Genomic DNA, 45,325 nt, shown 5'->3' on the forward strand with positions numbered 1-45,325 from the left:
CGGAGTCCAATGCTCAGCGAGCGTTCATCCAGAATCCGGTCTCCGCTCCGCAATTCAACCCGAACCGCATATAAAGGCTGGCTTCCGAGATTGTTCGGCCACCATAACTCGGGATCCCGAACCTCAATCGCAAGACTTGCGCTGTCTCCGATTTGAGCGGCCGACGCCCCAAGCGTCCTTCCGTCCGGTGTCTCGATAGTAGCGTATAGGGCAAGCGGCTCATCGGAGGACCAGCGCTGCAATTCCGCGGCGATATTCACGTTGACGTTATGGTCGCCATGCTGCTGCGTAAGGTAGATATCTTCGATCCGGCCGATATGGAAGCCGCAAAGCGACATGTCCCGCCAAATCCCCATATCCGGCAGCTGCGGACCCCAATCCCAGCCAAACATGCTATGCGCTTTGCGCAGATGCGAGATGCCCGGTACGGCGTCGGCGCAGCTCGTTAGAAAAAGCTCCTTATCCTTCGCAAGCACGAAGTTCGTGGCTGAGCGGATAATGACGTGAATCTCATTGCTGCCTGCGGTGAGCAGCCCCTTCACATCCGCTTCGTAGGTCCGGTGCATATTGTCCGTATTTAAAACGGCTTGTCCGTTGACGTAAACCTCGCAAAGCGTATCCAGTCCTTCGCAGCGGAGCAGCACGCGGTCCATGAGCAGCAGATCCTCGTCGACGAGGAAGCTGCGGCGGTATTCGTAATCGAACTTCGTCAGCTCCAAAATATCGTATTCGTTATCGCGGAAGTAGGGATCCTCCATCTTGCCCGCAGACAGCAGATCATGAAATACCGAGCCCGGAACAATGGCATTGTTCCACTCCGCCTCATCCGTTCTTTTCATCGTCCAATTGCCGTTTAGCGTTACTGAGCGCATGCTTATCAACCTGCTTTCAAATATATGGATTGTACTGGAATGATGCGTCCGACTAACCGCTATGACGAAAGGGAAGCATGATTCGGGCTTATCGTAGCACTCGGCGAGAGAATTCGTCTTGTAACGCAGATGCTTTTTTTGTGCTATATTAACATCAAATAACTAACAACGACTTAAGGAGGCAGCCGCCATGACCGCTCCCATGCTGTACGCGGCAGCTTTGATTGATCCGCTTGTGCAATCCAATTTTCACATCGTGGATTCGGTCAGGCATGCGTACCCTCTGCACGGACACGACTTCTACGAAATCTTTATCGTCATTTCCGGCCGGTGCACGCACCTGGTCAATGGGAATACGCAATTGTTGAGAGAGGGAGCCATGGTATTCATCCGCCCCGACGACACGCATGGCTATGATTTGCTGGAAGGAGAGGACTGCCAGTTCCTGAACGTCAACTTCTACAAGGAAGTCGTAGAGGGCGCTTTCGATTATATCGGCCACGCGGCGTTTGACCAGGCGCTCCGAAGTCCGCAGCTTCCGCCCGTCATTATGCTGCCCGGAACGGACATGGAGGCTCTCATGAGAAAAAGCGAGCAAATCCAGCTGTTTAACTCGACCGACAAACAGAAGGCAAGAACGATGGCCCGCAGCTTCTTAAGCGATGCCTTAACCCATTTCTTCCTCGAGTTCCGGAACGACAGCACGCAAGCGCTGCCGCAATGGTTCGACCATCTGCTCGCGCAGCTGCAGCGGAAAGAAAATTTCAGCGCCGGACTGCCCCGCCTGAGAGAATTGACGGACCGCAGCGACGGCCATCTTAACCGCGTATTCAAGCAATATCTCCGCATGACGCCAACGGCTTATTTAAACCACCTGAAGCTAGGCCATGCCAAAAACCTGCTGCTCACCACGCAGCTTCCCATCGTCGATATCGCTTACGAAGCCGGGTTCGATAATCTCAGCCATTTCTACCATCTCTTTAAAGACGCCTATGGGATTGCGCCGGGGAAAATCCGCAACTGGCAATGAAAAGCAGGCTATGCAACAAAAAGAGGCTGACTCAACCTAGGATTGAGTCAGCCTCTTTGCGATATTTGGGGCACGCCTATCAGGCTGTCCCGCCTTCGTTATATTAATCGCGCGGGAAGCCGCGCTCGTATTGTCTTGGAGCATCGATTTCTTTGTGGAGAACGGTTGCTGCTTCCAGAGCCCAGTATGGATTGCGAAGCATCCCACGGCCAACGGCTACGAGGTCCGCGTCTTCGTTGCCGATCACGGAGTTGGCAAGCGCTGGATCGTCTAGTCTGCCGACCGCAATAACCGGGACTTTCAATGCTTCTTTAATGGCTCTAGCGAGAGGCACCTGGTAACCCGCATGCGTGCCCGGTCTGCCCGCAGCCGCAATTTGGCCTTCTCCACCCGCGCTGATATGGAAAAGATCAACGCCGGCCTCTTGGAATTCTTTCGCAAAGGCGATGCTTTCGTTAATGCCATAGCCGCCTTCTACGTATTCCCTAGCGGAAATCCGCATAATTAAGGGCATATGGGCCGGCATTTCGCTTTTCGCGGCTTTAATGACTTCTGTTCCGAACAGCGCCCGGTCTTGGCCGTATTTATCGCTTCTTTTATTCGTCAGCGGGGACACGAACTGATGGATCAGGTAGCCATGGGCACCATGGATCTCAATCGTATCTACGCCAGCCTGTACGGCACGGCGCACGGCAAGTCTAAATTTCTCCACTATTTGCTCTACTTCTTCGGTAGTCAAAGCTCGAGGCGTTTTGGAATTTTCGTCAAACGGAATAGCCGACGGGGCTACCGGCAGCTCCGCATCCTCGGCTTTACGGCCGGCATGGGCAATCTGAATGCCTATTTTCGCCCCATGCTGATGGACGGCATCGACAATGCGGGCTAAGGCCGGAATATGATCATCCGACCACAATCCCAGATCATAGTCCGTAATCCGGCCGTCCGGCTCGACGTCGGTCATTTCGATAATAATCAATCCCGCGCCGCCAACCGCGCGGCTGACGTAATGCGTGTAATGCCAATCGTTTGCGATGCCGTCTTTGGCCGTTACCGAGTATTGGCACATCGGCGGCATAACGACGCGATTTTTCAAGGACAAGCTCTTAATCTCGTACGGAGTAAATAAGTGCTTCAAAATACAATCTCTCCTCTATTTCTATAGTTCCACGGCTCCGATCCGGCTACATCATAATGTACCCAGGTTTGGACAACTCATGAACAGGCTTTTGCAAAAGAAGGTTACAGAGCCCATTATACCCTCGCCTCTACAATAAAACTAATTATATAAATTGCATTAAACCATAAAAAAATTTATAATCCGTTTTATTGAACTGTAGAGGGTGGAACATCAAAATGGTCGATTTTGAATGGTATCGAAGCTTTATCGCCATATACAAGCATCATTCGGTCTCCGAAGCCGCCAAGACCAGAATGATGACGCAGCCCGCCATGAGCCAGCACCTCGCCGCCTTGGAGGCTGAAGTAGGCGAAGCCTTATTTACGCGCGTATCCAGGAGACTTGTCGTAACCGAGCGGGGCAAAGAGCTGTATTCCCGGGTTGCGCCGTTAGTTGAATCGCTGGAGGAAACCACGGCCGCGCTGAAATCCACGTCCCTGCCGAACAATAAAGTGTTCCGCATCGGCTTGTCTCTGGAATATTTCCAGGAGCTGCTTCTTCCCAAGGTTGCGAATTCCGGCATGTGCAGCGTCTCTTACTTCGGAACGGCGGATCAATTGCTGGAGCTGTTGAAGGAGGATCAGGTGGAGCTTATTATTACTCCGAAGAAATTTATCGTGCCCGGCATTGAGTATGAGCTGCTTATGGAAGAGACGTTCACGATTATAACACCGGCATCGCTTGAGATCCCCGAACTTCGTCATCCCAAAGAAATCGAGGAATGGCTGTCCGGGCAGCGATGGATTTCTTACGGGCTGGAGCTCCCGATTATCAGGCGTCTGTGGAGAGAGCATTTCAAGAGACGTCCTCTAATCAAGCCCAAGCATGTGATTCCCAATCTGCATGCGGTTATTAGAGCCGTCGAGATGGGAGCCGGAATCAGCGTCATCCCTACCTATCTGCTCGATAATTCGAAAGCTGACATTCATACCTGCTTCGACAATCTGACCGTCACCAATGATCTGTTAATTGGCTATAAGAGCAAGCACAAGCATTTGCCTGAGCTTCAGGAAATTATTTCGATTATCCGCCGAGATGAGAGAACATAAAGTTCTTTATAAGAGATCCAGTAAAATCAAGGGTTTTCGGCGAGTCAAAATCGATGTTATTAAATTAATGTTGTTTAATAGGGGACACACCAGCATCCTCTGCCCTGAGAACGATCTCTTCTTTTACTAATGATTATTCCAGCATGGCTTTTATTTCTCTGGCAACCGTTTCTCCCAACTTCCTATGCTCCTCAGCGTCAAAATGCAAACCATCAATTTCGCTTGTCGTAATAACAGCAGCTAAATCGAGGATGCTTGCATCTGTATAAGGCCTCAGCTTGTTGAAAGCCTCGCCTAGCCTTCTCGACTTGGCTTCTCCGCCGGCAAATATGCTGGCGGACAACCCTGCCTCCCGAATCGGCGGAGGGACGAGCACTAATACTTGGGGACTCGTTCGTTCGCCGTCTCCGGGGAGCGTCGAGCGAACGAGTTGAACCAGCGACAGTACGCTTAGCGCAATATCCGCAGCGGAAACGGCATATCGCGCCTTTAGATCATTGGTTCCAAGCATAAGCACAACCAGCTCCAGCGGTGCGTGCGATCGCAGACAAGGAGGCAAATAAGCTTTGCCGCTCATCACATTTTCTACCGGGTCCTCCCATACGGTTGTCCGCCCCGGCAGCCCTTCCTCTATGATCTCGTATTCTTGTCCAAGCAGCTCCCGAACAATACCCGGCCAGCGAACGTTCCGGTGGAATCGTCCTCCTCGCGGGTTTAAGCCGTACGTGTTGGAATCTCCAAAGCATAAAATAGTGTTCATCGTGCCGGTATCCTCCCCTTTACATTCTGATCGTTTTTCATAGGACACTTTTCCAAACTCATTGCATGGTAGACCATGCCTTTATACTGCAGGCATCTAAAAATACCATCCGCGCAAGCCCCCCATCACTGCTGCAGCTGTTCCTCATACTGCCCGATCAGCTTACGAAAAGCCGCCATACTGTCAGCCAGACCGCCTTCGCGGTTGCGGGCCAGCCAGAGACGCTTGAATTCATCCATTACCGTCAAGAGCTCGGTATGCAGATGCTTCAGCCAATCCAACAGGGCCGCATCATCCGCGAGCTCCTGGCGATAAATATACCGGTGCAGGCCGGCTCCTTGCTTGATTAACCGCAGCGTATTTAACAGCTCGTCCTTCACAAGCTCCGCGTCGGGACCAAAGAGCTCCAGTGCTTCAACCTCCCCGCGCCGCGCATTCAGCCATTCGCTTATTTCGGAATAACGATAGTCGAGCTCGAATGGCGTGCCGACGCCTCCCAGAAGCTTCGCAATGCGTGGCAGCAATTGGGTGTCCCGCTCCAGCGTCTCTTGGGAGGACAGCCCGTGGTTCAGCAAATAACTCGTATAGGTAGCGTTTTCAATCGTACATCTCTCCATGTTGCAGTAACGGCCTAAAGTCATGAGCAGCTCTCCGCCGATTCCGCTTCGATCCTGCAGCATCCTGAGCGAGACATGATGCTTGAGCGCATCCAAATGATCCAGATTGGCGTTCAACTGCCAGCTGGCACCGGCTGCATACGCAAGACCCGGATAACTGACGGACGGTACCTGCCAATGTCCGCCATCGCCCCAATCGGTGACGAGCAGTCCTGCCGCGCCATACGCCAGGCCATTCCTCGCCGCATCGGCAATATTTCCAAGCATGTTGTCCGTGCGGCCTGCGATGGAGGACCAGCCGCTTGTTCCCGGGCAGACGTAATAGCGGATATGATGCTCCTGCAGCCTTCTGCAATGCGGTTCGTACGGAATCGGAGCATCGTAATTCCAATGCAGCACCGTAACATCGTCCGGCAGATCGCTGACAAGCTCCGGATGATGCGTAAGCACGTCTCCCCACATCATCGGCTTTTTGCCATGGGAACGGACTATAGCAAACATCTGCTTCGCATATTCCATGTAAAGCTTGCCGACGCCAATCTCGTCCGCCCGCTCTTTGCTCGCGCCGGTGCCAAGCCCAAACGGCTCGTCCATATTCAGATTGACATATTCGGAAGAGAAGTTCGGGAGCAGCTCGTCGAACAGATCCTTGGCAAGCGTAGCAGAACGCCCGTCTGCCGGATTCATGGTCGTAGGCGGCAGCTTGAAGGACATCGGCGTTGGCATTCCGTCCGGATGCTCCGCTATATCCCGGAGCTCCGGCTTCGTAAGCCACGGATACATATGGCCCAGGCAATTCTGGCTTGGCACGAGATCGATAAACCGTTCTGAAGCGTAAGCGTCCAGCTCCCGGTATTCCGCAGCCGTTAAAGGCGTTGCTTCCGGGAATAAAGCGCGATATTTCTCATAGTCGAAGCTATACCCCTCCATATAAAGCTGAAGATGATTGAACTTCAACGCGGCTATTTGATCGACGAACGCGAACAAGGTTTCCATCTTCGGAATTTTGTTCCGGCCGATGTCGAGCATAACGCCGCGGACCGGAAAATCCGGTTCATCCTCGATCAGGCAATGCGCCCACTCCCCTTGCTGCGACTCCATCAGCTGTCCGGCGGTGAGCAGCGCGTAATGAAGGCCTTGTGCCGTGCTTGCCGCGAGCCGGAGTCCCGCGGAGTTCCACTCCAGAACATAACCTTGCGGATGAAGTCCGGACTGATGCTCGATAACGACCAGCGTTGCCGCATGCTCCGTTGAGTCCGCAGCCGAAGCGTAAGCGGCAAGGCGATCCGCGACTTCAAGCTTTTCCGCCATCCGTACCGCTTCTTCGCCAACCGGATAAATCTCGAACCGGACGGCGGCAGGCGATTTTTTTCCTGACGACTTATAGCTCCGAGGCTGAGGATAGAGATAGTTCGGCGTTGTCATCGTTCTTGTCCCTCCTGATCTTGCGCATTCAGCTGCGTCAATATAGCCTGAAGTCCCGCTTCCGTAAACTTGCCTCCGCTAAACGAGAGCAAACCGCGAAGAGGCATATGCTCCATAAAGGCCCGCAGCATCGCGGCATGTTCGTCCGCGAGTCCGGCAGAGAACGGAAGGTTAGCGATAAGCTGGTTAACGAATTTTTGTCCGGATGGGCTTTGGCTGATCTCCGACAAGGTCGAATTGCGATGGTACACCATTCTGCGGGCTGTCGTCGACTGCACGGTTACGGTCTCAGACAACAGGATATCCTGGGAGGAGCGCCCAATCAGCAGCTCAAATTCGCCGGTTTCTACGATCCATTCGCGCAATTGCTCGTCATAATACGCGAAGCTGCGTTTATCCAGCTCGAACGTTACAACCTTGGATTCACCCGGCTCCAGCTTGACTTTATCGAACCCTTTCAATTCCTTGTCCGGACGGATGACAGTGCTTTCCTTGTCCCGCACATACAGCTGCACGACTTCCATTCCTGCCCGCTGCCCAGTGTTGGTCACTTTAACGGAAATATGCATGGTCTCGTTATCCATCATCGTTTCTTTATCCACGGCAAGCTCCGAATATGCAAAATCCGTATAGCTTAGACCATGACCAAACGGGAAAAGCGGCTTGATGTTTTTCTTGTCGTAATAGCGGTAGCCGACAAAAATCCCTTCCCGGTACTCCACTTTATCTCCTTCGCCCGGGAAGAACAGATAGGACGGGTTGTCGCTCAGCTGTACGGGGAACGTCTCCGCCAGCCGGCCGGAAGGATTAGCGTCGCCAAACAGCAGATCGGCGATTGCCCCGCCTAGGGCCTGCCCGCCCAAGTACGCTTCAAGCACGCCTTTCGCGCTATCCAGCCATGGCATCTCGATGGGGGCCCCATTGCTAAGAACGACGACCAAATTCGGCTGCTCCTTGCCGATGGCTTCGATCAGCGCAGCTTGATTGGCCGGCATCCGCAAGTGCTTGCGGTCAAACCCTTCGGATTCGTAACGGCTCGGCAGCCCCGCTAACAGAACCGCAACGTCCGAAGCCTTGGCCAGCTGAATGGCTTCTGCCATAAGCTCTTCCTTCGGCTCCTCCGCATTCAGCTCATAGCCCTTCGCGTAAAGAAGCGTTGCCGTGTCTCCGGCTGACTTCGCAAGCTCCTCGCTAATATCCTCAAGCCGGGTCGGCCGGATCTGGGAGCTTCCGCTTCCCTGATAACGCGGCTCTTTGGCCATGGCTCCAATGACGGCGATTTTCCCGCCTTTGGCAAGCGGCAGAATATCGTCTTCATTTTTGAGCAGCACCATGCTTTCGCGGGCGATTTCGCGGGCCAGCCGATGATGCTCTTCCGGATCAACCACCGTATCCGGACGCCGCTCTTCCACCGCGCGAAACACGATGTTCAGTAAACGCTCAACGGCCTCATCCAGCTTCGCCTCGTCGAGCTCGCCGCCGCGAACCGCCTCTACAATTTGCTGCTGGCCTTCCCCATGGCTTGCCGGCATTTCAAGCTCTAGTCCGGCTGCAAGCCCTTTGGCCCGTTCATTCACCGCTCCCCAATCCGACACCACAAAACCTTCGTGACCCCATTCTTCCTTCAAAATATCCGTGAGCAGCTCTTTATTCTCCGACGCGAATTCGCCGTTCACTTTGTTGTACGCGCACATCACCGTCCAAGGCTGAGCTTTCTTCACAGCGCCTTCAAAGCTTGCCAAATAAATTTCGCGCAGCGTCCGCTCGTCTACAATCGAATCGGAGGTCATGCGGCGGTGCTCCTGATTGTTGGCGGCGAAATGCTTCAGCGAAGACCCTACCCCCTGGCTCTGTACGCCAAGGATATGATGGGCGGCCATCTCGCCGGACAAATACGGGTCCTCCGAGAAATATTCGAAGTTGCGTCCGCAAAGCGGCGAGCGCTTGATATTCGCTCCCGGACCGAGCAGCACCGCTACTTCCTCGGCCTGGCATTCCCTGCCGAGCGCTTCGCCCATCCGCCGGATCAGCTCGCGGTTCCACGAGCTTGCAACACCCGCCGCGGACGGGAAGCAAGTAGCCGGAACGCTGTCGAACAAGCCTAAATGATCCGCCGACGCGCGCTGCTTGCGCAGACCGTGCGGGCCGTCCGTTACCATCACGGACGGAATGCCAAGGCGTTCAATGCCGCGGGTATGCCACGTATCCGAACCGGAGCACATACTCGCCTTCTCTTCCAGTGTCATTTGCGCGATCAGCGCTTTTATATCTCGTACCTGAGCAGTCAATTGAAGCATCTCCTTCGCTAATCGATTAATTCCATTTGAGCTGTATGCACATCGCGGCTATTAGGCCCAATCATGATGCGGAAGTCTCCGGGCTCGGCCCTATAGCCGTTGTTCGGCGACCAAAACGCGAGGTCCGTACGATTTATTTCAAATACGATCTCCCGGCTTTCCCCCGCTTCAAGCGCCACTTTGGCAAAACGCTTCAATTCCTTCACCGGACGGACTACGCTGCCGTAAATATCCTGGATATACAGCTGCACCGTCTCCACTCCTGCGCGGTTCCCGGCATTCGTGACCGTTACGGTTGCGCGGAGAGTTTCGCCTTGCTTCATTTGATGCCGGTCCAAGGTGACTTCCCCGTATTCGAACCGGGTATAGCTTAGTCCGTATCCAAAAGGATACTGCGGCTCATTGGGACCATCCAAATATTTGCTGATATATTTCTCGGCTCCATTCGCTTCGGTAAGCGGACGGCCGGTACGGAAATGATTGTAATAAACCGGAACCTGTCCGGTGTGTACCGGGAAGCTCATCGTCAGTCTACCGGCAGGGTTGTAATCCCCCGCAAGCACATCCGCAATGGCATGTCCCGCCTGCGAGCCTAGGAACCACGTCTCAAGAATCGCATTTACTCTATTCTCCAACCCTGTCAGCACAAGCGGACGTCCGTTTGTCAGCACAAGCACGACCGGCTTGCCGACGCGAATGACGGCGTCAGCCAGCCGAAGCTGCGCCTCCGGCAGCTCCAGACTCATTCTCGATGCCGCTTCGCCGGACATATCGCTGCTCTCCCCAAGCGCCAGAATGACCAAATCCGCTTGCCCGGCTTGTTTTACCGCTGCCTCGATTCCCCCTTCGAGGGGGGAGCTCACTCCGGAACCGGCGGCAAACAGCAAGCTTTCTTCCGGGATGCCTTTTTCCCGCAGACCTTCGTACAAGGTCACCGTTTCATGGCCGTACCGGGAAAATTGCCACGGTCCAAGCAGATCCTTGCTGTCGGCGAACGGACCGATCAGCGCGATTTTGCCGGCGTCCGCCGCAAGCGGAAGCACTCCGTCGTTCTTAAGCAGTACAATCGATTTCCTCGCCAGCTCTCGGCTTGCCTGGAGATGAGCTTCGCTGAAATGAGAAGCGATCTCTTGCTCCGGACGGATATAACGGAACGGGTCATCCATCAGCCCGGTCTTGTACTTGAGGGTCAAAATCCGGCGCACCGCTTCGTCCAGCTGCGATTCCGACAGCTTGCCTTCGCGGATAAGCTCCGGAATATAATCGTAGGAACGGGTTACCATCTCGATGTCCATCGTCGCGTTCACCGCGTGTTTGGCCGCTTCTTTAGCGTCCTTCGCATAGCCGTGTTCCACAATTTCGTCAACCGCGCCGTAATCCGAGATCAAGATGCCTTCAAAGCCGAGCTCATCCCGGAGCAGCTCCTTCAGCAAGTAGGAGCTTGCGGCCACAGGGATACCTTGATAAATGTTAAAAGCGTTCATCACCGAGCCTGCGCCGGCTTTAATCCCCGCCTGGAACGGCGGCAAATAAAGATTCCGCAGCGTCCCTTCCGAGATATCAACGGTATTGTAATCCCGTCCGCCTTCAGCGGCGCCATAGCCGATAAAATGCTTCAGGCAGGCGATAATCGTCTCCTCGTCCTGAAGAGAGCCGCCCTGATAGCCTTCCACCTGCGCTTTGGCGATCAACGATCCCAGGTACGGGTCTTCGCCTGCGCCTTCCACGACGCGCCCCCACCGGGGATCCCGGGAAATATCGATCATTGGACCATGATTGTACATAATGCCCGATGCGCTTGCTTCCTTGGCCGCAATCGCGCAGGCTTCCCGGATCGCTTCCATATCCCAGCTGCAGGACCATGCAAGCGGAACCGGAAAGATCGTTTGCGCTCCATGAATAATATCGCCGTTGAAGAATAGCGGAATCTTATGCGGCGACTGCTCCACCGCAATTTTTTGCAGTTCGAACACCCGGCTCACGTCAAACGCGCCCAATACCGAGCCTGCACGGCCTTCGGCAATCAGCTTCTCCGGGGGATCCGTCTTGACCGTACCGCCAAACGAGAAGTTGGAAGCCATGCACTGGCACATCTGGCCAATCTTGTCCTCCAGCGAGAGCTTGCCGAGCAATCGCTCTACTGCGGCTGCTATTTCTTCGTCCGTGCGATCGACTACCTTGCCGCTGCGGTAAGGCCTCACCGTCTCGGTTAACGCCTCCGACAAGAAAGGACCACGGCCCTTCCCGCCTTGCAGCGCAAACGAACCAAACAACGGGATATACAAGGTCCCTGTAAAAGTCGACTCTTCGAACGCTAGGTCAACCTTGACCTGTTCGTCCGGCTTCCAGAATGCATATCCGGTGCCGCGAAGACTCCCGCTCTCCGCCTCCACCGTTTCCATTCGGATGGGCAGCGGAATAGGCTCCATCGCGATATCCAGCGTATAGTCCGCTTTTTTCTGTATTTTAAATTGCAGCTTCAGCTTAAGCCGCGGCGTTTCTACAAAAGCATGCCATAATCCGATCATCGTTCTCTCTTCTCCCTTCATGTGCTATGGGGCCGGATCCGATCAGCCCTTCACGGCGCCAATCGTCATCCCTTTTACGAAATATTTCTGGAAAAACGGATAAACGAGCAGAATCGGAATAACGCCGATGACCGCAATCGCCATCCGGAACGTTTCGCTTGGCAGCTGGGCCAACGCCTGGGTTGTTCCCATTTTACTGTTCTGGGTCAGGAACTGAATATCGCTCATAATGCGGTTAAGCACGTTTTGCAGACTGAACAAATCCGGATCCGTCACGAACACAAGCCCGTTGTTCCAGTCATTCCAATAACCAAGCGCCTGGAACATGCCGACCGTAGCGAGGATTGGCATCGACAGCGGCAAAATAATTCGGAAATACGTCTTGAATTCGCCCGCTCCGTCGATCGCCGCCGACTCCAATACGGCCGTTGGGATCGTTGTGGAGAAGAAGGTGCGCATGAGCAGCACGTTAAAGCCGTTCATAAGCAGCCATGGGATTAGCAAGGCAAACAACGTATTTTTTAAATGAAAGACTTGCGTATAGATCAGATAAGTCGGGACAAGTCCCCCGTTAAACAACAGCGTGAAGAAGACGATAAACGCAATCGTCTGACCTCCCGGCAAATCCTTGCGCGACAGCGGGTATGCCAGCAAAGAGGTCATGATCAGACTCGCCAGCGTTCCGATCGCCGTCACCAGGATGGTAATGCCGTAAGCGTGGAAAATCTGGCTCGATTGCTTCCAGATGTATTCGTAAGCCTCAAAGCTGAAGGCCGACGGGAAAAGCGTATAGCCGTCTTTTACAATCGCCGACTCGTCGGTAATGGAAGCCATAAACAGCAGAATAAACGGCAAAATACATGCGACTGAAAGAACGATCATAATGACATGCGCCGACCACTGCCAGATTCGGTTTTCTTTATCCATAACAAGGGCTCCTTTCTAGAACAACGCGTTCTCTTTGTTGATTTTGCGGACGACCAGATTGGAGATGAGGACAAGCGCGAAGCCGACCAGCGACTGATAAAATCCCGCTGCGGCGGACATGCCGATATCGCCAAGCTGCATTAGCCCCCGGAATACATACGTGTCGATAACGTTTGTCGTGGAGAACAACGCTCCCGAGTTCATCGGCACCTGATAGAACAAGCCGAAGTCCGAGTAGAAAATCCGGCCGATGCCCAGCAGCGTCAGCATGATGATAACCGGCGTAATCATCGGAATCGTAATCTTGCGGATTTGCAGCCACTTGGAGGCACCGTCCAGCTTCGCCGCTTCGTAGTATTCCGGATCGATGCCGATGATGGCCGCCAGAAAGACGATGCAGGAGTAACCCGCTCCCTTCCACAGATGGACGAACGTCAGGATATAAGGCCAATATTTCGGTTCGTTATACCAGTTGATCGGTTCCATGCCTAACGCTGGAAGAATGGTCTTATTAATAAAGCCCGTATCGATGCTTAACACGGCATAGACCAGATAGCTGACCAGAATAATCGAAATTAGGTATGGCAGGATAATGACGCTCTGGTACAAGCGCGATGCGATTCGGCTGCGGATCTCGTTCAGCAGGATGGCGATCGCGACCGCAACGGCTAGTCCAAGCACGATAAATACGGCATTGTAGAGCAGCGTATTGCGCGTAATAAGCCAGGCGTCACTCGTTTTGAACAGGTATTCGAAGTTCTGGAATCCAATCCAGTCGCTGTGCCACAGCCCCTTGCGGAAGTTAATGTCCTTGAAAGCAATCGACAAGCCGAACAACGGCATGTAATTGTTGATAGCCAGGTAAGCAAGTCCCGGCAGAAGCATGATGTACAGCGGTATGAACCGGCGAAGGCTTCTTCTTTTTCTGCGATGCGTGATGGTAGTCACCGCTTCTCTCCCCTTTCTCGCTCGGCATATTGCCGGGTGGTATCCTTATGGTAATGAATTTCGGCCTCCCCCCTCTACCGCGTGAACGACTTCCGTCTTGCGCTTTACCGACCTTCATTGAACCGTCTCGAAATAGCAAAAAACCGACCAATGCGAGACTGGTCGGTTCTAAGCTTATAGCTTGTTATCTTTATTGGGCAGAGTTGGTCTGCGCCCATGCATCCAGCTGCTTCTGCTTCTCGGCAATAATCTTGTCGATCCCCGCGGCCTTCAGCTTCGAGATAAATTCCGGCAGCACCTTCTCCGGATCTACGCTGCCTGTTTCGAGCGGCATCTCGTATTGCGTAATGACGTTGGAAACGGCGGCATACTCCGTCTTCACCGGTGTCGGGTCAAAGCCAAAGCCAAGCGCCTTGGAACGTTTGGCGGCTTTATTAAACTCCTCCGTCTTGGCCCAGACCGTCGGGTCATTGCCCTTCATCACATACGATAAGAACTGATTACCGAACATCCAGCCAAGCGGCATGTTGTAGCCCGTTGTTGTTGCATCTACGCCTGAAGGATATTCAATGACGTTCTCCTCGCCTTGGGATTTGACATAATGAGTGCCTTCAATCCCCCAATCAAGCAAATTGACGATATCTTTATCCGAATACATCAGATTGAGGAATTGTACCGCTTTGTCTTCCAGCTTCGTATTCACCGGCACTCCCCACATGGCACCGGTAACCGTACTGGTCATCGCTACGGCCGGCAGCAGTTCAACGCCAACTAAAGGCGTTCCGGCAGCCTGCGACTCCTGCTCGGCGAAGCCAGGCTTCATGCCCGCGAAATAAGCAAAGCCTTTATTGGATTTGATCAGCTCCCAAGGCGTTGTCTTGGTCGTCGCCGAATCCTTCATAATATAGCCCTGTTGGTACCAGTCGCGAAGTCTGGTCAAGAGTTCCTTGTATTCCTGCGTTTCATAAAGGTTTACAACCTTGAGGCCGTTATCATAGCCCGGCAGCACGCCAATCCCGTCGCCCAGACGGTCATAGAACAAGTAATTGTCCAGATAAGTCTGGCCAGGAGAAGATGGTATAAGCGGCGCAAAGCCTTCTCCGTCTTTGATCGTCTTCAGCACATTGCCGAGGTCGTCGAGCGTTTTGACGGCGCCTGTATCAATATTGTACTTGTCCACCAGATCCTTGCGCATTGTGATGCCGTAATCGGAGGCCATATCCCTTACGGTCGGAATCGCGTAAATCTTGTTGTTCACCTTGGCCGCGTTCAAATAATCGCCAACCGCCGATTTGATGCCTTCGCCATCTTTATCCAGCAGCTCGTCAAGCGGAACAAGCTGTTCCTTCGTTACCATGCTGTTATACAGGGCGCCGGATACAAACATTAAATCCAGCTTTTCATTGCTGGTCAGCATCAGATTCGTCTGCTGCACCCATTCGCCTCCGCTTATGGGCATAAAGTGGACTCTGGCTTGAATTTTTTGCTCCGTGATTTTGTTGATTGCATCCTCCACCAGCTGCAAATCTTTTGGAGACGCGCTTGGAAAAGCAATCGTCAGTTCGTCAATCTTGCCGCTAGGCGCGGAAGACGCGTTGCTTCCCGTGTTTTTCGATCCTGTTTCGCCGTTGCTGCTGTTATTCCCGCCGCTTCCGCAAGCCGTCAAGGTCAGCGAGATGCCAAGAAGCAGTGCCGAAGATACGGCTAATGCTTTTTTCATTTTCATTTCCCCCTCATGATTCATTCTGTGAAGCTGTCTTTATTGTAGAATGACCACGCTTTCTCCTCTGCTGTTCTTACGACTTCACGCTGTCACTTTGACGACTTTCCTGTGCTTGGGGCTGTGAGCGCGACTGCCGGTATTCCTGCGGGTTGATGCCCATATACTTCTTGAAAATGCGGGAAAAATGGGAAAAGTTAGCATAACCAATCCGACTTGCCACCGCGCTCACCGCCAAATCCGTATTCGTAAGCAGCTCGGCGGCAATATGAAGACGCTGCTGCAGCAAATAATCCGAAATCGACATTCCGGTCTCTCGTTTGAAAATTCGGGTCAAATAATCCGGGTTCAAATACACATGGCTTGCTATGTCTTCCCTGGATATCTCATCTGCCAAATGCTGCTGGATATAAGCCTTCGCCTGTTCAACGACGCTTGGCGTTTGCTCCAGCGAATGCATATAATCGATCGATTTGCCTACAAGATGACGAACCCAGATAAGCGCATCCTTCGCCGAGCGTCCCGCGCGGGCGAAGCGTTCCGCCGACATGCCGTCGCTTAGCAGCTGATGAGCCTGAATTCCTTTTATCTGCAGTACGTAATGAACCATCTGCTGAAAATCCTGCACAAACAGGGCCAGAAGCTGTGGCGTAAGCCGGCCGGCTTCTACCTGCTGTCCGATAAAACGCTCCGCTTCCGCGATTACTTTATCCTTGGCGCCTTCCTTCATCATGATCCCCCACATGCCCATATCGGGAAGCGTATGCGAAGAAGCTGAGCCTTGACGCTCGCCAAGAAAAGAAACGCAGTTGTCCGAAGCCACGTTATCGGCATCCATCCGCTGCAGACGCTGATAAGCGGCGGCCATCTCATGCCCCCGGACGCTCTCTCCGATATAACAGGATACATCGCACTTGAAATAAACGCGGCAAGCTGCAATATAAGACTCGCATAAAGCTTTCAGCCCGGCAGGGTCCGAGCCTTCTTTGCCTCCATTAAGCACAATCAGCATCGTATCGTCGCCAGTCGCAATCAACAGGCCGCTGTCCTGCCGCTGCATGAGAACCTCCTCGGCAGCTTTGCGCAGCGCATATTCCATCGTTTTCTTGTCCCGAAGCGAATATTCCTTATACCAGCGACGGACGCGCAAGAGTATCGGAAGAAAAACCAGCTTGTCGGAATAAGGAATATTCCGTTCCTGCGCGGCCGTGCTGATCGCCTGCGGCAAGGCGGGAATCGCCTGGCTGAGCACGTCCAGCCAGAACCGTTCGATCAGCATAGGCTGGTGTTGCAGCCAGAACTTGCCGAACTGGCTGAATTCGCTCATACGTTGTTCCTTCTCCATTTTGCGGATCGCTTTTTCCACGACAACCTTAAGCTCGTCATAAGGGATCGGCTTCAGCAGATAATCAAGACTGCCCAGCTGTATCGCTTGTTTGGCATACTGGAAATCGGCATGGCAGGTTAGAAATATCGTCTCGGTTCCCGGACAATTTCCTCTAACCCACTCCAGGAGCTGCAGTCCCGAAGCCTTCGGCATTTCAATATCGCATAACAATATATCTACCCGTTCCCGGTTGAAGATCTCCATGGCCTGATCGGCATTGTAAGCCGTCATCACCCGCGAGATCCCGATGGAAGGCCAGTCAACGCCGGATTTCAAGCCTTCGACCGCTATTGGTTCATCGTCCACAATAAGCAGCTGGCGCATGCCCGTTCACTCCTTTAGCTCATGGCTTGCATTTAACGGGATCACAATTTCGGTGACCGCTCCGTGCGGGTCGTCATTATAGCATTCCATCCATGCCTTATCGCCATATTGAAGCTTTAATCGTTCTCTTATATTCCATAATCCAATATGCTCGCCGGCCTCATCCGTATTGATCTGCCCTTCGCGTAACCGGAAGAGCGCCGCATCGGAGTAACCTTCGCCGGTGTCCCTGATCGTGATAGCTACCATCGGCTCCTCCGCCAAATCATCCAGCTCCGCTTCAATAATGAGCTTGGTCGGCTCGCCGGGCTTAACTGCATGCTTGATCGAGTTCTCCACCACCGTCTGAAGGATAAGCGGCGGAATAGCGGTCGTCTCCAAATATGCAGGCATAGCTACCTCGCAAGTGAACGTATCGGGGAATCGCATCTGCTGAATACGCAAATAATGTCGGATATGGCGAAGCTCATTCTTCAGCGGCACGAGAGATTGATGGCTTTGAAACATGTACCGGAAATATTGGACAAGATGCATCGTCATCTCCTGAATGGGCTCGAATTGCTTCACCTGCGCGAGATTGTACAGGATATTTAACGAGTTCATGAAGAAATGCGGGTTAATCTGCAGCTGCAGATGCTTGAGCTCTGCCCGTTGTTTGCTGAGCTGCTCTTCATATACGTTTATCTTGAGCTCTTCAATCTTGGAAATCATCGCATTAAAGGTTCGGTTGACCAGCCTTATCTCATCAGGTTCCTTCCCCGGATTAATCCGGATATTAAAGTTGCCTTTCCCGATCAGTCTCATCGCGCTGACCATCTTGCTGAGCGGCTGCAAAATAACCTTGCGAAGAATGAGAAAGCTGAGCGGCAGCATGAGCAAGGCCAATAAAATAACAAAAGCGGACGCTTTGGTCAAATAAGGCAGATTCTCCAGGATGGATTCATCCGGGATAGCGGCCGCAAGACTAAAGCTTCCTTTTGCCGAGGATTCTCCAACGACCAGGAACTTGTCCTCTCCGCCGGACAAATAATAGCTTCGAAATCCTCTTGTTAAATCAAGTTTTTCGCTTGTAAGACTTCTTGTTGTATACAAAACATAGCCCTTGTCATCAACAAGGAGCACAGCTCCCGTCTTCCCTGTCCTCATGCCGAGCAGAGGCTTTACCACGGTAGACGCTTTTACCCAGGCGCCCACAAACAAATCACCGTCGCGCATTAGGCGGACCAAATAGGCTTCTCCGCTAATCTGTACCATCTTCCATTCAACGTTGCGGTATTGCGATTTCTGCGTCAGCTCGGATACCTTATCTGCTAACGTCTGCCGAATCGCCATTAGCTGCGGATACGATAAAGATCCCCTGTAAGCTTCAACGCCATCATGATGGTTCAAGGAGTAAACATAAAAGCCGTCAATAGCGGGGTAAATGGACAGATCCGAGGTTAGCTTGCGGTATACCGCGGTTTTGGCCAGAACAAATTCGTCTTCTGTCCTTGCATCGCCCATCTCTTGAACATTCAGGTCCGTAGAGGTTAAGCCTGCCATATGTCTTTCTACTTCCGTCAACTGCCCATCCGTTTGGTTCATGTAAATATCAATCAAGTTCTTGTTAGACGCCGCTACCTGACTGTGTATAACGTTCATGCTATAGGAATTGTTATAGAGCAGAAGCGCTATCAAGGGTAAAGTAATACCTAAAAGGCCAAGCACCAGCTTGACCGGAATCGAATTCCATGGGATAGCTTTTATACGTTTGAACATTCGGGCCCTCCGATCGAAGCTTCTCATCTAAGCGGCCTTTATCCGATCCTGCCGTCACTCTTCATCTTACTTGATTACTTTTAGTATGGTCTATGCATTTGACGACTACTCTTTTGCTCTTTCACGACATGAACGTATTCGGAATTTCTTTTGCTGATGAGGGAAAATAAAGTTGTTTAATCGGATGCCAGTAAAATCAAGGATTTTCAAGCAACAAACCCGGCAATTTTATAAAATAAGTTCTTTAATAGCAACCCTCAACCACTTAAAAGTGAAAATTAAGTTCTTTAATCGCATATTCCTTCTCATTGTAACTGTAAAAGAAAGTTCTTTAAGTGTTGTGTCGCTTAATGAACTCCTTCATCTCTACATCATTAGCGGTTCGCTGGACATCAGATGTGGGAACAGTACACCAATAAGCCTTCAGGTTCCAGATACTGGTATATGGGCGGAGAAAGCCTCGATATGTGGACTAGCGTTCGTAACGCGTTAGAATTTGCACTTATAACTTTATATAACGAAGATGGGACGAAGCACACGTTTTGACGTGAGCTTCGTCTTTTTTTGCCCGAGAAATATTGAACTTTATTGCTAACTGTTGACAGTCCGGACGATTGAATCCATTAGCGCTTGGACCAGGCTACTATACTCTGTCCCCCGAGGTATTGAAGGATTATGCCGGCGATTACATCGTGCTGATTTGCTGTAAATTTTCAAGGATGGTTTCTTGAAATAAGATTTGGAATTTAATTGAACGACAAGTAAGGTGACTTCATCTGAAGTCACCTTTTCTCTTGGCTTATATCGCTGTCTTTATTCGTTCAGATAGGTCGTAACCCGATTCTGAATCAACTTGGCAACAGCTTCAGCCGATTTCTGCCCTGCGAAGAACGCTTTGACTTCCTCCGCAATAATTTGCTGAACCGTCGTTTCATAGCCTACATTTCTTGAGCTGGCTTCGGATAGCATGTCCCGGAGCGCATCCAGATTCTCATCTGTTACTTTTACCACAGCGCCACCGCCTTTGGCACCTACGTCCTTATCGACGCCATTCTTCTTTACATCATCGATTGCCTTCTCATTCACCGCTTTATTCAACGAGAAGCCCGTTTGATGAGGATAAGATTGCATCTCCTCTGACAGCAGAAACTTCATAAACTCCCATGCATCCCTCTTGACCTCCGAATGGGCATTCATCGCGATTTGATTCGTCACGAGGAAAGAAACGCCTGATTGTTGGTCCGCGGCATGTGGCTTCTGATACACCTTACCGTTCTTGAAGTATGCAGCAAGTCGTACGAGATAATCGCTTGGGGAGGTCATTAATGAATAGGATAAAAGGCTTTTTGAGAATTGGGCTGCTGCATCACCGCTTAGCTCCTTGTCATCGTACATCTGCTTCACTTCCATCAGTAATTCGGTGAAGAAGGGAGAGTCGAACGATGCCTTTCCACTCGCCACATCGATCAATCGGTTATAGTTGTCCGATACGAGATTGTTGATCATCGCATCAGGCGGCAAAAAGTTCATGGAGTAGGTACTTCCGTTCTTGCCTTTCAACTGCTTGTTCATCTCGGCGAACTGATTCCATGTCCAGTTCTTATCGTCAATCGTAAGTCCGGCATTCTTAAGCCCATCCTCATCCCCGTACAAAGCTTCCAAGTAAAATTCAACAGGCATAATATAGAGGCCGCCGTTCATCTTCGAGCCTTCCATAATGTTCATCAGGTACTGCTGATGATCGAATCCGGCATCCCGCTTCATCCAATCTTCCACGTTTTCGAACGCCCCTTTATTGACGTACTTATCAATGGGCAATTCAACAGTCGTAAACGCGAACAAATCGGCTCCCTTGCCTGACAAGACCTCTGTCGTTGTCGATTTGATATATTTCTCGACTTCGGAAGCGCTAAGCATGGCTCCTGAAGTAAATTCTTTGAATTGAATCGTCGTATTCGGATGCAGTGCTTCGTATTTCTCTTTCGCAAGTTTATAAAAAGGAGTAATGCCCAGTATTGATACAACAATGGTTTTCGGTTTATCGTCCAGCGGTTCCAACCCTTGTGAAGCTGGTGCTGAATCAGCATTTGCTTTTGCATTTGCTTTCTCATTCACGTCTGAGCTTGATTTATCGCTCGTATTTGCGGGCTTCCCATTTGTCTCTGACGAAGGTTCTTGCCCGGAAGTATTGTTGCTGTTGCCACCACTGCATGCCGATAAAGCAACAATCATGATGCAGCTTATAAGTACAATTAGAACTCGATTCATATCCATTCCCGCTTTCCTAATTTGATAACGATCAAGGAGTCATAACCCGCACACGCTCTCCGTCCACAACCGAAGGTTCACTGCTTGCCAGAATAATCGGAGCATCCGGAAAAATCCCTTGCAGCACAATTGTTTCGAGCTCATTCGATTCGCCGGCTTCGATCGGCGCCTTGCGAACATGGCTTGTATTCCCGAGCGGACCTTTACGCTCCTCGACGACATACACATACGTTTCATTGCCTTCTTTATGAATAGCGCTGCTCGGAACCAGCACTCCACCCACGCCTGCAGATGCAAACCTAAGGTCAAGAAGCGCATGTTCGCCTCCACGGAGGGATTTATCGTTCACCGCAACCACGATGTTCATCTGGGATTCCTTATTCTCTATTCCAGAAACGGTCCCATCCACCGTTCTCGTGTCGTCCGCCTGACCGACCTGAACATCTAACTTCTGGCCAATCTGCAGATGATCGCTAATATTCGCTGGCACTTGCACAGCCAATCGATAACCGTTCGATGAGGAAGTGAGCTGAACATCGGGACCGGCGCTGGCGGAAACAATTCCATCTACGGCGCCTACTTGCGTCACAATACCATCGAACGGCGCTTTCAACTCGCGATTGCTGACGAGATCTGCTTTCATGCTATCCAGATTCCGTTGCTGCATATCCTTCGTCAGACGTGCACTCTCAAGATCCCGCTTTGCTATGCGAAGCTCGCTGTCATCGCCGTTAGATGCGGCTTCAACATATCGATCTTGCAAACCTTGAATCGATAATAGCTGCTGCTCCATCTGCGCTTTTGCATCTAAATACCGATTCTCGGCCTCACGACTTTCGTACACGACCAGCGTCTGCCCCTTATGAACGGCATCCCCTGCTTTGACCTTTATTTCCTTGATGGTCCAACCTGCACGGTTTGATAGCGCAGCTTCTGTCACCGGCTCCAGCACACCGCTTCCGGTAAAACTCTGAACAAGCTCCCCCTGCCTCCCCGTCGTTGTCCACACCTTCGTTAAATTCATCGTTCGCAATGTGTTGCTGAACAAAGTGAGCAGCACTAATCCGCTAACAAACATAGCAACAATCAGCCGAAGCTTCTTCTTCCTGCCAGTGACGGCCTGCTCGTTATCCCGCCTTTCCATTTCGTTCACCTCCTACCCTTTGATGCCAGACATTTGAACGCCCTCGATAAAATATTTCTCCGCATATATAAAGATCAGCAGCATCGGAAGCATGTAGAATACAGAAGCTGCAAAGCCTATGCCCCTTGCCTCTTCCTGGACGACGGAAAGATAGACAGACAGAGGCTGTTTGAAGTCATCTTCGAGAAAAATGAGTGGCTGCTCCACCATATTCCAATAATCGACGAACAAGAGAACGACTAGCGCCGCAAAGCCTGGCTTGATAAGCGGAATGATGATACTCTGGAAAATCCGAAAATGCCCAGCTCCGTCCATATAAGCAGCCTCGACGTAAGCGTTCGGAATCGACTGCATGAATTGTCGCAGCATGAACACACCGAATGCGCCGAAGATACCGGGCAGAATGATGGCACTCGCACGGTTCAGAAGACCTAATTGATCGGCGATGATGTAGTTCGGCACAAGCGTCACTTGAAAAGGCATCAGCATCGCAATCAGGTAAACAAAGAACATTCGGTCCCTCCCCCGATAGCGGAGCTTTGCAAAGGAATAGGCCGCAAGAGCACCGACGATAACCTGCCCTGCGATAATGAGCGCAACCATATAAACCGAATTCCAGAACAAGTTTAAATAAATTGGCGTTGCGGTTAGCACGTGGTAGTACTGCTCAAACGATACCCAATCAGGGATGAGCTTTAAGTTCACGAACGCATCCTTGCCGCCTGCTGCCACGTCCGTCATTTGCCCGATCAAATCATAGTTCGAACTGATTTCTCGTTCCGTCATGAGCGAATTGGTGAAGGAAATAATAATCGGCAGCAGCATCAGCGCCGCAACCAGGAAAAGGACGACGGTGATCGCGCCTTTCGTAATGGCGACTTTCAATTTCAATGCTCCTCCCAATCAATCTAAGTCACGTGTAAACCGCCGTTCCAACGCGAACATTCCCGTCACCAGCATGAGCAGACAAGCCACCATTATAGAAGCGGCGGATGTCAGCTTCTGGATATCAAGGGACAAGAACATGTTGTTCATGTAATGCTGCAGCATATAAATGCTGTCGTGAGGATACTCTCCCGCAATCAAATACGTTTCCCTGAATATCCGGAATGAGCTAACGAGCCCCATCAGGACAACGAAAAACATCGTCGGCGTCAAATAAACGAGCGTTATTCGGGTTAACTTATGGAATGTACCCGCACCTTCAAGGTCCGCCGTCTCATAATAGTCCTTCGGGATATTTTGCAAGCCGGCCAAGAACAGAATAATGTTGTATCCGATGTTCTTCCAGGCATAGACGACGGAGAGCACCGCTCTTGCCCATTCCGACTTCATCCAATCGATCCGTGCCATGCCGAATCCATGCAGCCAGCTATTCACCGCTCCATTCCAGTCGAAGAGCACTTGCCAGATCAGAACGACTGAAGCGACTGGCACGACAAGAGGCAATACGTAGGCGGTTCTGATCCAATTGCGAAAGTAAATATTTTGATTCAATAACAAGGCAAGAAGTAACGATATCGCGATCGTGATTGGCACGCTGATAGAAGTAAACAGGAACGTATTCTTGGCAGCTTTCAAGAAGGAATCGCTCGCCAGCAGCTCCTTGTAATTGTTAAGCCCAACGAAAGAACCATCATTCGGTCGATCCATAAAGGAGTACCCTACGCCCATCGCAAAAGGGATCAAGTAAAATACCAGAAATCCGAGCGCGCTCGGGGCAAGAAACAAGGCTGCAACGACACTGTGCCGTCGCATCATTTTACGAAACATAGCTTGCCTCTCTCTCATTAACGAAGGCTATTCTCAACGCCGCTTGCGATTGCCGTCGAGATTTGCTCTTGAAACGCGTCGGTTTGCATTCTCGCTTCTTCGTTCTTATTGGAAATATATCCAAGCTCCAGTAGAACAGCCGGCTTCGTGTTCTCGCGGATCACATGATAGTCACCGAACCTTACGCCCCTATCCTTTGTATTCATATCCGATTTGAATATTTGGTCATGGATCTTCTGAGCAATTCCCTCATCCTGCGGCTTATTGTAGAACATCGTCATCCCGTACACATCGCTCGTTTGAAATGCGTCGAAGTGAATGCTAATGAACAAGTCTGCGTTCTCGGTCTGCGCCACTGCCGTTCTAGCACCTAACGAAATCGTCGTATCGGCATCGCGCGTCATCACAACATTCGCTCCTTGCTGAACTAGTTTGTTTCTTACATTTAGCGCTGTACGCAGCGTAACGTCTTTCTCGTAGGTTCCATTCCCGCCGGTGGAACCGACATCCTTGCCGCCATGGCCGGGATCGAGAACGATTGTTTTTCCTTGCAAAGGTAAGTTCGTATCTTTACTCCACCCCGTAGCCTTTGAATCGTTAACAGTTGGTTTCGCTTTCGTTGCTCCTTCGGTTTGAATTTGGAATAGACCTGCTGACAATAGGACTCCGACAATTGCTATAGCAAAATATATAGATGTTGTTTTCATAAAACCATCATAATGACAGCCGATTAAGACGAAGTGGAGCCAAAATGAAGATGAAATAAAGATTTATAACAAAAAAAAGCGCATGCCGAGCAGGCGAAATTCACCTACTTGACATGCGGGAACGGCTAAGCATCCCTTATTAACTTTTCTTATGGAGACTGAAGTAGAAAGCAACGCCATCCTTCGTATTCGTTACGCCATAGTTGGCCTCATGCAGCTCCAATATTTTTTTGGAGATGGCAAGTCCGAGTCCTGTGCCTCCGTCGGATCGATGACGCGCCGTATCTCCTCTATAGAAGCGATCCCACACTTTATCAAGCTGCTCCTCAGGGATTCGTGCGCCTTTATTCTCTACACATACAACGACTTGATCCGCCTCTTCGGCCGTCGAAACAACGATTTCTTGGTTTTCCGGCGTGTAACGGATCGCATTCGTCATGAAATTTGTGATGACTTGTTCAATACGGTGCTGATTGGCCACAACAAGTGCAGGAACGAGCTGAATGTTTAACCGCAATTGCTTTGACGCAATCTCTTGTGCCAACTGATCGCAGGCGGACTCGATCAGCTTATCGATGAAGAAAGCATCCATCTGCATCCTGTACGTACCAGACTCGTACTTCGCAAGTTCAAGCATGTCGACAATAAGATGGTCCATCTTGTCGACTTCTTTCTCCATCGCTTCGAAGTAATGGTCCTTCTTATGCACCGCCACGCCATCCTTGAGAATCGATATGCAGCTCTTCATGACGCTCAGCGGCGTCTTCAACTCATGCGATACCCCAGAAATGAACTCTTTCCTAGTCGTCTCGAGCTGCTTCTCTCTCTCGATATCCTCCTGCAGCTTGCCGATGTATGAATGCAGTGTAGCGGATAACTGGTTGATGTTGCGCGACAGATCTCCAATCTCGTCCTTGGACCGAACTGGAATCGTCTCCGAGAAATCGAGATTCGCGATTTTCTTCGTTGTATGGTTAATGCGCAGCAGCGGCCTTGCAATTTGCAAGGAATAGTATAACGACGCAAACAGAACCAGTACAATGACGAACAAAACAATGTAGACATAATAGTCCTTCACCATCTGTACGGCCTCGTCCACCGGTTGCAGCGATGCCATGGCAAAGATATAGTTCGTCGGACCGTTGTCGAAGTGGACCGGCTGGATGAATAGCTTGTATTTGACATTATTCAGTTCGTAATCCTGGATGAGCATCGAATCCGTCAGCTGGATGCCATCAAATAACAACTTCGCTTGAAAGGCATTGATCTGATCCAGGAAGAGTTTATTGGAATAAATAAAGTCTGAAGCTCCTCCGCCATTAGGAAGCCGAATGTCTGTGACAACGCCAAATAGATTCGTTAACGTCGATTGGCCTGAAGCGATTGGTTTCCTTTTTTCTTTATACTCCACCTTCTCGCTGCCCTTGAACACTTTACGCTGTAATGGCTCATTCGCGTACAATAATTCCCCGGATGGATGCTGCACCAAAATGGGAATGAGCGTTGAAGTGCTTTTTACACCTGTAATAATCAATTGGTCACCAGTTGCAATCAGCGATTGTCCCGAACCAGCCTCCTCTATGCTCATGAGCTGATAGAGCGGAACTTTAATGCGCTCCTTCTCTTGTTCTTTCGTCAATGCCTTGAGCATTCTCATCTCCAGGTAAAAGTCGGTTACATCCTTAAGATTGCCGTCGTGATCCAGAACCGTTATCGTTGCATTGTTCGTTCGGTAAAAATCTTGCTCAAGCGATTGGGTCGCAAGTGAATGGCCCACGGTATTCCTATAGGCCGACTGGAACGCCTCAATCTTCGCTTGCAGGTCGCTTACCTTTCGGTTCGCGTAGTAGTCTTTGAAAAAATATGTTTGGCCGATGTAAATGACGGCTAAGATGAGCATGCACAATGTCGTCGTCAAGATAAACAATTTGAGTACAATGGAGCTTCTCATGCTCCCGCCTCGAATTTGTAGCCTGTCCGTACAATCGTGACAATCAGAGCAGCTTTATCGCCAAGCTTCGTACGCAGGTTGCGGATATGCGTATTCACCGTGCGGTCGTCTCCAGCATACTCATAACCCCATATTTTTGAAATCAACTGCTCGCGTGTAATGACGATACCCTGATTCTCCATCAGGTAACTGAGAATCTCGAATTCGGTATGCGTGAAGTTCACTAGCGTTCCGTCAATCATAACCGTCCGCGATGGAAAATGAACCTTAATGCCGCGAACTTCTATGGAATCGTCCGGCTGCTTCAGCTTGCCGATACGGTTGCGGCTTTCAAGCAGACGCTTCGCCCTAGCCAGCAGAACTGGTGGGCTATATGGTTTCGTTACATAGTCGTCTGCTCCTAGCTCAAACCCAAGCAAAGTGTCATCTTCATCGACCCGTGCAGTGAGAATGATGATCGGAACATCAGAGGATTTGCGAATACGGCGGCATACCGACCAGCCATCCAATTCCGGCAGCATGATGTCCAATACGATCAAATCCATTTCATGCTCTTGAAACAATGCCAGAGCCGCCTTCCCATCCGCGGCCTCCAGCACTTTATAACCTTCATTTAGGAAGTAATCCTTGCTTATCTCGCGCAATATGGCCTCATCTTCGACAATCATTATGGTTTTCATTCTGCTGCTCCCGTTTCGTGGATGTCAAAATTTAGTTTATCCAACCATTCCTCATTATACGGGAAGCAGATCAAGAACAAATCCAGATCAGATGAAGATAAAGTGAAGAAGAGGAAAAAACCAAGGAGCTAAGCGGCCAATTGTCGCTTAGCTCCTTGGTTTTTGGGCTTGCCCCTGTAAACATAAAGCTGAGAGAGCGTATACGCTCGGATAGCGAAAGCGGCTGTTCCGCTCGCTAAATTTGGGAGGTTTAATCTATATATTATGTTACCGTTATGAGCCACCTTAGGGTTCCATGTCTAACAAGCGACGATTCTTGCTGTGTGATACATCTGCTGTTTATCTCTCCGCTTCAGTAATATCAAGCAATTAAAGAACTTTATTTTATACAAGACTCATTACAGATCGTAGTAATTAAAAAATTTTATTTTTCATTTAACAACTTTATTTTCAATTAAAGAACTTTATTTTCCCATACCACACCGAGAATGAGAAATACGCAAAGCATCATTTGTAACCTTCCTGTAATATTGGGCTCAGGTTCCTTTCATCATCGGCTTCTATAATAAAGGACATGACCCCCCTTTATATATTCTCTATTGTTGCCTGCGGCTGATTGCCGCAGGCTTTTTGTTTGCCTCGGTCCTGCAGCCGCGAACAAATGCGCAGCAAAAAAGCCGCATGGCTGCGGCCTTTTAATCACTCTTATTTCACCGAATCAACAGCCTTAGCGCTTACCTTGATATCGTCAAAGTAAAGCGTAGTCAGCCCTTCGAAGCCTGAGTCCGCGCCAATAAGAACAAAGATCTCGCCCTTGGCGTTGGCCGTCACCTTAGCGCTGTATTCAAAGTCAACGCGCTGATACCCTTCCTTGTCCGCATCCGGTTTAGCTGCATTGCCGATCACTTTAACATCCTTGCCGCCGGCTCCTTGGCTGCCGATGTCCACGTTCATTCTGTAATACTCTTCTCCCGAAGAGGAGGCTCGAACGGACAACGGCTCGCTCGACAAAATACCGGCCTTCAGGAATATCGATTCGGCTGGCGAGCCGCCAATACCTATCGATCCCCCTCCCGCTTCGGTGTACATCGCAAACTTCAAATTCACGTTGTAGGAAGTGTTGGGTTTGAACCCTGCAATCCCCTTGGAAAGGTACATAAACAAGTCATCGCTTCGGTTGTGTCCCGCGAGCTTCAAACCGTAATTGGAGGTATTGTTCTGAACCGGAATGAATTGACGGGCAAAGTCCAGCTCGTAAATGTCCTTATTATAATTCGCAGGCAGGTCGGCGAAGCCGCCCTTCCAGCCTTCCGTATCCTTCGTGAACGGGTAACTGAAGTCTAGATTTACCGGAGTATTCGTCTGATTGGTTAGAGTAACCGTATGAGCCACAGGCTCCCATTGCAGCCGTGCCCCCATAAGAGCTGCCAACGACCTGGCCGGAACAAATACCGTGCCCTTTGCTTGGCGAACCTGCACGGGCAGCTTGATTTTTTCTCCCTTGGCATTCACCGCATAAGAGGAATTCAAGGTGAATGCAATCGTTCCGAAGCTTTTTCCGGATAACGTGATCGTTCCTTTTTTATCGCTCCAGCTTATCGATGCGCCGAGGGATTCGGCAGCGGCTCTAACGGGAACCATCGTGTTTCCGTTACTGACATAAGGGGCTGACAGCAAGCTATGCTTGCCTGTGTTATTGCTATAATGAACATCGTTAAGTTTGAAGGTTACCGCACGAGCGGCAGCTGCAGATTGGCTTTCTGCTCCGCTTGCTATTGAAGCGCTGCCTGCCGAAATCGCGGTCGCAACAAGTAGGCTGGACAGCATGAGATTTTTTATACGCATGATTGATACTCTTCCTTTCTGCTCAGATGTACTTACTAGACGCAAGGATGAATTTAAAGGTTACAGCCTTTACGATTCGTCAATTTTTGGAATAAAAAAGGCGCCTAACCCTGACAGCTAACAGCAGCAAGGTTAAGCGCTTTGGATGACTCTTGAGGATTTAAAGTTAATTTTTCAAGCTGCCGAGATAATCCTGGAAATGCGTCTTTGTAATGGTCACGGGTCTGTCTCCGTTCGGAACGAGAGACTGATCATTCACCTCAACCGAACCATAATACGGTGCAGTAGCATCCGTGATCACCTGACGGTTATCTTGCGTTACGCTAAAGTATTTTCGAATGAATTCGTCCATCGGAATCTGATCCGGACCGGCCACATCAACAATGCCGTTAGCCGGTGCCTCCAGCGTAAAATCAGCTACCGCGTTTGCAACGTCATCCGAGAAAATAGGCTGCATAAGGGCGGAAGGCAACCGTACGGTATCCTCTTTGGTAGCCACGTCGGCAATGCCGCCAACAAATTCGAAGAACTGGGTAGCGCGGACGATCGTATAAGGAATCTTGGAGTTCTCGATTAGCTCTTCTTGAGCCTTTTTAGCACGGAAATATCCACTCTGGAGAAGGCGTTCGGTTCCAACGACCGACAAAGCAACATGATGGCCGACGCCAGCATTCGCTTCAGCAGCGAGAAGATTCCGAGTAGATTTATCAAAAAACTCCATCACCGCCTGGTCCTCCCACGACGGCGCATTCGATACATCAACCACAACTTGCGCGCCGCTAAGCGCTTCCGCGAGTCCTTCACCCGTAATTGTATTGACACCTAAGGAAGGTGATGCCGCAACAACCTCATGACCGCGATGACGAAGGTTATTCACAAGTTTTTTCCCAATCAAGCCACTGCCGCCAATCACTACAATCTTCATATTCATCCTCCTGTTGTTTTCCAGCTTGTGTCTGTAATGACCTTACGATAATAAAGACAATTAACGGTCGCCATCTGTGACATCCCATTTATTCATGCATCGAATTTTCCTTCATTTAGCCTTTGTTATGCATGGGAAATGAAGGGTATAAACAAAGCCGGCATCAATCATACTAGGAGAATATTTCTTGTTTCAGACAGGCGGTGACATTTATGCTTCCCAATTTGCTTCACGATTTAAAAGAAAGCACGAAATCTGCTGATTTACTGCAATCAAGTATAACCATTAACCATAATCGCATTCATTTTACTTATTTCAGCACGCTTATCAATCAAGAAAAATTTCACCATGATGTCCTTTCGTTTATTCCATTTTCCAAAGGCGATTTGGGCCAATTGCGTTTGCAAGATCTTCAAGCCATGATTCCTCTTGAGGGAATGAAGATTTCTCAAGAATTGGAAGAGGTTTTGAAAAGTCTGGTACGCGGTTCAATCTTCCTTCAATTGGATCCCCATTTGCACGAAGGCTTAATCATTGATATTTCAGATCAACAATCGGGGCTTCGCGATCACAATGATACGGAAAACGAGTTTAGCGTCATTGGTCCAAAGGTCGGTTTTGTGGAAAGCTTGGACATCAACTTGGCCTTGCTTCGCAGAGGGCTTGGTACCGAGAAACTCACCTTTGAAGAGCTATCAATCGGCAAGATGTCAAAAACGAAGATCGTCATTGCTTATTTAGACGGCATAACGAATCCCGAGTACATCAACACAGCCAGGCAAAGGCTCTCGGATCTGGACTTCGACATCGTGTTCGAAAGCTCTCTACTGGAACAACTCATCACGGACAACTCAAATTCTCCGTTTCCGTTATTCTTGTCCAGCGAGCGTCTGGATAGAATCATGTACTCGATATTGAACGGGGAAGTGGCTATTTTGTGCGACGGTTCCCCGTTTGTACTCACAGGGCCCACAAGTTTGTTTAGCTTTTTCGTTTCACCGGAAGACTACTACTTACCTTGGATTCTGGGATCGTGTTTTCGTCTTATTCGTTATTTCGGAGTTGCCTTTTCGATTCTCGCTTCTTCCTTTTACGTTGCTATTCTCACCTTTCACTACATCGTCATTCCCCGGGAGCTTTTAGGACCGATTATCGAATCGAGATCCAACGTGCCTTTCCCGCCGGTGTTGGAGGTGCTTTTTCTGGAAATAACGATCGAGCTGCTCCGCGAAGCCGGGTCCAGACTTCCCTCAAAGGTCAGCCAAACCTTGGGTATAGTAGGAGGTATTATACTCGGGCAGGCTGCGGTGGCGGCTGGATTAACCAGTAATATTTTGCTCATCATTGTTTCGCTTTCGGCATTGGCTTCCTTTACCACGCCAATCTTCAAAATCTCGAACACCATTCGATTTTTGCGCTTTCCGCTGATTGTTTTAGCTTCCTTATGGGGCGGATTTGGCATCATGATCGGCTTAATGTTTATTTTAGGTCATTTATTGCGCTTGAAATCACTTGGCGCACCGTATATGGTGCCGATATTCCCTTTCCGCAACAACAGCTTCAGCGATAGCTTTATCCGCTCCTCTTTTACCCAATTGAGTAATCGGTTTTTCACGACTCGTCCGCTTTCAACGAAAAGATTTAACGTGAAAAAAAATAAGGATATCGGTGACGACTACAATAGCGAATGAGCAGAGAAGATGGGAGAATTGAAATCATGAGAAAGCATGCGGGGATACTAATCTGCTGTTGCATCTTGTTATCCGGCTGCGCTCAAGAACGGGTCGTCGACCAAATCAATATTATCCAGTACATGGGCGCGGACCTGGAAGAAGATAAGATTAAACTAAGCGTTTCGTATCCGAAGTATATCAAAGCTTCAGGAGGGCAATCCCTGGTAACCACGGAGTCTAAAGTGGTATATGGGGTTTTCACGGCCCTGACCGGCAAATCCTCTCAACCCGTGGAAATGGGACAAATGCGTACACTGGTCTTGAGCGAAAACTTCGCAAAAAAATACATAAGTGAGCTTGCCGATATTATCAATCGACAATTCACGAAAAGCACCAAAGCTTCTATTGTGTTAACGGACCAAAGCACAAACGCGATGATTGCCGAGGCTTCCCGAAAACCTCCTTTCTTCTTGTCCGAGCTGATCGAACAAAACATGGATCACGGAAATACGCCGAATACGAATTATCATACTTTCGTAAATCAGTATTATGGAGAGGGCCAAGACATTTATTTGCCGGTTATCAACCTAAATAAAGGCGTGTTTCAAATGGATGGCGTAGCCGTCTTTAAAGGAGACGATTTAAAAGTTAGGTTAAATGCCAATGAAGGTTTGTATCTGAAACTGCTCAAAGATAAACAACGGACAGGCGAATACGATTTCCTTGCCGGCGCAAATTCCATGTACTCCTTTATTATTTTGCATGGCAAGTCCAAGATTGACGTTAAAGAAGATGGCAAAACAACGATATCCCTAAAGCTAGCCATCCAACTAAGAGAAATCCCGGAACAAATGAACGTACGGAACCAAGGAGATTTACAAAAAATCAAGAAGCAAATTGAAGAGAGGTTATCCTCGGAGATTACGGCGATGTTGATTCGTCTACAGCAAAACAGGGTCGATCCAATCGGCTTTGGCGAGAAATACAGGAGACAGCATCAAGCCTTCAAAGAAGAAGCGTATTACGAAAAAATCTACCCTCAGCTACTTTTTGAGGTTAAAACGAACGTTATTATCTTACACGCAGGGGTTGGGCAATAATGCAGCAACGGATAAAGGAAAATTACGCGATTTCGGGATACTTTGTATTTTTCTTGATTGCTGTTACCCAGGCTGCCGCGACCTTATTTAATTTTCAGAGCCTTGCGCTTGTTCATGCCGGCCAAGATGCTTGGATATCGATTATTCTGATGGGCGTAAGCCTTCATCTCATCATCTGGATGATTTACAAAATGCTCGGCAATCCAGCCAAGGATGTTATTGACGTCCATCGAACGGTTTTTGGTAAATTTATGGGGAATGCTCTTTCTTTAATCGTGGTCGGGTACTATTTCTTAATGGCTCTATTCTTTCTCCGTTCGTACATGGAAGTCATTCAAGTGTGGGTGTTTCCTTCGCTTCGCACATGGGTTATTGCGGGATTGTTTATTTGCATCATCTACTATGTCGTTTCTGGCGGGTTTAGGGTTGTTGCCGGGTTCAGCTTTTTTTATTTAGCGCTGATCCCCATGCTCTTCTGGTTCTATTTCCCAACCCGACAAGGAGATCCCGGATTATTGCTGCCTATTCTGAATCATTCTTTAACGGATGTAATAAAAAGCTCAAAGTCATCTTGCATCATTTTCTTCGGGCTTGAACCGTTGCTGATCTATTTGCCTTTCTTAAAATCCGGCCAAAAGCATGCGAAATGGGCTCATTTCGCTCTCCTGTTTTCCACTTTCAAATATGCTGCGATTATGATCGTCACCTTGATGTTTTTCAGTCAAGGTCTGCTCAAACATACCTTATGGCCAACGATGGCCATGACGCAAATCATTGAGTTCTCTTTTATTGCGAGGTTCGAATACGTCTTTATATTTATGTGGCAGTTGACCATTATCCCGACGGTTTGCATTCCCATCTGGTGCTGCACAAGAATTATGAAAAGAGTATGTTCAATTAAGCCCGGTCTATCTTTGCCTTTTGTGTTGGCGGCACTTATGCTTGCTGCGCTAACCTTAAAAGAACGAGCGCAAATGGACGCATTCGGTACATTCGTTAATGAATGCGCGATTTACTTCTATTTTGCTTATATTCCGTTGCTGTTTATTATCACTTGGTTTGCAGCTCGTTTAAAGGGAGAGAGAAAACGAACCAAAATGGACGAAGCTTAAATGACCAGCATACGATTCAAATAAGTGCCTAACCTTGCTATAAAGCAAAGTCAGGCACTTTCGGATTAATCCCAAACCTTTGGCCGCTTTAATCCGGCTGTTCTTAAATAATCTAAAAGTTGACCCGAATGGACTGCTTCATGGTATGCAATTCTCATAAGCATGTCTCCTAATGATCGAACGTAGCCAACGTCTTTTCTATCAATTTGGATCCTTGTCAAATCCCCTTCTGTATAGGATTTCACTGTATTCATAAATTCGTTCCGATAGGTTTCTGAAAAGCGGAGTTCATCTTTGAGCGTTGTAAAAGCACGAGCCTCATAAGGGGAATCATACGCGGATAGACTTCCTTTATTCAGCAAGGCAAGATGGTAATAATGTTCACTATCGAGGACATGGCGGATCATCTCTTTTATGCTCATCGCTTCTGAATCCGGTCTCCAATCCAGAAACTCATCGGGAACACTTTCCCAAATCATCATACTTCTGCGTCTAACCTCGCTTAAATTCTGAACTACTGCTTCTATAGCGTTCATAGCTGCTTCCTTTCGACTTCAATTTTGTTACATTATATCAGAACCCACGTTCGTAATAAACCCGTGCTATTTTGCTGTTACGTTATCCTCATGTCAGAGCAACGGAAGCTCCTCGTCGTATGCGGCTTCCATCCAAACAAAAGTATAATAAGTGGCAGTCAGGAAATAATGGTACAAAAAGCGACAGAAAGAGGCAAGATTCTACATGTTTAAGATCCCAAAACAGTGGGAGGAGTTTACGGAATCCTCAGATTTTGTTTATCTCCAACAAACCAATCATGTAGGGCCTTATTTGATCTGCTTTCTCAAATCCATAACAGATTTAAATGTAGTCAATGAGCAAATTCTTGATTTTTTAGGAAATTACACAGGGGATCAATTCGATGCGTTATTTGAATCGATGCCAATCGCAGATAAAGAACTCTCCAGCGACTGGAATGAGATTCGCGACAAACTACTTCTCGGATACGTTACGATTCAACAGGCTACCAGCAATAAAACCATCCTGCTTAACGCATCTTTATCCAAAGGACGCGTCGTATCCAAACCGGAAATCGAATTCAGTGTCGAGGGATCTAAAGAAGCTCTCGTCGAATCCCTGGATACCAATCTGAATCTAATTCGCAAGCGGTTGCCTACTGCTTCGTTTCGCGTAAAAGAACTTCATGTAGGAGATATTTCCAATTCAAGAGTGGCCATTTGTTATATCGATGGGATTACAAACGAACAATACGTGAATACCTGTTTACAGCGTGTAAAGGACATACAGTTCGATACCGTGACGGATATCTCTTTCATTCAGCAGCTCATTGAAGACAATTCAAATTCGATCTTCCCGCAGATGCTTGGGACGGAACGAACAGATCGGATTGTGTGGAGTTTAACCTTGGGGCAAGTTTGTATTTTAGTTGACGGCTCACCGAATGCGATTTTAGGACCTGTTACATTCGAGCATTTCTTCACCTCATACGAAGATTATTTCTTGCCTTGGATCTTAGGATCCATTATCCGCATGATTCGAATTACATCCGTGATCTTCTCAATATTAGCCTCAGCAGTGTACGTTGCCGTGCTGACCTATCATGGTCACGGTATATCAAATAATTTTTTACCGACGATTATAGCATCCCGCATCAATGTACCCTTCCCTCCCGTTGTTGAGGTCCTAATCATGGAAATGGCTATTGAACTGCTAAGGGAAGCTGGCGCGAGATTGCCTTCCAAAATTGGGCAAACCATTGGGATTGTGGGAGGAATCGTGCTTGGAACAGCAGCGGTGCAAGCAGCTTTAACAAGCAACTTACTGTTGATCATTATCGCCTTGTCGGCAATGGCTTCGTTTACAACACCTGTATTTCGCATGAGCAATACAATACGGATTCTTCGGCTCCCATTCATACTCTTTGCTCAAATGTGGGGATTGTTAGGGATTTTCCTATGTTCCGTCATTGTGGTTACTCATCTGCTGCGCTTAACTTCTCTCGGGATGCCATATCTGGTTCCGTTTTACCCAATACGGTTAAAAGGTCTAACGGATAAGTTCATCCGACCACCGTATTCCAAATTTCATCATCGACCAGAGTACTATAGGACTAAAAATACTATTCGGTTTGATAAACAAAAGGCGAAATTAAAAAAAGACATTGACGAATAACAAATTCGGAGGAGATTAAGTTTGACTGTAAACATAAAAGAACGCTATACCATCTCTCCTTCTTTCACTTTCATTATTATTCACGCCATGTTATTCGGAATAAACTTTGTTCTAATGACAGTGAAGCCGATTCAGTTCGCAGGACAAGATACTTGGGTTGCCGTCCTGTTTTGCTCCGCTGCTATCCATCTTGTCGTATTTATGATGTACAGCCTTCTAAACCGGCATCAGATGGATCTTATAAGCCTGCATATCCTTTTGTTTGGGAAATGGATTGGCCTAATGCTTAACCTTCTGTTTGCATTTTATTTTCTGCTCGTCACCGTCTATCAAGTACGGCTGTTTATTGAAGTGATCCAAGTATGGGTATTTCCGGAAATGAAAACCTGGTCCATGGCATTGGTGTTACTCGTCATCGCCTACTATATTATTTCATCCGGTTTTAGGGTAATCGTTGGCATCTGCACGTTTAGTCTTCTCAATACCGTGCTTTTTGCAACGATATTTTTTATGATTCCATACTTTCATTTCAATAACTTACTACCCGCTATGAGTCATTCACCACATGATATTTTCAAAGCATCAAAGGAATTGACTACTTCTTATATGGGAATAGAAATACTCCTATTTTGTTATCCGTTTATTAAAACAGCGAAAAAGTCGCAAAAGTGGGCACATTGGGGATTAATATCCATGACTTCGCTTTATATTATTGAGGTCGTTTTTGCGATAATTACCTTCAAACCTGAACAGCTGGCACATGAAGTCTGGCCGGCATTAACGAAATATAAATTTATCCAATTTCCTTTTGTTGAACGTTTTGAGTTTATCGGAGCATCTGCTACGGTCCTACGACTGTTCCCCGTGATTTGTTTATGTATATGGGTAACCAGCCGAATCATGAAGTTTACATTCTCAATTAGACAAGTAACCGCTCTTCCGTTTTTGTTAGGATTCGTGTTTATTGCAATCTGTTTGATTACGAATCGTATAGGTGTTGACGTCGTTCAATCCTGGATCAGACTGTCGGGGATCACTATTATTTTTGGATACATCCCTTTCCTCTACCTATTCGATATTCTCAGGGCAAAGGTGAAAATGAAGTGATAAGGACCGTTTGTATGGCATTGATGATCAGCCTGTTATTAACGTCATGCGTGAAACAACAAATTCTGGACAGGGTCCACCTCTTTATTGTCGCCTCATTCGACGAAATATCAAAAGATCAAATCGAACTCACTATAGCGGTTCCTGATTTTGAATTGGGAAAGCCAGAGGCCGTCACAGATCAAATGTACTCGAAAACAGGTCGCACAGGTTCTGAAATTCGTGAAGTCATGGGTACGCAAATTGATAAACCTTTACATCCCGGGAAGCTCTCCGTCGTATTATTTGGCAGAGACAAAGCAACTAGCGGGGTAAAAAAAGAGTTGGATGTCCTTTTGCGCAACGCAATTCATTCACGAAGGATGTACTTAGCCGTGGTGGACGGAAAGGCCAAACATCTTTTAGAAGAGAAGTTTAGCAGGAAGGACGAGAAAGGTATGTATCTTTATCATTTACTTGATGCAAACACAAGGAAAGGCACTCTTCCTAGTCAAAATTTGCATGAATTTGAATATGCGCGTGTAGGAAAAGGGCTAGACCCCTATTTGCCTCTTCTTCAAATCCAGCATGGTCGTGTCTCCGTGGTTGGCACAGCATTATTTAGAGATGACGCGTATGTTGCCTCACTAAACTATAACCAATCGAAGTTTATGAAGATGCTCCTGAAAGACATGAATCAAGGAATTATCGAAGTAAAGCTTGACAACGGAACATTCCTGACAGTTGATAATGTGGGGTCTTCTGTGAAGTATCATATGAAGAACGATTCTATCCTGATTAACTTATCCATGGACTGCAAAATAAGAGAAGCCGAAGGGAATCCTATTTCCGATGAGGTACTCCCTATCCTAAAAAAACAAATCGAGCAGAAGATCTTACAAGCAGAATCGGAGCTCATACAAATATTTCAAAAAAATGAAATCGATCCTTTGGGTTTAGGGGACTTCGTAAGAAGCAGAAAGCAAACTTGGAATGAAGAAGAATGGATGCGTCAATATCCGAAGATGAACATTGAGGTAGACGTAGACGTTATAATCATGGAAACCGGGATCAAAAAATAGAAATGAAAAAGGAGTTGCTACGGGCAACTCCTGAACATAAAAGTAAAACCATACATGCTTATTCTCATTAATATTTCTTGGTGCTAGCACGTCTGAAATTCATACTAAACCTCCATGGATGAAAGTCAGCATGTATCACCCATAGCTGCATATCGAAGAATGGTCTGGCGCAACTTTTCTTTACTTTGAACACCAGCTAAGGTTTCCACTTGATATCCATCTTTAAAAAGCATGAATGTCGGTGCGCTTGTTATGCCATATTCATTTGTGATTTCTTTTTCTTGTTGGATATTCACTTTAAAAAAGCTAGCTTCGTGTCTCAGTTCTTGAGCTAACTCCTCGATAATAGGAAGCTGTTCTTGACAGGAATGGCACTCAGGCTCAAAAAAGCCAACAAGCGTAATCCCATGATCTATTTGTGCTCTAAAATTTTCTACTTTTAAGGACATAATCTCCATTATACATCCTCCTCTTATTACCAGCGTCGTTCAGCTAAAAACCCTTTATCAATAGGTAATTGTGCTGCCATCTTTCAGACGTATAGTTGGGTTGGGCTCTTTTCTCCGATCAGCCAACTTCATTCTATGAAATTTAGCGTTATTGATCAATCTCAATTTTTCTATAGAAATGATAGATGAAATAAATCAACTACTCCCGAGATTTAAGAGGTTACATGACTCGCCCCTCCGACTTTTTCATTCATAACTCGTAAAGCTCAACCATCTTCTGGACTTGACGCTGGATATTCCTACTTAAGTCCGGGGGTCCCATCACTTTAACCATGCTGCCGTAGCTCAAGATTTCTGGACCGCTCTTTCCATTAATGAAAAATATGTGGTTAGTGACATGGTTTCATCCGAATTCACGAGGACTTGGTCGAAGCCGAATTCATCAAGCACCCGGGTTTTCATTTCCGGTTGAAAGAGTAATACCGCTTGCACTTTTTTAAAATCGGCTCTGTTCAAGAATTGTTTCTCGACATCTTGAAGCGTATAGTCTCGTCTCACAAAATGTTCCGGCAGGATCTTAAGCTCTCCTATACGGGACAAGCGGAATACTCGAATGTCCATTCGTGTCAGGCAATAGCCATATACATACCAAATGTATCCTTTGAGAAAAAGACCCATCGGTTCCAGTTTGCGCTCGATCTCCGCACCGTTGTTATCTAAGTATTTGAAAGTAACGCATTGAAGGTCTTTAATTGCCTGGTGTAATGGACCCATGACTAAACTTGGAAATAGAAGCGACGGCTGAAGTACTTACGTTAGCTTAAAACCTATTTTGAAATGTAGAAACTCTTGGCTTCACCACTACAGCAGGATGACAATTTTACCACGCGCTCGGCGGCTCTCACTTTTTTCATGTGCCTTGGCAGTTTCCTCTAAGGGGAACACCGAGTCGATCGTTATGTTCAGTTGTCCTCCGTTAACTAGCCGGGTTAATTCGTCTAGATAAGCAGTAGCAATCGGCGGGTACTGCACCTCTTGGACGGTTACAGACGCCTTTGCCGCGTTATCCGACGAATGGCTTCCCCACGTTATCGGTACGAGACGACCTCCCGGCTTGAGGGTATTCAGAAGCCAGTCTGCCTTCTCTCCTCCCGCTGTATCGAGGACGATGTCCACGCTATGTTTGATCTCTGACGGCAGACTGCTTGTATAGTCGACAAACGCATCGACGCCAAGATCAAGCAAGTATGGCTCGTTACGGGCAGAAGCGGCTCCGATGACGCGCGCCCCCTTCCATCGGGCGAGCTGGACCGCAAGGTGCCCGACGCCTCCGGCAGCACCGTTGATCAGAACGGTTTCTCCCTTCTCTAGTTTCCCTTGAACGAACAGCGCATGCCAAGCGGTAAAGCCAGACTGAGGCAAAGCCGCCGCCTCGACGAAATCAGCAGATTCAGGTTTGAGTGCCAAATGCCCCGCCGGTACAACGACATATTCCGCGCAACCCCCACTGTTGACGGTCATCCCGTAAACGGCGTCGCCCGGATGAAAGCTCGTAACTCCAGCCCCTACATTGGCGATGACTCCCGATACATCCCACCCGGGGATATAAGGAAGTCTGAACCGATCACCAGCCAAGCCCGAACGGATCTGCCAATCGCCTGGATTGACGCCGACTGCATGAACGCGGATGAGAACCTCGTCTTCACCTGCCGTCGGAACGGGCACTTCCTCGCAACGCAATACGTCCGGTCCTCCGTGAGTAAAATAACGGATCGCTTTCATTTTCTGAGGTATTTCCGTCGCCATAATCATTTCTCCCTCTTTCGCTTCATTGAATAAACGGGCCGCGTTCATTACAATAGTAATAATAATTGGAGACTGGTAACAACGGACAATGCAGCCCGCACGTCGTTTACCTGACAAATCGACGATATTGTCGGGGTTGTCGGCTCTTGAGCTCCGTTGACCTCAGGGGAGGAGCGTTACAAGCGATGGGAAATGAGAGGAATGAAGCCGATCGACGGCGGAGGCGCTCGCAATTACTGCTGAAGCAATCGTTCGCGGAACTGATGCGGGAAAAGGGATTTACCGCAATGACAATCCAGGATATCACCGACCGGGCAGATGTGCACAGGGGAACGTTCTACGCTCATTTTCCGGACAAATTCGCGTTACTGGAGCAGTCCATCCGTGATAAATTTCGCCATTTACTAGGCAGTGAACTTCCACCGGATGCAGGTTGGAATCCCGAGCATTTGCGCTTGCTGGTCCGAATAGTACTGGAACACGTTCGCTCGCTATACGGTCGATGCAGCCCAATCGATACGGTCAACCCGCTATTCGAGAGCTCGGTCCGTGACGAGCTTGCCGAACTGCTGCAACACTGGCTACAACGGCTTCGGGCGGACCAGACTGATTGGACCATCCGTGTCGACACGATGGCTCTCATGACAAGCTGGTCGATATTCGGCGCCGCGGTACAATGGAGCAAAGCTTATGAGGATATAAGTGTGGACGAAATGACACGCCGTGTCTTAGCCGTTCTGTCAGAAGGCTCAAGCCGATTTGCATCTAACGAGAAATAATCGCTAACGATACGAATTCATAGCACATGCTTCAAAAACTCAAGATTGTTATCGGAGCGTTCCGAATGCTGCCTTTAGTGCTAACCATTCTAGTTCGCAGCCATGTCATAAAGAAAAGATCCAAAATTAAGTTTGGAAATTTAACGGAGAAAACAAGACAAAAGTTTGTGGAGCCAAAAGCCGATTGAGAAAATTTCGGTTCAGGAAATTGCGATTAAGTCAGGATGTAACCGCAGCACCTTTTATCAATACTTTACTGACATTTACGAATTGTTAGACTCTGTTGAAAATGACTTATTGAATGACATAAAAAAGGAATTGGCTAATAATGAGCTATCGATGCATACGGTTCAAGATACGCTCTGTTGTCTGGACAAAAGAGAACATCTCCTGGTTCTCAATGCCCTTTTGGGTGATTATGGAAGCGCCCGTTTTGTAAAACGCTTAAAAAAAGAAATCACTTTAGACCAATTAGAATTAAACGTTCCGCAGAACCATTCCTTAACGCCATACTTCATTGAGTTTTACCTGGCAACTGCCCTGTCTTTATTTCGTCTTTGGCTTCAACGTCAAAAGGATTTATCGTCAGAAGAATTTCTTAAGTTAGTGGAGAACCTATATTCAAGAGGGATTACGCCCTACTTTAAAGAATGAGTCTGTCATTCAAACCAAATCCATGTGTTGCAAGGATGGCTTTGCCGAGTGGAAGAGTAGGTGTTCTCAAATTTGGGGTATTATTACCGTGACAAAATAGAATAAGGGTAAAACATATAAGAAGGAGAGGATTTTTTTCCTCTCCTTTCTTTTTTGGCTATGAGGCAAGCAATGCATTCCCCTATTGAGCACTCAGACCCACGCAAACTAATGTAATGGACCTGGGAACTTTCATGGAGCTTAACAAGAAATTGCCACTATTAGCGAACCTCTTCTTCTTTTGACTCAGTATTACGTTTGTGAACGTGAACTAGACCTTTGGGTAATCAACTACTATAACATTTTCCAGCAGACCGTCTAGTGATTTTACAAACTCCTGATGGACAGGATGAGGTCCATATGAACGAAGTGATTCAAGACTATCGAATGTAACCCGTAATCCAAGCGTGTAGCCGTGTACATTTTCCTTTTCTTCAGTTACATTGAGGCCTGCGCTTATATCGATAATTCCAGGGATACGATCCTGAAACCCGAGCAATTGACCCAGCAGCTCCTGTTGCTTGGCAGGTGTGATATTCGTATTGAACTTGAAAACGACGAGATGTTCGTACATAGCTTTTTATCCCCCTCATATTTATCGTGTATCATTCTTGCGTTAGTTGAACAACCAACTATATCTCTTCTAACGGTATGTCCATACTATATGATTTTAGTTAACTGTCAAGGTATTCAATATCTTTGATACGCATTCTTCCGTTGAATTCTCGTATGTATTGACCTCAACGTCGTATTTCATATTTTGATGTACAATTTTCAATTGTTCCTTTGCTATACCGATAGTTCTATCACCACGAACGCGTTCACGTCTTTCCAATTCTTCGAGCGGACAATGCACGCCGACATATAATACATCTTCGTCCTTGAACTGGTCTAAAAAATCCGCGGCATCGCTTTCCGAGTCTAAAACAGTATCAATAATGATGTTAAATGAATACTCCGAAATAACTTTAGTCAGTCTGTGCAGTATAAATGTTAAAAAATGCAGGTCATAGTTTTGTTTGTTTATAATATCCCATGTCGAAGGTTCTTTTTTATGGTTACGCATTTTTGATAGTAAATAAACTAGATCGTCAAATCCCAACACTAAATAATTAGGTAATTTTTCCGACAATAGTTTTGCTATTGTAGACTTGCCTGAACTTGAAGCACCGTTCAATAGGATGACCTTACCTTTAATCATAGTTAACTCCTTTTTGTGAGTAATAATCTTGTGCAATATCTGAAAGGAGCGTCACAGATATTCCAAGATTTATTATCTCCGTTTGCATTTATGGTTCAAAATCTCCTTAAGAACACTATTCGTAATCAGAAAGGTCTTTCCTCCAGATTTAACAGAATTTTTTCGAGCATTCTGCCAATTTGCTTAATAAATCGTGCAACCCGGGGATCCGAACTGAGAAAGACGACAAACAAGAACCTCTATAAATCTGCTACTCCATGTAATGTCTTTACCTGATTACTGTATTTTAATAACTAGAACAAAAAGAGAGTGTAGCAGTCGGTCATTATCAACCGAATGTTACACTCTTCTACATTAACCAAAGGGCACTGACCCGTACCGTTAGACCTCCCCTTCTATTTCCTCACGCCTTCATGTTGCCCTGGTCTTCGACAGTAGTCCTGAATCTATCTTTCCGTATTTCTGTCAAAGGTGAAATCTTGCGAATAAGCGAGTATCCGTGAGAAAACTAAATCGTACCGAGGGAGTTTAATGACGGTCTACATATTTTACTCTTGTTTTGAATTGGTCACTAAGTCCTTCCCTTCAAATATTATTCTGTAATTCTGTTATGCTGCTTAATTTTTGAAAATCACGACCATATGCTTGCTTCCCATATATTCAACGGAAGTATTTAACTGCTCCGCCACAAAACGAACTGGAACGAACGCACTGCCGTTCTTCAAAAGTAACGGAGCATCTTGCATTACCGTTTTCTGGTTTACTTTTACCTGCCTGTTTCCTACAGTCCAACGAATCGTTTTACCATCCTTGTGAATCGTTACCTCTTTGGTGCTCTGGTTCCAATTCACGGTTGCCCCAAGCTTCTCGGAGATGAAACGGATCGGCACATAGGTACGTCCCGTCTGAATAAATGGCGCTGCAGTAATACGATAAGCACTTTCTCCCACATAAGCTGTCGTGCTGCCGATCACCAAGCGCTGTGTCTTACGCTGACCGCTAGGCAAATTATTTCCTGCCAGTGTCACGAATAATTTATATGTTTTCGATCCCTTGTTCAAATCTAAATAGTTATTTTGCAGCGCAAGTGGTTCAATGAATGCACCCGTATCATAATACGGAAAAAAATTACGTTGTTGGATCGGCTCTAAATCCCACACTCTATTGTTGTTCAAATAGAGGTAACCCAAACTTTGAAGATTTCTCAACGGCTCCAAATCATAGATTTGGTTAGATGATAAATTCAGAGTAACCAAGTCAGTTGATTTAGACAAAGGAGCAAGATCTTTGATGTTATTATTCGCAGCTTCGAGTCTCCTAAGCTTAACCAATCCTCCTAGAGGCTTTAGATCTGTGATCTTGTTGGAACTTATGGACAACGTACTCAGATTGACTAGTCCCGCTAGCGGTGAAAGATCATTGATTTGGTTGCTAGCTAGGGATAAATCTGTGATCTTCGTTAACTTCCTGAGGGGCTTAATATCCTCAATTTGATTGCCACTCAAATCCAAAGTCGTCAAATGCACAGCATCGGATAGAGGTGAAATATCAGAAATTTGATTTCCACTTAAAGAGAGCTTCGTCACATTGACTGCATATTCCAAACCCTGCAAACTCTTAATTCCTTTACCCGATAAATTAACGTCGGTCAGTGACTCTAAATCCTCTTTTCTTAGTGATTCATCGTCGTTTTTATTCAATAATGACTTAATCGCTTGTTCTAGATTGAGATCCTCAAAAGCCAAAGGCTGTTGGTTAGATGACTCCATGTAAGCCTGTCCTGGTAAGCCCAAACATAGGACAAAAATAATTAAAAATCCAGCAAGGTATTTCTTCATGCTGACCATTCCTCTCTAATCACTGTATAAGCTAGCCAATAGTTGCTTCGATTAAGACGCAATTTACAAAGAAAAGTTGTATTGAAGAGTAATGTAATTATTGTAACTATCCTCCCTCTATGAAGAATCACTTTTCTCTTAAATTCTCATGTTTCCTTAGATTTTGAACGTTTTTCTTTCATACCAGACAATCATTAGATGGAA

General features: G+C 47.9%; 37 protein-coding genes (1 of these 37 only partly in view). 10 read left to right on the top strand and 27 right to left on the bottom strand.

From position 1 onward, the window contains the following. A protein-coding gene (locus tag FHT67_RS18825) for a beta-mannosidase (RefSeq protein ID WP_167200646.1) crosses the window boundary here: on the bottom strand, positions 1–872 show its 5' portion. It extends 1,600 nt beyond the left edge of the window; the window shows 872 of its 2,472 coding nt (coding positions 1–872); the start codon lies at positions 870–872; its stop codon lies beyond the left edge, outside the window. 190 nt (positions 873–1,062) lie between these two features. Between FHT67_RS18825 and FHT67_RS18830 the strand changes: the two genes are divergently transcribed. Further along, positions 1,063–1,902: an AraC family transcriptional regulator gene (locus tag FHT67_RS18830; RefSeq protein ID WP_167200648.1), complete on the top strand. Its 840-nt coding sequence runs from the start codon at positions 1,063–1,065 to the stop codon at positions 1,900–1,902. Positions 1,903–2,005: 103 nt separating this feature from the next. Here FHT67_RS18830 and FHT67_RS18835 read toward each other — a convergent pair whose 3' ends face one another. Further along, positions 2,006–3,037 (bottom strand): NADH:flavin oxidoreductase/NADH oxidase, encoded by a 1,032-nt coding sequence (locus FHT67_RS18835; RefSeq protein ID WP_167200650.1) that lies wholly within the window; start codon positions 3,035–3,037, stop codon positions 2,006–2,008. A gap of 218 nt (positions 3,038–3,255) precedes the next feature. Between FHT67_RS18835 and FHT67_RS18840 the strand changes: the two genes are divergently transcribed. Next, complete coding sequence (locus tag FHT67_RS18840; protein ID WP_132311914.1) at positions 3,256–4,128, top strand: LysR family transcriptional regulator; 873 nt, start codon at positions 3,256–3,258, stop codon at positions 4,126–4,128. Between the two features lie 133 nt (positions 4,129–4,261). Here the strand turns inward: FHT67_RS18840 and FHT67_RS18845 are convergent, their stop codons facing one another. The 18 genes from FHT67_RS18845 to FHT67_RS18930 all read right to left on the bottom strand — a co-directional run bounded on the left by FHT67_RS18845 (position 4,262) and on the right by FHT67_RS18930 (position 30,112). Continuing rightward, positions 4,262–4,888 carry an SGNH/GDSL hydrolase family protein gene (locus FHT67_RS18845; protein ID WP_167200652.1) on the bottom strand — a complete coding sequence of 209 codons (627 nt, stop codon included), beginning with the start codon at positions 4,886–4,888 and terminating at the stop codon, positions 4,262–4,264. Positions 4,889–5,013: 125 nt separating this feature from the next. Further along, a complete protein-coding gene (locus FHT67_RS18850) occupies positions 5,014–6,930 on the bottom strand; it encodes a beta-N-acetylhexosaminidase (RefSeq protein ID WP_167200654.1) in 1,917 nt (638 codons plus the stop codon). Beyond that, positions 6,927–9,176 carry a glycoside hydrolase family 3 C-terminal domain-containing protein gene (locus FHT67_RS18855; RefSeq protein ID WP_481856721.1) on the bottom strand — a complete coding sequence of 750 codons (2,250 nt, stop codon included), beginning with the start codon at positions 9,174–9,176 and terminating at the stop codon, positions 6,927–6,929. Before FHT67_RS18855 ends, FHT67_RS18850 begins: the two co-directional genes overlap by 4 nt. Positions 9,177–9,235: 59 nt before the next feature. After that, positions 9,236–11,755: a glycoside hydrolase family 3 N-terminal domain-containing protein gene (locus FHT67_RS18860; RefSeq protein ID WP_167200658.1), complete on the bottom strand. Its 2,520-nt coding sequence runs from the start codon at positions 11,753–11,755 to the stop codon at positions 9,236–9,238. 42 nt (positions 11,756–11,797) lie between these two features. After that, on the bottom strand, positions 11,798–12,682 hold the full coding sequence (locus tag FHT67_RS18865; RefSeq protein WP_132311904.1) for a carbohydrate ABC transporter permease: 885 nt from the start codon (positions 12,680–12,682) through the stop codon (positions 11,798–11,800). Between the two features lie 15 nt (positions 12,683–12,697). Further along, positions 12,698–13,567 (bottom strand): ABC transporter permease, encoded by an 870-nt coding sequence (locus FHT67_RS18870; protein ID WP_208403389.1) that lies wholly within the window; start codon positions 13,565–13,567, stop codon positions 12,698–12,700. A 253-nt stretch (positions 13,568–13,820) separates the two neighbouring features. After that, positions 13,821–15,350, bottom strand: coding sequence for an ABC transporter substrate-binding protein (locus FHT67_RS18875; protein ID WP_132311901.1), 1,530 nt, complete (start codon positions 15,348–15,350; stop codon positions 13,821–13,823). 76 nt (positions 15,351–15,426) lie between these two features. Then, the gene (locus FHT67_RS18880; RefSeq protein WP_132311899.1) at positions 15,427–17,061 is read right to left on the bottom strand and encodes a response regulator; all 1,635 of its coding nucleotides are present in this window, start codon (positions 17,059–17,061) and stop codon (positions 15,427–15,429) included. A gap of 6 nt (positions 17,062–17,067) precedes the next feature. Continuing rightward, on the bottom strand, positions 17,068–18,819 hold the full coding sequence (locus tag FHT67_RS18885; protein WP_167200662.1) for a cache domain-containing sensor histidine kinase: 1,752 nt from the start codon (positions 18,817–18,819) through the stop codon (positions 17,068–17,070). A gap of 813 nt (positions 18,820–19,632) precedes the next feature. Continuing rightward, the gene (locus FHT67_RS18890) at positions 19,633–20,877 is read right to left on the bottom strand and encodes an ABC transporter substrate-binding protein (protein ID WP_208403353.1); all 1,245 of its coding nucleotides are present in this window, start codon (positions 20,875–20,877) and stop codon (positions 19,633–19,635) included. 241 nt (positions 20,878–21,118) lie between these two features. Then, the gene (locus FHT67_RS18895) at positions 21,119–22,231 is read right to left on the bottom strand and encodes an efflux RND transporter periplasmic adaptor subunit (protein WP_167200666.1); all 1,113 of its coding nucleotides are present in this window, start codon (positions 22,229–22,231) and stop codon (positions 21,119–21,121) included. A gap of 12 nt (positions 22,232–22,243) precedes the next feature. Continuing rightward, positions 22,244–23,056, bottom strand: a complete 813-nt coding sequence (locus FHT67_RS18900) for a carbohydrate ABC transporter permease (RefSeq protein ID WP_167200756.1) — start codon at positions 23,054–23,056, stop codon at positions 22,244–22,246. Positions 23,057–23,134: 78 nt separating this feature from the next. Next, entirely contained in the window at positions 23,135–24,022 is an 888-nt protein-coding gene (locus tag FHT67_RS18905) for a carbohydrate ABC transporter permease (RefSeq protein WP_243867292.1), read from the bottom strand. After that, entirely contained in the window at positions 24,022–24,558 is a 537-nt protein-coding gene (locus tag FHT67_RS18910; protein ID WP_167200668.1) for an N-acetylmuramoyl-L-alanine amidase family protein, read from the bottom strand. Before FHT67_RS18910 ends, FHT67_RS18905 begins: the two co-directional genes overlap by 1 nt. A 292-nt stretch (positions 24,559–24,850) precedes the next feature. Then, the gene (locus FHT67_RS18915) at positions 24,851–26,662 is read right to left on the bottom strand and encodes a sensor histidine kinase (protein ID WP_167200670.1); all 1,812 of its coding nucleotides are present in this window, start codon (positions 26,660–26,662) and stop codon (positions 24,851–24,853) included. Beyond that, positions 26,659–27,342 (bottom strand): response regulator transcription factor, encoded by a 684-nt coding sequence (locus FHT67_RS18920; protein ID WP_167200673.1) that lies wholly within the window; start codon positions 27,340–27,342, stop codon positions 26,659–26,661. Before FHT67_RS18920 ends, FHT67_RS18915 begins: the two co-directional genes overlap by 4 nt. A 705-nt stretch (positions 27,343–28,047) precedes the next feature. Continuing rightward, on the bottom strand, positions 28,048–29,187 hold the full coding sequence (locus FHT67_RS18925) for a copper amine oxidase N-terminal domain-containing protein (RefSeq protein ID WP_167200674.1): 1,140 nt from the start codon (positions 29,185–29,187) through the stop codon (positions 28,048–28,050). Between the two features lie 166 nt (positions 29,188–29,353). Then, a complete protein-coding gene (locus FHT67_RS18930; protein ID WP_167200676.1) occupies positions 29,354–30,112 on the bottom strand; it encodes an SDR family oxidoreductase in 759 nt (252 codons plus the stop codon). Between the two features lie 212 nt (positions 30,113–30,324). Here FHT67_RS18930 and FHT67_RS18935 point away from each other — a divergent pair, with 212 nt between their 5' ends. Genes FHT67_RS18935 through FHT67_RS18945 form a run of 3 tightly spaced genes read left to right on the top strand, consistent with a single transcriptional unit; the run spans position 30,325 to position 33,997 of the window. After that, positions 30,325–31,803, top strand: a complete 1,479-nt coding sequence (locus FHT67_RS18935; RefSeq protein WP_167200678.1) for a spore germination protein — start codon at positions 30,325–30,327, stop codon at positions 31,801–31,803. A 26-nt stretch (positions 31,804–31,829) separates the two neighbouring features. Beyond that, complete coding sequence (locus tag FHT67_RS18940; RefSeq protein WP_167200680.1) at positions 31,830–32,885, top strand: Ger(x)C family spore germination protein; 1,056 nt, start codon at positions 31,830–31,832, stop codon at positions 32,883–32,885. Then, positions 32,885–33,997: a GerAB/ArcD/ProY family transporter gene (locus tag FHT67_RS18945; RefSeq protein WP_167200682.1), complete on the top strand. Its 1,113-nt coding sequence runs from the start codon at positions 32,885–32,887 to the stop codon at positions 33,995–33,997. Before FHT67_RS18940 ends, FHT67_RS18945 begins: the two co-directional genes overlap by 1 nt. 65 nt (positions 33,998–34,062) lie before the next feature. On the opposite strand, the gene FHT67_RS18950 is transcribed toward FHT67_RS18945, so the two are convergent. Beyond that, complete coding sequence (locus FHT67_RS18950) at positions 34,063–34,533, bottom strand: DinB family protein (RefSeq protein ID WP_167200684.1); 471 nt, start codon at positions 34,531–34,533, stop codon at positions 34,063–34,065. A 205-nt stretch (positions 34,534–34,738) separates the two neighbouring features. Here FHT67_RS18950 and FHT67_RS18955 point away from each other — a divergent pair, with 205 nt between their 5' ends. The 3 genes from FHT67_RS18955 to FHT67_RS18965 are packed head-to-tail and all read left to right on the top strand — an operon-like array spanning position 34,739 to position 38,355. Beyond that, positions 34,739–36,187, top strand: a complete 1,449-nt coding sequence (locus FHT67_RS18955) for a spore germination protein (RefSeq protein WP_167200686.1) — start codon at positions 34,739–34,741, stop codon at positions 36,185–36,187. A gap of 21 nt (positions 36,188–36,208) precedes the next feature. Next, entirely contained in the window at positions 36,209–37,294 is a 1,086-nt protein-coding gene (locus FHT67_RS18960; protein ID WP_167200688.1) for a GerAB/ArcD/ProY family transporter, read from the top strand. After that, positions 37,291–38,355, top strand: coding sequence for a Ger(x)C family spore germination protein (locus tag FHT67_RS18965; RefSeq protein ID WP_347880106.1), 1,065 nt, complete (start codon positions 37,291–37,293; stop codon positions 38,353–38,355). Before FHT67_RS18960 ends, FHT67_RS18965 begins: the two co-directional genes overlap by 4 nt. Before the next feature lie 125 nt (positions 38,356–38,480). Here FHT67_RS18965 and FHT67_RS18970 read toward each other — a convergent pair whose 3' ends face one another. From FHT67_RS18970 to FHT67_RS18980, 3 genes are all read right to left on the bottom strand, one after another. Next, positions 38,481–38,813, bottom strand: a complete 333-nt coding sequence (locus FHT67_RS18970) for a thioredoxin family protein (RefSeq protein ID WP_132311883.1) — start codon at positions 38,811–38,813, stop codon at positions 38,481–38,483. 336 nt (positions 38,814–39,149) lie between these two features. After that, on the bottom strand, positions 39,150–39,578 hold the full coding sequence (locus tag FHT67_RS18975; protein WP_243867294.1) for a WYL domain-containing protein: 429 nt from the start codon (positions 39,576–39,578) through the stop codon (positions 39,150–39,152). A gap of 87 nt (positions 39,579–39,665) precedes the next feature. After that, positions 39,666–40,610, bottom strand: a complete 945-nt coding sequence (locus FHT67_RS18980) for an NADP-dependent oxidoreductase (protein WP_132311881.1) — start codon at positions 40,608–40,610, stop codon at positions 39,666–39,668. 185 nt (positions 40,611–40,795) lie between these two features. On the opposite strand from FHT67_RS18980, the gene FHT67_RS18985 reads away from it, so the two are divergent. Together FHT67_RS18985 and FHT67_RS18990 are read left to right on the top strand one after the other, a co-directional pair. Continuing rightward, positions 40,796–41,389, top strand: coding sequence for a TetR/AcrR family transcriptional regulator (locus tag FHT67_RS18985; RefSeq protein ID WP_167200692.1), 594 nt, complete (start codon positions 40,796–40,798; stop codon positions 41,387–41,389). A gap of 165 nt (positions 41,390–41,554) precedes the next feature. After that, positions 41,555–42,043 carry a TetR/AcrR family transcriptional regulator gene (locus FHT67_RS18990; RefSeq protein ID WP_243867296.1) on the top strand — a complete coding sequence of 163 codons (489 nt, stop codon included), beginning with the start codon at positions 41,555–41,557 and terminating at the stop codon, positions 42,041–42,043. Between the two features lie 310 nt (positions 42,044–42,353). Here the strand turns inward: FHT67_RS18990 and FHT67_RS18995 are convergent, their stop codons facing one another. The 3 genes from FHT67_RS18995 to FHT67_RS19005 form a co-directional block, all read right to left on the bottom strand. Then, positions 42,354–42,656 (bottom strand): Dabb family protein, encoded by a 303-nt coding sequence (locus FHT67_RS18995; RefSeq protein WP_167200694.1) that lies wholly within the window; start codon positions 42,654–42,656, stop codon positions 42,354–42,356. Positions 42,657–42,752: 96 nt separating this feature from the next. Beyond that, the gene (locus FHT67_RS19000; protein WP_167200696.1) at positions 42,753–43,283 is read right to left on the bottom strand and encodes a phosphotransferase-like protein; all 531 of its coding nucleotides are present in this window, start codon (positions 43,281–43,283) and stop codon (positions 42,753–42,755) included. A 617-nt stretch (positions 43,284–43,900) separates the two neighbouring features. Beyond that, entirely contained in the window at positions 43,901–45,121 is a 1,221-nt protein-coding gene (locus tag FHT67_RS19005) for a stalk domain-containing protein (RefSeq protein ID WP_132311874.1), read from the bottom strand. Between the last annotated feature and the right edge of the window lie 204 nt (positions 45,122–45,325).

The sequence above is a fragment of the Paenibacillus sp. BK720 genome (genome assembly GCF_011761545.1).
In the GTDB taxonomy this organism is placed as follows: Bacteria; Bacillota; Bacilli; order Paenibacillales; family Paenibacillaceae; genus Pristimantibacillus.

Excerpts from the sequence above, each read along its gene's own strand:
- FHT67_RS18850 (WP_167200654.1), bottom strand. The coding sequence starts at position 6,930 with ATGACAACGCCGAACTATCTCTATCCTCAGCCTCGGAGCTATAAGTCG.
- FHT67_RS18925 (WP_167200674.1), bottom strand. The coding sequence starts at position 29,187 with ATGCGTATAAAAAATCTCATGCTGTCCAGCCTACTTGTTGCGACCGCG.
- FHT67_RS18940 (WP_167200680.1), top strand. The coding sequence starts at position 31,830 with ATGAGAAAGCATGCGGGGATACTAATCTGCTGTTGCATCTTGTTATCC.
- FHT67_RS18950 (WP_167200684.1), bottom strand. The coding sequence starts at position 34,533 with ATGAACGCTATAGAAGCAGTAGTTCAGAATTTAAGCGAGGTTAGACGC.
- FHT67_RS18880 (WP_132311899.1), bottom strand. The coding sequence starts at position 17,061 with ATGCGCCAGCTGCTTATTGTGGACGATGAACCAATAGCGGTCGAAGGC.
- FHT67_RS18905 (WP_243867292.1), bottom strand. The coding sequence starts at position 24,022 with ATGAGAGAGAGGCAAGCTATGTTTCGTAAAATGATGCGACGGCACAGT.
- FHT67_RS18840 (WP_132311914.1), top strand. The coding sequence starts at position 3,256 with ATGGTCGATTTTGAATGGTATCGAAGCTTTATCGCCATATACAAGCAT.
- FHT67_RS18855 (WP_481856721.1), bottom strand. The coding sequence starts at position 9,176 with ATGACACTGGAAGAGAAGGCGAGTATGTGCTCCGGTTCGGATACGTGG.
- FHT67_RS18935 (WP_167200678.1), top strand. The coding sequence starts at position 30,325 with ATGCTTCCCAATTTGCTTCACGATTTAAAAGAAAGCACGAAATCTGCT.
- FHT67_RS19005 (WP_132311874.1), bottom strand. The coding sequence starts at position 45,121 with ATGAAGAAATACCTTGCTGGATTTTTAATTATTTTTGTCCTATGTTTG.
- FHT67_RS18980 (WP_132311881.1), bottom strand. The coding sequence starts at position 40,610 with ATGGCGACGGAAATACCTCAGAAAATGAAAGCGATCCGTTATTTTACT.
- FHT67_RS18945 (WP_167200682.1), top strand. The coding sequence starts at position 32,885 with ATGCAGCAACGGATAAAGGAAAATTACGCGATTTCGGGATACTTTGTA.
- FHT67_RS18915 (WP_167200670.1), bottom strand. The coding sequence starts at position 26,662 with ATGAGAAGCTCCATTGTACTCAAATTGTTTATCTTGACGACGACATTG.
- FHT67_RS18875 (WP_132311901.1), bottom strand. The coding sequence starts at position 15,350 with ATGAAAAAAGCATTAGCCGTATCTTCGGCACTGCTTCTTGGCATCTCG.
- FHT67_RS19000 (WP_167200696.1), bottom strand. The coding sequence starts at position 43,283 with ATGATTAAAGGTAAGGTCATCCTATTGAACGGTGCTTCAAGTTCAGGC.
- FHT67_RS18895 (WP_167200666.1), bottom strand. The coding sequence starts at position 22,231 with ATGGAAAGGCGGGATAACGAGCAGGCCGTCACTGGCAGGAAGAAGAAG.
- FHT67_RS18995 (WP_167200694.1), bottom strand. The coding sequence starts at position 42,656 with ATGTACGAACATCTCGTCGTTTTCAAGTTCAATACGAATATCACACCT.
- FHT67_RS18930 (WP_167200676.1), bottom strand. The coding sequence starts at position 30,112 with ATGAAGATTGTAGTGATTGGCGGCAGTGGCTTGATTGGGAAAAAACTT.
- FHT67_RS18975 (WP_243867294.1), bottom strand. The coding sequence starts at position 39,578 with ATGGGTCCATTACACCAGGCAATTAAAGACCTTCAATGCGTTACTTTC.
- FHT67_RS18970 (WP_132311883.1), bottom strand. The coding sequence starts at position 38,813 with ATGGAGATTATGTCCTTAAAAGTAGAAAATTTTAGAGCACAAATAGAT.
- FHT67_RS18830 (WP_167200648.1), top strand. The coding sequence starts at position 1,063 with ATGACCGCTCCCATGCTGTACGCGGCAGCTTTGATTGATCCGCTTGTG.
- FHT67_RS18920 (WP_167200673.1), bottom strand. The coding sequence starts at position 27,342 with ATGAAAACCATAATGATTGTCGAAGATGAGGCCATATTGCGCGAGATA.
- FHT67_RS18955 (WP_167200686.1), top strand. The coding sequence starts at position 34,739 with ATGTTTAAGATCCCAAAACAGTGGGAGGAGTTTACGGAATCCTCAGAT.
- FHT67_RS18845 (WP_167200652.1), bottom strand. The coding sequence starts at position 4,888 with ATGAACACTATTTTATGCTTTGGAGATTCCAACACGTACGGCTTAAAC.
- FHT67_RS18870 (WP_208403389.1), bottom strand. The coding sequence starts at position 13,567 with ATGCTTCTGCCGGGACTTGCTTACCTGGCTATCAACAATTACATGCCG.
- FHT67_RS18985 (WP_167200692.1), top strand. The coding sequence starts at position 40,796 with ATGGGAAATGAGAGGAATGAAGCCGATCGACGGCGGAGGCGCTCGCAA.
- FHT67_RS18885 (WP_167200662.1), bottom strand. The coding sequence starts at position 18,819 with ATGTTCAAACGTATAAAAGCTATCCCATGGAATTCGATTCCGGTCAAG.
- FHT67_RS18860 (WP_167200658.1), bottom strand. The coding sequence starts at position 11,755 with ATGATCGGATTATGGCATGCTTTTGTAGAAACGCCGCGGCTTAAGCTG.
- FHT67_RS18865 (WP_132311904.1), bottom strand. The coding sequence starts at position 12,682 with ATGGATAAAGAAAACCGAATCTGGCAGTGGTCGGCGCATGTCATTATG.
- FHT67_RS18900 (WP_167200756.1), bottom strand. The coding sequence starts at position 23,056 with ATGCTGCTGCCGATTATTATTTCCTTCACCAATTCGCTCATGACGGAA.